The 55,512-nt window shown below is 57.9% G+C and carries 59 protein-coding genes (1 of these 59 only partly in view); 32 read left to right on the plus strand and 27 right to left on the minus strand.

All coding sequences use genetic code 11. The annotated features are described in order from the left end of the window. The 9 genes from OKC27_RS05565 to OKC27_RS05605 all read left to right on the plus strand — a co-directional run. The coding region (locus tag OKC27_RS05565) for an ISAs1 family transposase (protein ID WP_270806001.1) at positions 1–303 on the plus strand (303 nt) is incomplete at its 5' end. A 401-nt stretch (positions 304–704) separates the two neighbouring features. After that, positions 705–1,022, plus strand: a complete 318-nt coding sequence (locus tag OKC27_RS05570; protein WP_270806002.1) for a hypothetical protein — start codon at positions 705–707, stop codon at positions 1,020–1,022. Positions 1,023–1,268: 246 nt separating this feature from the next. Continuing rightward, positions 1,269–1,457: a helix-turn-helix transcriptional regulator gene (locus OKC27_RS05575; RefSeq protein WP_226059171.1), complete on the plus strand. Its 189-nt coding sequence runs from the start codon at positions 1,269–1,271 to the stop codon at positions 1,455–1,457. 13 nt (positions 1,458–1,470) lie between these two features. After that, positions 1,471–3,144: a DUF927 domain-containing protein gene (locus OKC27_RS05580; protein ID WP_226059172.1), complete on the plus strand. Its 1,674-nt coding sequence runs from the start codon at positions 1,471–1,473 to the stop codon at positions 3,142–3,144. 49 nt (positions 3,145–3,193) lie between these two features. Further along, positions 3,194–3,469 (plus strand): pyocin activator PrtN family protein, encoded by a 276-nt coding sequence (locus OKC27_RS05585; RefSeq protein ID WP_226059173.1) that lies wholly within the window; start codon positions 3,194–3,196, stop codon positions 3,467–3,469. A 186-nt stretch (positions 3,470–3,655) separates the two neighbouring features. Continuing rightward, a complete protein-coding gene (abiEi, locus tag OKC27_RS05590; RefSeq protein WP_226059174.1) occupies positions 3,656–4,243 on the plus strand; it encodes a type IV toxin-antitoxin system AbiEi family antitoxin in 588 nt (195 codons plus the stop codon). Positions 4,244–4,549: 306 nt separating this feature from the next. Next, positions 4,550–5,008 (plus strand): zinc uptake transcriptional repressor Zur, encoded by a 459-nt coding sequence (gene zur, locus OKC27_RS05595; protein ID WP_182969788.1) that lies wholly within the window; start codon positions 4,550–4,552, stop codon positions 5,006–5,008. Continuing rightward, the gene (locus tag OKC27_RS05600; RefSeq protein WP_042656408.1) at positions 4,998–5,459 is read left to right on the plus strand and encodes a chemotaxis protein CheX; all 462 of its coding nucleotides are present in this window, start codon (positions 4,998–5,000) and stop codon (positions 5,457–5,459) included. Before zur ends, OKC27_RS05600 begins: the two co-directional genes overlap by 11 nt. 4 nt (positions 5,460–5,463) lie before the next feature. Then, the gene (locus tag OKC27_RS05605) at positions 5,464–5,694 is read left to right on the plus strand and encodes a hypothetical protein (RefSeq protein ID WP_042656409.1); all 231 of its coding nucleotides are present in this window, start codon (positions 5,464–5,466) and stop codon (positions 5,692–5,694) included. Positions 5,695–5,767: 73 nt separating this feature from the next. Here the strand turns inward: OKC27_RS05605 and brnQ (OKC27_RS05610) are convergent, their stop codons facing one another. From brnQ (OKC27_RS05610) to OKC27_RS05620, 3 genes are all read right to left on the minus strand, one after another. Then, positions 5,768–7,045, minus strand: a complete 1,278-nt coding sequence (gene brnQ / locus OKC27_RS05610) for a branched-chain amino acid transport system II carrier protein (protein ID WP_270806003.1) — start codon at positions 7,043–7,045, stop codon at positions 5,768–5,770. A 442-nt stretch (positions 7,046–7,487) separates the two neighbouring features. Next, positions 7,488–8,792 carry a branched-chain amino acid transport system II carrier protein gene (brnQ, locus tag OKC27_RS05615; protein ID WP_075113281.1) on the minus strand — a complete coding sequence of 435 codons (1,305 nt, stop codon included), beginning with the start codon at positions 8,790–8,792 and terminating at the stop codon, positions 7,488–7,490. Between the two features lie 191 nt (positions 8,793–8,983). Beyond that, positions 8,984–9,694 (minus strand): tRNA1(Val) (adenine(37)-N6)-methyltransferase, encoded by a 711-nt coding sequence (locus OKC27_RS05620; protein WP_270693308.1) that lies wholly within the window; start codon positions 9,692–9,694, stop codon positions 8,984–8,986. 119 nt (positions 9,695–9,813) lie between these two features. Here OKC27_RS05620 and srmB point away from each other — a divergent pair, with 119 nt between their 5' ends. Next, positions 9,814–11,037 carry an ATP-dependent RNA helicase SrmB gene (srmB, locus tag OKC27_RS05625; protein ID WP_139406342.1) on the plus strand — a complete coding sequence of 408 codons (1,224 nt, stop codon included), beginning with the start codon at positions 9,814–9,816 and terminating at the stop codon, positions 11,035–11,037. Positions 11,038–11,109: 72 nt separating this feature from the next. On the opposite strand, the gene OKC27_RS05630 is transcribed toward srmB, so the two are convergent. The 4 genes from OKC27_RS05630 to rnr form a co-directional block, all read right to left on the minus strand. After that, the gene (locus tag OKC27_RS05630) at positions 11,110–11,565 is read right to left on the minus strand and encodes a GNAT family N-acetyltransferase (RefSeq protein ID WP_270693307.1); all 456 of its coding nucleotides are present in this window, start codon (positions 11,563–11,565) and stop codon (positions 11,110–11,112) included. A gap of 191 nt (positions 11,566–11,756) precedes the next feature. Then, positions 11,757–12,326 (minus strand): Crp/Fnr family transcriptional regulator, encoded by a 570-nt coding sequence (locus OKC27_RS05635; protein ID WP_270693306.1) that lies wholly within the window; start codon positions 12,324–12,326, stop codon positions 11,757–11,759. A gap of 7 nt (positions 12,327–12,333) precedes the next feature. Further along, positions 12,334–13,083 (minus strand): 23S rRNA (guanosine(2251)-2'-O)-methyltransferase RlmB, encoded by a 750-nt coding sequence (rlmB, locus tag OKC27_RS05640; RefSeq protein ID WP_270693305.1) that lies wholly within the window; start codon positions 13,081–13,083, stop codon positions 12,334–12,336. Continuing rightward, on the minus strand, positions 13,080–15,473 hold the full coding sequence (gene rnr, locus OKC27_RS05645) for a ribonuclease R (protein WP_042062952.1): 2,394 nt from the start codon (positions 15,471–15,473) through the stop codon (positions 13,080–13,082). The genes rlmB and rnr overlap by 4 nt, the downstream gene beginning before the upstream one ends. Before the next feature lie 134 nt (positions 15,474–15,607). Here rnr and OKC27_RS05650 point away from each other — a divergent pair, with 134 nt between their 5' ends. Then, on the plus strand, positions 15,608–16,630 hold the full coding sequence (locus tag OKC27_RS05650; protein ID WP_213391943.1) for a GGDEF domain-containing protein: 1,023 nt from the start codon (positions 15,608–15,610) through the stop codon (positions 16,628–16,630). A gap of 130 nt (positions 16,631–16,760) precedes the next feature. Here OKC27_RS05650 and ompA read toward each other — a convergent pair whose 3' ends face one another. Continuing rightward, a complete protein-coding gene (gene ompA, locus OKC27_RS05655) occupies positions 16,761–17,795 on the minus strand; it encodes a porin OmpA (protein WP_270806004.1) in 1,035 nt (344 codons plus the stop codon). Positions 17,796–18,061: 266 nt separating this feature from the next. After that, on the minus strand, positions 18,062–19,099 hold the full coding sequence (locus OKC27_RS05660; protein WP_270693303.1) for an SGNH/GDSL hydrolase family protein: 1,038 nt from the start codon (positions 19,097–19,099) through the stop codon (positions 18,062–18,064). 254 nt (positions 19,100–19,353) lie between these two features. Between OKC27_RS05660 and OKC27_RS05665 the strand changes: the two genes are divergently transcribed. Beyond that, entirely contained in the window at positions 19,354–19,740 is a 387-nt protein-coding gene (locus OKC27_RS05665) for a YgiW/YdeI family stress tolerance OB fold protein (RefSeq protein ID WP_101325909.1), read from the plus strand. 85 nt (positions 19,741–19,825) lie between these two features. Here OKC27_RS05665 and mltC read toward each other — a convergent pair whose 3' ends face one another. The 3 genes from mltC to mutY all read right to left on the minus strand — a co-directional run bounded on the left by mltC (position 19,826) and on the right by mutY (position 22,380). Next, positions 19,826–20,929 carry a membrane-bound lytic murein transglycosylase MltC gene (mltC, locus tag OKC27_RS05670; RefSeq protein ID WP_111806250.1) on the minus strand — a complete coding sequence of 368 codons (1,104 nt, stop codon included), beginning with the start codon at positions 20,927–20,929 and terminating at the stop codon, positions 19,826–19,828. 117 nt (positions 20,930–21,046) lie between these two features. Then, complete coding sequence (locus OKC27_RS05675) at positions 21,047–21,319, minus strand: oxidative damage protection protein (protein WP_270693302.1); 273 nt, start codon at positions 21,317–21,319, stop codon at positions 21,047–21,049. A gap of 8 nt (positions 21,320–21,327) precedes the next feature. Next, positions 21,328–22,380, minus strand: coding sequence for an A/G-specific adenine glycosylase (gene mutY / locus OKC27_RS05680; protein ID WP_270693301.1), 1,053 nt, complete (start codon positions 22,378–22,380; stop codon positions 21,328–21,330). Positions 22,381–22,617: 237 nt separating this feature from the next. On the opposite strand from mutY, the gene OKC27_RS05685 reads away from it, so the two are divergent. After that, a complete protein-coding gene (locus OKC27_RS05685) occupies positions 22,618–23,856 on the plus strand; it encodes a multifunctional CCA addition/repair protein (protein WP_270693300.1) in 1,239 nt (412 codons plus the stop codon). Positions 23,857–23,974: 118 nt separating this feature from the next. On the opposite strand, the gene OKC27_RS05690 is transcribed toward OKC27_RS05685, so the two are convergent. Then, complete coding sequence (locus tag OKC27_RS05690; RefSeq protein WP_270693299.1) at positions 23,975–25,573, minus strand: BCCT family transporter; 1,599 nt, start codon at positions 25,571–25,573, stop codon at positions 23,975–23,977. Between the two features lie 9 nt (positions 25,574–25,582). Continuing rightward, positions 25,583–26,110: a hypothetical protein gene (locus tag OKC27_RS05695; RefSeq protein WP_111806169.1), complete on the minus strand. Its 528-nt coding sequence runs from the start codon at positions 26,108–26,110 to the stop codon at positions 25,583–25,585. Positions 26,111–26,273: 163 nt separating this feature from the next. On the opposite strand from OKC27_RS05695, the gene OKC27_RS05700 reads away from it, so the two are divergent. Continuing rightward, complete coding sequence (locus OKC27_RS05700) at positions 26,274–26,753, plus strand: MarR family winged helix-turn-helix transcriptional regulator (protein ID WP_013723454.1); 480 nt, start codon at positions 26,274–26,276, stop codon at positions 26,751–26,753. A gap of 71 nt (positions 26,754–26,824) precedes the next feature. Here the strand turns inward: OKC27_RS05700 and OKC27_RS05705 are convergent, their stop codons facing one another. Further along, positions 26,825–27,406, minus strand: coding sequence for a YjaG family protein (locus OKC27_RS05705; protein ID WP_075113215.1), 582 nt, complete (start codon positions 27,404–27,406; stop codon positions 26,825–26,827). A 162-nt stretch (positions 27,407–27,568) separates the two neighbouring features. On the opposite strand from OKC27_RS05705, the gene OKC27_RS05710 reads away from it, so the two are divergent. Next, positions 27,569–28,513: a D-2-hydroxyacid dehydrogenase gene (locus OKC27_RS05710; protein WP_139406324.1), complete on the plus strand. Its 945-nt coding sequence runs from the start codon at positions 27,569–27,571 to the stop codon at positions 28,511–28,513. A 72-nt stretch (positions 28,514–28,585) separates the two neighbouring features. Here the strand turns inward: OKC27_RS05710 and mepM are convergent, their stop codons facing one another. Further along, on the minus strand, positions 28,586–29,923 hold the full coding sequence (gene mepM / locus OKC27_RS05715) for a murein DD-endopeptidase MepM (RefSeq protein WP_042656426.1): 1,338 nt from the start codon (positions 29,921–29,923) through the stop codon (positions 28,586–28,588). 260 nt (positions 29,924–30,183) lie between these two features. On the opposite strand from mepM, the gene OKC27_RS05720 reads away from it, so the two are divergent. Together OKC27_RS05720 and OKC27_RS05725 are read left to right on the plus strand one after the other, a co-directional pair. After that, positions 30,184–31,482 carry a LapD/MoxY N-terminal periplasmic domain-containing protein gene (locus OKC27_RS05720; protein WP_234603946.1) on the plus strand — a complete coding sequence of 433 codons (1,299 nt, stop codon included), beginning with the start codon at positions 30,184–30,186 and terminating at the stop codon, positions 31,480–31,482. Further along, positions 31,479–32,420 (plus strand): TAXI family TRAP transporter solute-binding subunit, encoded by a 942-nt coding sequence (locus OKC27_RS05725; RefSeq protein WP_270693298.1) that lies wholly within the window; start codon positions 31,479–31,481, stop codon positions 32,418–32,420. The genes OKC27_RS05720 and OKC27_RS05725 overlap by 4 nt, the downstream gene beginning before the upstream one ends. On the opposite strand, the gene OKC27_RS05730 is transcribed toward OKC27_RS05725, so the two are convergent. Then, entirely contained in the window at positions 32,415–33,089 is a 675-nt protein-coding gene (locus tag OKC27_RS05730) for a transglutaminase-like cysteine peptidase (RefSeq protein ID WP_270693297.1), read from the minus strand. The genes OKC27_RS05725 and OKC27_RS05730 overlap by 6 nt on opposite strands. Before the next feature lie 67 nt (positions 33,090–33,156). Further along, positions 33,157–34,104, minus strand: coding sequence for a zinc ABC transporter substrate-binding protein ZnuA (gene znuA / locus OKC27_RS05735; RefSeq protein ID WP_182932968.1), 948 nt, complete (start codon positions 34,102–34,104; stop codon positions 33,157–33,159). Between the two features lie 92 nt (positions 34,105–34,196). Here znuA and znuC point away from each other — a divergent pair, with 92 nt between their 5' ends. Together znuC and znuB are read left to right on the plus strand one after the other, a co-directional pair. After that, positions 34,197–34,973, plus strand: a complete 777-nt coding sequence (gene znuC, locus OKC27_RS05740; protein WP_270806005.1) for a zinc ABC transporter ATP-binding protein ZnuC — start codon at positions 34,197–34,199, stop codon at positions 34,971–34,973. A 21-nt stretch (positions 34,974–34,994) separates the two neighbouring features. Further along, on the plus strand, positions 34,995–35,774 hold the full coding sequence (gene znuB / locus OKC27_RS05745; protein ID WP_033115078.1) for a zinc ABC transporter permease subunit ZnuB: 780 nt from the start codon (positions 34,995–34,997) through the stop codon (positions 35,772–35,774). Positions 35,775–35,786: 12 nt separating this feature from the next. On the opposite strand, the gene OKC27_RS05750 is transcribed toward znuB, so the two are convergent. Further along, positions 35,787–36,677 (minus strand): LysR family transcriptional regulator, encoded by an 891-nt coding sequence (locus OKC27_RS05750; RefSeq protein WP_163128902.1) that lies wholly within the window; start codon positions 36,675–36,677, stop codon positions 35,787–35,789. Between the two features lie 91 nt (positions 36,678–36,768). On the opposite strand from OKC27_RS05750, the gene OKC27_RS05755 reads away from it, so the two are divergent. Further along, positions 36,769–37,626, plus strand: a complete 858-nt coding sequence (locus OKC27_RS05755) for a DMT family transporter (protein ID WP_042656431.1) — start codon at positions 36,769–36,771, stop codon at positions 37,624–37,626. A 4-nt stretch (positions 37,627–37,630) separates the two neighbouring features. On the opposite strand, the gene OKC27_RS05760 is transcribed toward OKC27_RS05755, so the two are convergent. Then, complete coding sequence (locus OKC27_RS05760) at positions 37,631–38,218, minus strand: uracil-DNA glycosylase family protein (protein ID WP_270693295.1); 588 nt, start codon at positions 38,216–38,218, stop codon at positions 37,631–37,633. Between the two features lie 99 nt (positions 38,219–38,317). Between OKC27_RS05760 and rarD the strand changes: the two genes are divergently transcribed. Next, on the plus strand, positions 38,318–39,208 hold the full coding sequence (gene rarD / locus OKC27_RS05765; RefSeq protein WP_270693294.1) for an EamA family transporter RarD: 891 nt from the start codon (positions 38,318–38,320) through the stop codon (positions 39,206–39,208). Here the strand turns inward: rarD and OKC27_RS05770 are convergent. Further along, on the minus strand, positions 39,190–39,924 hold the full coding sequence (locus OKC27_RS05770; RefSeq protein WP_270693293.1) for a substrate-binding periplasmic protein: 735 nt from the start codon (positions 39,922–39,924) through the stop codon (positions 39,190–39,192). The genes rarD and OKC27_RS05770 overlap by 19 nt on opposite strands. Before the next feature lie 43 nt (positions 39,925–39,967). Between OKC27_RS05770 and OKC27_RS05775 the strand changes: the two genes are divergently transcribed. Beyond that, on the plus strand, positions 39,968–40,312 hold the full coding sequence (locus tag OKC27_RS05775) for a GIY-YIG nuclease family protein (protein ID WP_270693292.1): 345 nt from the start codon (positions 39,968–39,970) through the stop codon (positions 40,310–40,312). A 90-nt stretch (positions 40,313–40,402) separates the two neighbouring features. Here the strand turns inward: OKC27_RS05775 and pspG are convergent, their stop codons facing one another. From pspG to OKC27_RS05795, 4 genes are all read right to left on the minus strand, one after another. Next, positions 40,403–40,621, minus strand: coding sequence for an envelope stress response protein PspG (pspG, locus tag OKC27_RS05780; protein WP_005335871.1), 219 nt, complete (start codon positions 40,619–40,621; stop codon positions 40,403–40,405). 48 nt (positions 40,622–40,669) lie between these two features. Next, a complete protein-coding gene (locus OKC27_RS05785) occupies positions 40,670–40,876 on the minus strand; it encodes a PspC domain-containing protein (RefSeq protein ID WP_005335873.1) in 207 nt (68 codons plus the stop codon). Between the two features lie 2 nt (positions 40,877–40,878). Continuing rightward, complete coding sequence (gene pspA, locus OKC27_RS05790; protein ID WP_270693291.1) at positions 40,879–41,541, minus strand: phage shock protein PspA; 663 nt, start codon at positions 41,539–41,541, stop codon at positions 40,879–40,881. Between the two features lie 210 nt (positions 41,542–41,751). Continuing rightward, positions 41,752–42,480 carry a 1-acylglycerol-3-phosphate O-acyltransferase gene (locus OKC27_RS05795; RefSeq protein WP_270693290.1) on the minus strand — a complete coding sequence of 243 codons (729 nt, stop codon included), beginning with the start codon at positions 42,478–42,480 and terminating at the stop codon, positions 41,752–41,754. A gap of 176 nt (positions 42,481–42,656) precedes the next feature. Here OKC27_RS05795 and OKC27_RS05800 point away from each other — a divergent pair, with 176 nt between their 5' ends. The 10 genes from OKC27_RS05800 to OKC27_RS05845 all read left to right on the plus strand — a co-directional run bounded on the left by OKC27_RS05800 (position 42,657) and on the right by OKC27_RS05845 (position 52,371). Continuing rightward, positions 42,657–43,034 (plus strand): hypothetical protein, encoded by a 378-nt coding sequence (locus OKC27_RS05800; RefSeq protein ID WP_270693289.1) that lies wholly within the window; start codon positions 42,657–42,659, stop codon positions 43,032–43,034. 48 nt (positions 43,035–43,082) lie between these two features. Further along, a complete protein-coding gene (locus OKC27_RS05805) occupies positions 43,083–45,125 on the plus strand; it encodes a protein-disulfide reductase DsbD family protein (protein WP_270693288.1) in 2,043 nt (680 codons plus the stop codon). Next, entirely contained in the window at positions 45,122–45,865 is a 744-nt protein-coding gene (locus OKC27_RS05810; RefSeq protein WP_270693287.1) for a DsbA family protein, read from the plus strand. Before OKC27_RS05805 ends, OKC27_RS05810 begins: the two co-directional genes overlap by 4 nt. A gap of 3 nt (positions 45,866–45,868) precedes the next feature. Further along, positions 45,869–46,387, plus strand: a complete 519-nt coding sequence (locus tag OKC27_RS05815; protein WP_270693286.1) for a protein disulfide oxidoreductase — start codon at positions 45,869–45,871, stop codon at positions 46,385–46,387. A 277-nt stretch (positions 46,388–46,664) separates the two neighbouring features. Then, complete coding sequence (gene atcJ / locus OKC27_RS05820) at positions 46,665–46,949, plus strand: cold adaptation protein ActJcold adaptation protein ActJ (protein ID WP_033135738.1); 285 nt, start codon at positions 46,665–46,667, stop codon at positions 46,947–46,949. A 26-nt stretch (positions 46,950–46,975) separates the two neighbouring features. Next, positions 46,976–47,506: a cold adaptation protein AtcA gene (gene atcA, locus OKC27_RS05825; RefSeq protein WP_042061898.1), complete on the plus strand. Its 531-nt coding sequence runs from the start codon at positions 46,976–46,978 to the stop codon at positions 47,504–47,506. A gap of 12 nt (positions 47,507–47,518) precedes the next feature. Next, on the plus strand, positions 47,519–48,283 hold the full coding sequence (gene atcB / locus OKC27_RS05830) for a cold adaptation protein AtcB (protein ID WP_058052352.1): 765 nt from the start codon (positions 47,519–47,521) through the stop codon (positions 48,281–48,283). An 11-nt stretch (positions 48,284–48,294) separates the two neighbouring features. After that, on the plus strand, positions 48,295–49,200 hold the full coding sequence (gene atcC / locus OKC27_RS05835; RefSeq protein ID WP_270693285.1) for a cold adaptation protein AtcC: 906 nt from the start codon (positions 48,295–48,297) through the stop codon (positions 49,198–49,200). 545 nt (positions 49,201–49,745) lie between these two features. Next, positions 49,746–51,242, plus strand: a complete 1,497-nt coding sequence (locus tag OKC27_RS05840) for a peptide MFS transporter (protein WP_270806006.1) — start codon at positions 49,746–49,748, stop codon at positions 51,240–51,242. Positions 51,243–51,573: 331 nt separating this feature from the next. Next, entirely contained in the window at positions 51,574–52,371 is a 798-nt protein-coding gene (locus OKC27_RS05845) for a CPBP family intramembrane glutamic endopeptidase (RefSeq protein ID WP_270693283.1), read from the plus strand. 592 nt (positions 52,372–52,963) lie between these two features. Here the strand turns inward: OKC27_RS05845 and OKC27_RS05850 are convergent. Together OKC27_RS05850 and parC are read right to left on the minus strand one after the other, a co-directional pair. After that, positions 52,964–53,992, minus strand: a complete 1,029-nt coding sequence (locus OKC27_RS05850) for a DUF4062 domain-containing protein (RefSeq protein WP_270806007.1) — start codon at positions 53,990–53,992, stop codon at positions 52,964–52,966. A 38-nt stretch (positions 53,993–54,030) separates the two neighbouring features. Beyond that, on the minus strand, positions 54,031–55,512 hold the 3' portion of the coding sequence (gene parC / locus OKC27_RS05855) for a DNA topoisomerase IV subunit A (protein WP_270806008.1). Its footprint extends 804 nt past the window's final position; 1,482 of the gene's 2,286 nt are visible here — the last part of the coding sequence; the start codon falls outside the window, past its right edge; its stop codon occupies positions 54,031–54,033.

The following is a 55,512-nucleotide window of genomic DNA, read 5'->3' on the forward strand; positions in this document are numbered from 1 at the left end:
GGAAAAGGAACGGTAGATACCTCTTACTATGTCAGCTCGTTATCCCCCAAGCACAAGCTGCTAGGGCACTATATACGACAGCACTGGCGGATAGAGAACAGCCAGCATTACATTCTTGATGTGGTGTTCAACGAGGATGCTTCCAGGATAGCGATGGAGGATGCGGTCGAGAATATGGCGCTATTCCGGCGGTTCGTATTGAATATCGTAAAACAGAGCAATTGTGGTGCTCGAAGTCAGAGAAACAAGCTAAAAAGAGCCGGCTGGAATGACGACTATCGGGCTCAGTTATTCTTTGGTTAAAATATCAACAAAGTGTGCTCCCGCCCTGGGGTGTTCGCGGGGTGATTCCAAAATCCCTTCTCATTTTTAGCCGCTCTCAACTGTCTTCAGTTAAGCAAACCGATTCGAAACCAGACTCTGTACAGACAGAACAAAGTTCAATATTTTCAATAATTTATTGATCAAAAACCAGACGTGATACATGCTTTCTGAAATTTGGCTTTTGAGGGGCTGGGATATGTCTGAAGGCTTTTTTTGTGGTATGGCGCTACTGCTTGGATTTTTTACTGTGGTGTTTATCTGGTCAATTTATAGCTACAAAAAACACCAGGCTAAGGACCAATAGGCAGACAAAAGCTGAGGGTTGCATTTTTAAATCTGGTGGTAGCCTTGAGCTGAATATGGAATGAAAGGATTTATGTATGCACTTTACTAAAACTATTTTTTTAATGCTACTCGTTGTTATTGGTTTGGATATCTATCAAAACACGAAATTCGGCTGGTGGCTGATTTGCTTTGCCCCCACCTTGTGGTGCTGGCCCGCCATCGCCTTTGTTGCCAGGCGGCCTCTAGGTTTATGCCTGTTGTTGCTTTGCTTTATAGCTTTTTTAGTCATGCATTGGGTAGCTGCACTTGCAACGCTTTGTGCAATAGTGCTGATTTGGATGGTTAAAACAGCCAAAACACTTCCACCTCGGCCTAAATCTCGGGTCGTTATCAAAAATTATCATTTCTGGTGAGTTGTCATGAGGGGGCACGAACTTTCACATGTGAAAGTTTTGCCCTATCACAGCATCAAAAAATAATTCGCTAATAACCAAGAATTGATGCTGTGAAACCTGAAATTTAAAGCCATGAATTAGATAACTGTTTTATCAAGACTTTTTATTTTTTGATTTTGTCCAAAAAGGGCAATTACAGCGCCGAGGTTTTCTGTGGTGCGCATTCAGAATACTCCTGCCAACTCATGAACATTGGAGGAATGTATGGCTGAAACAGAAAACGAAAAATTATTAACATTAGTTGAAGTGGCCACTATGACGTCGCTTTCACAATCGACAATCAGACGCTTAATTAACGCTGGTAAATTTCCAGCGCCGCTAAGACTCGGCCAAACCGGGCGGGCTATTCGATTCAGACCGGCTGAAATCAGACACTATCTGAATAATCTTTAACGGAGGCTGGATAATGAATAATCAATCGCAGCCTTTGGACAATAAACTGGGTGATACAGTGCACGACGCTGTACATATCAAAGTTGTCGCTCGCATCCGCTCAGCAGATAAAAAAACCAATCACGGAGTTCTGTTGGAGTGGAAAAATATCGACGATGTTGTGCTCCAAGAAATTGTTTTAATCAAACATTTGATGGGAGATCACAACAAGCTTGTTCTGGAGAGACTGATTGATACCGGCTTTCCTCTCAACAAAGTGACGCAAGGATGGCAAGGACTCAGGCGCGACTTGCTTAGTCAAATACAGCATGCTGAACCAGCTATCTGTGTAGAACGTGCAGGCTGGCATTCTGAAGGTTTTGTCACTCCTGGTTGGAGCGCTCCAGTTGGAAAAACAGCTCTGTACTTATTGTGTAAAGGGCAGGATTTAGATCTTCGCTCAAAAGGTACTTTGGAACAATGGCACGAAGAAATCGGCAAACTGTGCATTGCCAACCCCATGCTAATTTTTGCCTGCGGGATCGCTCTAAGCGCGCCATTGCTGAGGGTATCAGGGGTAGAGAATGTGATTATTCATATCACTGGCGGTTCTGGTTCTGGTAAATCGACCATCACTAAATTGGCAACCTCAGTGGTAGGTGATGAATCTTTAATGCGGACTTGGCTTAGCACGGCAAATGGTTTGGCTGCCGCAGCTGCGCTACACCATGATATACCGCTATTTTTAGATGAGTTATCACAGGCCAAGGCTGAAGATATCGATAGTGCAGTTTATTCAATTACCAATGGCCGCCCTAAACTGCGCGCCAACGAAACTGGGCAATTGGCCGCTGGGGAGCTTTGGAGGACCATCGCGCTGTCAAACGGCGAGGTGACTCTGCCTGAACGCCTGGCAGAGCTGGGTAAACAACCACTGGCTGGACAACTCACCAGAGTTGTCGAAATACCAGTGTCGGGAAAATTCGGCGTTTTTGACGAACTGCATAGTTTTGCCCGGCCCGATCTGCTGGCAGATGAATTGCAACGTCGCTGCAGACTTTATCATGGCACCCTATTCCCTTCCTGGGTACGCCGCTTGGTCAGTTATGACGAGGCAGAGCTCAGCCGCAAAGTGTCGCAGCTATTGAGCTATCGTGCCGAACTACTCAAAGAAGATGCCGAAACTTTGGTTGGCCACAAAGCCAGCCCACAAGTTTTGAGAGTGATCCGGCGTTTTGCGCTGATCCAGGTGGCGCTTAGCATGGCATGCCAATTTAATTTATTGCCATGGCCGGAGTACCAAGCTACTGATGCGGTCGGCCACTGCTTCAAATTATGGCTGCAAAACCGTGGCCATGGCCTGGATACCGAAGATTACCGGCTATTCTGCCAGCTAAAACAGGCCATACAAAGCTGGCGCACCCGGATTAAACCATTGGATAGCCAGCTGAATTCAAGTATCGGCTACAGCAGACTTCAGCAAGGCGAAGAGCAATGGTTAGTCAAACCGGACGAGTTAAAGCAGGCGTTAAATCTAAGGCCGCAGTACCGCTCGCAACTGATGCTATTAGCTCAACGAAATTGGATAGCGTTTAATGAGATGGAACGTTTAACACTAAAACTAGTGCAGGGCAAAAAGTCAGCGCGATATTTTGCCTTGTGGCCTGAGCGGATCAAAAACGATCTGGCAGAACTTGAGGCTGATTAACTCGTTTCCCAGTTTTCCCAGTTTTTTTGTCATATTCAGAGGTAACCCTATGCAGACAATTTTTATGCTGCTGGCACAATTTGAGAAACCTGTAGTGCCGTTAAAAGAGATTTGTGGTGAGTACTTTGGCCTGTCGCATCAAACCGCCAGAGTCAGAGCCAATGCAGGTCAGTTGCCAATTCCGGCCTTTAGAACCAGCCAGAAAAATGACTATTTGGTGCATCTGGCAGATTTGGCGGCGTACATTGATCAACAACGTGAGAAGGAGTCGAGACGTTTGGCTGCTATTAATCCAAGGGCTGTGAGCGCCCTATCTACCCGGTAATGCGCTTTGATAAAGCGTTGCATCCACTAAGCTAAACAAGACAACAAACCAGCCCGTGAATTTCGCGGGCCTTTAAGTGATCAATAAACCACTTAATACATGTAAAACTGTCTACTTAGTCGGTTTAACGTCGACAAGTGGACACTTATACTATGAATAAGTGTATTTCACGCACAGATAGAGATTATGCAACAGACCACTGCGATCCAGCGTTTAAGTGAGCTAGACCAGCAAGGACGTTATGTATTTAACCAGCGCGATCTGGAAAAAATCTTCCCTGAAGATAGCAAACGTACCCTTCACGCTGGACTTGAACGTTTGGTACGACAGAACATTCTGGAAAGGGCGGCTCGTGGCGTCTACCTCTTTGCTTTGTCACATCATAAAAAAGGTCCAGACACTCTGGAACTGATTGCCAAAACCCTGCGGCGTGGTGAATACAATTACGTCAGCCTGGAATCCGCGCTTTCCTGTTATGGCGTAATTTCGCAAATCCCGATGGACAGGCTGACCGTGATGACCACAGGGCGCAAAGGTGAATACAAAACTCAGTATGGCATCATTGAATTCACACATACCAAGCGGCCGGTCCGTGAAATTATTCAGAGTTTCATTTCTATAAACAGGCCACTGCGGATGGCCACAAAGCAAGCGGCCTGGCGAGACCAAAAACGCGTTGGCCGGAATATTCACCTGGTTCAAAAGGAAATGCTGACGGAGGTAGATGCCAAGCTGTTCGGCAGTTCAACTCCAGAACCTGAATTTAAACTTTAAGCTGCAGTGAATAGATAAAAGCAGAACAAAAAACGGGCAAAAACGACAAAAATTTAAGACACCTGCCCCATATCTGCCCCATGACAAGTTCAGCCCTTGCCAGATAAGGGCTGCAGCCAAAATCTCACCAATCCAGCATGGGGGCGATGGAAAAACGCTGCGCCTGCATAAAAATCATCCGGGTTGGCTAAAGAAAGGGGCGGATTTTATCACAACGTGAAGCAGCCCCAGAAAATGAATTTTGTCGCCGCGCCATGCGAGGCCCTGTGATAGTATCCGGCTAATAGAAAGGGTATCTGCGCGATCATGAATCAAGACCAACTTTTACAACGAGCCGAGCGACTCTGTATACAGCGAGGGATCCGCTTCACCCCGACCCGACGTCAGGTATTTCGCCTGCTGGCGGCACACGGCAATGCCATCAGCGCCTATGATTTGTTAGCCCAGCTGCAACAAACCGAAGCCAATGCCAAGCCGCCAACCGTCTATCGGGCACTCGATTTTTTGCTCGAACAGGGCTTTGCTCACAAGGTGGAATCGCTCAACGCATTTATCTTCTGCTGCCACTTCGATCATGCTCACCCGATGCAGCTACTGATCTGCGACGAGTGCGGCGATGTGGTCGAGCTGCACGATACGGCCATAGATAGCGCGTTTTCCGAGCAAGCCCACTTGCATGGTTTTACGATTACCAATAAGACAATAGAGGCACATGGCCAATGTGCTCGCTGTACGCCCACTGTAGGAAATCATCATGAAGGCTGATTTTGTAAATCCGTTCCTGCTATCCCTGCTCAATGTGCTCTCCACCATGGCACAGCTGGAACTCAAACCGGGCAAACCGAAACGCAAGATGGATGAGCTGGCGCGCGGCGACGTCTCCGGCCTGATCGGCATGGTCGGCCCGCAGACCCGCGGTTCTCTCTCCATCAGCTTCGAGAAGGGGCTGGCGCTGGAGATCATGCGCCGCATGCTGGGGGAAGCCCCCGCCAACATCAACGAAGAGGTGACCGACATGGTCGGTGAAATCACCAACATGGTAACCGGTGGCGCCAAGCGGATGCTGGGTGAGAAGGGTTACGAGTTTGATATGGCCACCCCCATCATCGTCTCCGGAGCCAACCACACCATCACCCACCGGGCCGATGGCACCAAGATCATGATGCCGTTCGAATCAGATTACGGCCGCGCCACCATCGAAATCTGCTTCGAGTAACCCTATGTGGAAAGCATTGAAATGGATTTTCATCTGCTGGGCCCTGTTGTTGATCCTGTCGGATATCCAGATCAGCACCTCCCTCTACAAATACGAGGATAACCGGGTGCTCATCAACTTCCCCCGCTGGGAAGCCAAGCAGCCCTGGGGCACCTTCGAGTGGCATGCCGGACGGGTGCAAACCCACTGGTACGGTCTGGACGGCAAACCCAAGCCGACAGGCCCGCAAATCTGACTTGTTAACGGATCCGGCAGAAACAGAAGAGGCCAGCAGCTGCTGGCCTCTTTGCTATCTCGTTGTTCCAGAATCAAGCCGCTTCGGCAGCCAGCTTCCCGCTTGGCCGCACCAAGATGCCAAGGCCGCAGGTCAGCAGGGTCGGCAGCAACCAGGCGAGGCCCTTGTCGAACAGCGGCAGGAAGGCGAACGCATCCATCTGCATACCGGCAGCGCCCAGTCCGTCCAGACAGCCAAATAGAAAGGCCACCAGCAGCACGGCGCGAAACACCAGACGTGGCCGACCGAAACTCCCCTGAGCAAAAGTCACCAGCACCAGCGCGATGGCAACCGGATAGATGGCCACCAGTACCGGAATAGAGAGCCTGATCAGCTCGCTCAACCCCACATTGGCCACCAGGACGCACAAGCAGCCCATCAGCAGCACCCACTTGCGGTATGTCCAGCCAGCCAGACTGTGGAAGAAGTCGGCACCGGCACAGAGCAGGCCGACCGCACTGGTAAAACAGGCCAGGGTGATGATGGCAGCCAGAATAAACTGACCCGGTTGGCCAAACAGGCTCAGGACGTAGGCATTGACGATGGCCCCACCATTGCTGAAATCGCTCGCCACCCCACCGGCGCTGTTGCCCAGCTGAAAGAGCGAGACATACACCGCCGACAACCCGACCGCCGAGATCAAACCTGCAATGGTGAGGTATTTGAACTGGCTGCGATAATCCTCGATCCCCTTCTGGCGAAGCAAACCGATGATCAGGGCACCAAACATCAGGGATGCCAGGGTATCCATGGTGTTGTACCCCTCCAGCATTCCTTTGGTAAGAGCCGCATCTATGTACTCACCGCTGGCATCAGGCATGGTGCCCTGCGGCGTCATAAAGACCCCGACCGCAAGAATGAGCAGCATCGCCATCAGGGCTGGGGTCAGATACTTGCCGACCGCATCAAGCAGCTTGCCCCGATCAAGCGCCACCAGGATCACCAGCGCAAAGAAACTCAGGGTGTAGATCAGCAGCCCCTCGTGACCGGCATCGCCAAGCCAGGGCTTGAGCCCCATCTCGTAGGCGACCAGACCGGTGCGGGGAATGGCAAAGGCGGGCCCCATGATGATATAGATAGCGATGGCCAGCGCCGTCGCCGCCCCGGCGGGCAGATAGCGGGTCATTCCGGTCCAGCCACTCGCGCCGCCCCCCGAACTCCCCTTGGCCACCGCAATCAGGGTGATCAGCGGCAAGCCCACCGCCGTCAGCAAAAAGCCGCACATGGCAGCCAGCAGATGCTCACCGGCCATGAAACCGGCCAGCGGCGGAAAAATGATATTGCCTGCCCCCAGATAGAAGGCAAACGTCATAAACCCCAATCCGAATACATCGGACAACTTCAATGATTTCGTCAAACCCAACCTCATCTGCCTTATCAGCTTGTTATTGATTGCACCCACTGCCTGGCAGATAACCGGTAACAATACCTCTTGCTTCTTTCTCGTCCTGAGACAGGACAAGAATCACTCACTCAGCATAAAGAAAATGAATAAAAGCTCAATCTCAAATTAATATATTGAAACAATTTAACTAGACAGAGTTAATCACCAAGAAGTTTGGCAATTTCAAAAGGATACAAAACAGAGGTTGCACCAAGAGGGGAGCACGGGTGGCAAAGGAGTGGAACTGACGAACGTCGCCGAGAGCGATCATCACGACACTGCAGCACACACTCCAACACAGACTGCAGAAAGATGAAAAACAAAAGAGCCTGCACGGGGCAGGCTCTTGGCAACATCACATCGGGCGTGATCAGGCGGCTTCGGCGGCCATCTCGGTCGGACGCACCACCATGCCTACTACGCAGGCCAGCAGGGTCGGCATCAGCCAAGCGAGGCCCTTGTCGAACAGCGGCAGGAAGGCAAACGCATCCATCTTCATGCCGGCAGCACCCAGACCATCCAGGCAACCGAACAGGAAGGCAACCACCAGCACCGCACGGAACACCAGACGGGGACGACCGAAGTACCCCTTCAGGAAGGTGACCAGCACCAGCGCCACGGCAACCGGATAGATGGCAACCAGCACCGGAATGGAGAGACTGATCAACTGGCTCAGGCCCACGTTGGCCACCACGGCGCAGACAACGCCCAGCAATACCACCAGCTTCTTGTAGCTCATGCCGGTGAGATTGTGGAAGAAGTCTGAACAGGCGGAGATCAGACCCACGGCAGTGGTGAAGCACGCCAGGGTGATGATGGCGGCCAGGATCAGTTGACCGGGCTGACCAAACAGACTCAGCACGTAGGCGTTGACGATGGCGCCACCGTTGCTGACATCCGTCGCCACACCGGCCGCGGTGTTACCCAGACGGAACAGGGAAACATAGACCACGCACAGACCAATGGCGGAGATGAGGCCGGCAATGGCCAGATACTTGAACTGGCTCTTGTAGTCGTTAATGCCCTTCTGGCGCAGCAGGTCGACGATCAGGGCGCCAAACATCAGGGACGCCAGGGTGTCCATGGTGTTGTAGCCTTCCAGGATCCCTTTCACGAAGGGGCTGTTCTGATAGTCACCGGACGCATCAGGCATGGTGCCTTGCGGCGCAACGAATACCCCGACCGCCAGGGTCAGCAGCAGCAGCATCAGAACCGGTGTCAGGTATTTGCCAATGGCGTCCATCAGCTTGCCCTGGTTCATGGAAACCAGCATGGCCACGCCGAAGAAGATCACGGTATAAGCCGCCAGACCCGCCTGACCCATGTCACCGATGAACGGCTTGAGGCCCATCTCGTAGGCCACCAAGCCGGTACGGGGCGCAGCAAAGGCCGGGCCAATGATGATATAGATGGCCACGGCCAGCGCGGTCGCGACACCGGCAGGCAGCAGTTTGGTCATGCCCGCCCAGCCGTTACCGGCTTTCGCCACGGCCAGAATGGTCACCAGAGGCAGGCCCACGGCAGTCACCAGGAAGCCGAACATCGCCAGGGAGAGGTGCTCACCGGCCATGTAACCGGCCAACGGCGGGAAAATGATATTACCGGCGCCCAGGTAGAAGGCGAAGGTCATAAACCCTAATCCGAGTACATCGGACAATGTGAGTGATTTCGTCAAGTTCAACCTCGTCTGTCTTGTAAATTATTGCTTGTTATAGTTTTTATCGGTCGCTGACCGGGTGTGTTCAGGGGGGATAAAAAAAGAGCCCCGCGTGTTTTTTCATCACAACCAGTGGTTTTAGCTGGTCTGGAGCGGGCGCTCGATCTGGAACCAGCATAATGGCGTGAAAAAATAGTTCAAGACGAAATTTACATCTTCAAATAGAAGGGGTTGGTCAGTTGGATATATCTGTCGGAATAGGCTCCATCAGCAGAATGGATCACAATCTCACCCCTCTCACACCTGTTTAATCCTCTGCCAAGTAGCAATAAAACACGATTTGCCTCTTTACCCTCTCTGGTGATAACAGCTGTATAACAAATCCCATGCAGATCATAATGCGCCGATATGCATAAAATTTCATCGGCCATCGCCGTCGGTAGTACCAGCGCCACCTGACCGTTCGGGCTCAGCAAACGATTGCAGGCCGCCAGTAATCCGTGACTGTCGAGGGCACCGGTATGACGGGCCAACGCCCGCGCCGGATCGCTAAATGACTGGCCTGCCACGAAATAGGGGGGGTTGGAGACGACAAGATCGTAAGGGGCAGCCTGATAATCCTGAATGGCACTCTCTATGATGGTCACCCGATCGGCCCAGGGAGAGGCCGCCGCATTCTCCCGCGCCTGGCTGGCCGCATTAATATCCAGCTCGACCGCATCGAGACGGCAGTCAGATCTGCTGCGCTGGGCCAGCATCAGGGCGATCAGGCCGCTGCCGGTGCCGATATCGAGCACCCGGTGCGCCCGTTCGACCGGTGCCCAGGCACCGAGCAGAATGCCATCGGTGCCTACCTTCATGGCGCAGCGATCGTGATTGATATGGAACTGTTTGAAGGTAAATCCGCGACTACGCCCCATCTGGCCCCCGTCATCTGAAAAAATGGTGGGCGATTATAGCGGCTAAGACACACTCACCAATAGGAGCCGACGAGATAATCGCCTATAATCTGCCGTTTCCTTAATGACCGAGTATTGCCATGAGCCAGTCCTTTGATGATTTCGACCTACACCCCGCCCTCAACCGGGCCTTGGCCGAGATGGGATTCACCCGCCCCACCACCATCCAGCAGATGGTGCTGGAGCCAGCCCTGGACGGCCGCGATATTCTGGCATCCGCTCCAACCGGTACCGGCAAAACAGCCTCCTTCCTGCTGCCGGCACTCCAGCACCTGCTGGACTTCCCGCGCCGCAAGCCAGGCCCCTGCCGCATGCTGATCCTGACCCCGACCCGCGAGCTGGCGCTGCAGGTGACCGCCCACGCCAAGGCGCTGGCGGCGCACACCAACCTCAGCATCGAGACCATCATCGGCGGCGTCAGCCATGAAGAGCAGCTCCCAGCCCTGACCAAGACCACCGACATCGTAGTCGCCACCCCGGGTCGTCTGCTCGAGTACATCGAGAAAGAGGAGTTCGAGAGCCACGACATCGAAGTGCTGGTGCTGGACGAAGCGGACCGCATGCTGGACATGGGCTTTATCAAGGATGTGAACCGCATCGTGGCCGAAGCGCGCTACCGCAAGCACACCATGCTGTTCTCCGCCACGCTGGAAGGGGCAGGCCTTGAGAAGTTCGCCAACGAGATCCTCAACGATCCGGTCGAGCTGCATGCAGAGCCGCCCCGCAGTGAACGCCGCCCGATCACCCAGTGGGTGCATCTGGCCGATGATGCAGCGCACAAGCTGGCGCTGCTGATCCATATCCTGAAAGATCCGGAAACCCAGAAAGCCATCGTCTTCGTCAAGACCCGCGAGCGTCTGGCGGAACTCTCCGGCCAGCTGCAGGCTGCGGGCATCCCGTGCGCCTGGATCCGTGGCGAGATGGAGCAGAGCAAGCGCGTCGAGTCGATCCGCAAGTTCCACGCAGGGGAAGTGCCCTTCCTGATCGCGACCGACGTTGCCGCCCGTGGCATCGACCTGCCCAACGTCAGCCATGTCATCAACTATGACATGCCCTACGGTACCGACGTTTACGTCCACCGTATCGGTCGTACCGGTCGCGCAGGCAACCGTGGCTGCGCCATCAGCCTGGTAGAAGCCCATGACATGGCGATGGTTGCCAAGATCGAACGCTACACCGAGGAGCGCCTCAAGCGCCGGGTGATCGACGAGCTGCGCCCGAAACACAAGGAAGCGCGAGTACCGGTGAAGAAGAAAAAGCCGGTCGACAAGAAAAAGTCCGCCAAGAAGAAAAAGAAGAAGTAATCGCCAAGCGCGAAAAAGAAGGGCCATCCCACGGGATGGCCCTTCTGCATGCTGCATCACCCTGCCTGGCGGTCAGGCCACGGCTCTGCGCATCCCCATATGGGGGATATCGTCTTCGAGATAACCTTCCCCTTCAGCCACAAAGCCGTGCTGACCGTAAAATCCCTGCAGGTGGGCCTGCGCGCCTAGCCAGATGCTGTGAGTCGGCCAGCGAGCCTCGCACGCCTTGACCGCCTCGCCGATCAGCTGGTGACCAAGACCACCGCCACGCGCTTTGGGCGAGGTCACCACCCGGCCGATGGCGGCACCGCTCTCATCGCCGATGCCGGGCGCCATGATCCGCGCGTAAGCAGCAAGCTGTTCGCCCTGATAACCGAGCAGGTGCCAAACCCCTTCGCGGCGATCGAGCCCATCCAGATCCTGAAAGGGGCAGGTCTGCTCCACCACGAACACCTCGGCCCGCAGTGCCAGCAACTCGTACAACTCGTCAGTGGTCAGTTCAGACCAGGGTTTCAGGATCCAGTTCATCGGCAACTCCTTATCAGTTCGGCCTGCCAGCATAATCGTGACGCCAGCACCCTGCATTAACCTTTGTTAAGTTCTTTCGGTCGTTTGCGAATGCGGCTCAGGCTGCAGATGCAGCGTAATGCGCGGGTAGATAGGGTATAGGGAGCAACACCCACCCCTTTGCACAAAATCGGGCGCTAATAGAGAGAGCGTCAGCCCTCGCCAAGTGCTTTCAACCGCTTGCGAATGCGACTCAGGCTGATGGGGGTAATGCCGAGATAGGCGGCGATCTGGTGATCCGGCACTCTGGCATCCAGAGCGGGGAAGCATTGCAGAAAGTGCTGATAGCGGGCCTGCGGGCTCCCGGTCAGCAGCAACAGCTCCTTCTCCTCCTTGATACACAGCTGTACCTCCAGCAGGTGCTGGTACCAGATTGGCCAACAGCAGAGCGGGCGCAGGTCGGCCAGCTGGAACAACTGCAAGCGGCAGGGTTCCAGCGCCTCCACGCTGTAGCGGGCGGGTTCACCACTGAGCAGGTGGTGGAAGTCGAGAAACTCGTCCCCCTCCCAGTAGAACTCCTTGATGTACTCGCGACCATCCGCCAGCACCACTTTGGCCCGCAGCAGCCCCTGCTCCACCCTGACCAGCAGATCCGGACTGTCACCAGCGTGCCAGAGGCAAGATCTGGGGGCCAGGGTCAGCGAGCGTGCAAAAGAGAGGATGCGCGCGGCCTCCTCTTCATCTGCGACCTGCGCCCAACTGAAGGGGGGTCTGTCGGTCATCACGGCATTAACTGCGGCGCTGACGCACGGCTTCGAACAGGCAGACGCCAGTCGCCACCGAGACGTTGAGGCTCGATACCGCCCCCGCCATCGGGATACTCACCAACTCGTCGCAATGTTCACGGGTCAGACGGCGCATCCCCTTGCCCTCGGCGCCCATCACCAGTGCCATCGGGCCGGTCAGCTTGGCCTGATAGACATCGTGATCCGCCTCACCGGCAGTGCCGACGATCCAGACGCCGCGATCCTTCAACTCCCGCAGACTGCGAGCCAGATTGGTGACCTGAATGAGCGGCACCACTTCGGCGGCGCCACAGGCGACTTTACGTACCACCGAGGTCAGGCCGGTGGCCTTGTCCCGCGGCACGATCACCGCATGGACCCCGGCCGCATCGGCGCTGCGCAGGCAGGCACCGAGGTTGTGCGGATCGGTCACGCCGTCCAGCACCAGCAGGAAAGGCTGGGCCTGTTGTTCGGCCAGACTGTCCAGCAAACTGGCCAGATCGTGCTCGGCCAGCTTGGGCGCTTCGATCACCTTGGCCATGATGCCCTGGTGATTGTTGCCCTCGGCTTTATCATCAAGGGTCTTGCGGTTCACGCTCTGCACCTTGAGACCGAGGGATTCAAGCTCGGTCAGCAGGGGTTGCAGCCGGTCGTCATCCCGCCCCTTGAGGGCCCAAACTTCGATGAAACGCTCCGGGGTGCGCTCAAGCAGCGCGGATACAGCGTGAATGCCGTAGATCAGTTCAGTACTCATTTAGTGCTCTTGGCCTTATCGCGAGCGTTTTTGCTCGGTCGTCTGTTGCTGGGCTTGGCGCGGCCACCCTTGTCGGATTTGCCGTGATCCTTACCCTCTTTGCGTTTTTCGTGGCGCTGGGCGCTCTTGGCCTTCTCTTTCTTGATCTCGGCCTGCTTGCGCGCCATCTCTTTGGCATTCTTGCCGGTGGCCTTGAGGGGCTCTTCCACCATCACGAAGTCGATCTTGCGATCGTCCAGGTTCACGCCCATCACCTTGACCCGCACCTTGTCACCCAGACGGTAGCGACGGCGGAAGTTCTCGCCGATCAGCTGCATGTGCAGGGGATCAAACTGGTAGTAGTCGTTGGTGAGGGTGCTGACGTGGACCAGACCATCGATGTGGATCTCCGCCAGACGGACGAAGAAACCAAAGCCGGTGACGCTGGCGATCACGCCATCAAACTCGTCACCCACGTGATCCAGCATGTACTCGCACTTGAGCCAGTCGGCCACGTCGCGGGTCGCATCGTCGGCACGGCGCTCGGTCATGGAGCAGTGCTCACCCATCGGATCCACTTCTTCCAGCTGGTAGTGATAACCACCGCTCGGGGTCCACTTGTGGCGCAGGTTGCCCTGTTGCTCTTTTGCAGTCTGGTACTTGATGGCGCGGTGCAGGATCAGGTCGGGATAGCGACGGATCGGCGAGGTGAAGTGCGCGTAGGACTTCAACGCCAGGCCGAAGTGACCGATGTTGTCAGCCTGATAGACCGCCTGACGCATGGAACGCAGCAGCATGGTGGAGAGCAGCTCGGCATCCGGGCGCCCTTCAAACTTGGCAGCCAGCTCGGCAAAGTCTTTCGGCTCGGGTTCGAGACCGCCTTTGAGCTCCAGACCCAATTCGGCCAGGAAATCACGGAAACCGGTCAGACGCTCTTCGCCCGGACGGTCGTGCACCCGGAACAGGGCAAAGGCTTCGTTCTTCTCGATGTAACGGGCCGCGGCCACGTTCGCCTGGATCATGCACTCTTCGATGATCTTGTGGGCGTCGTTGCGCACCAGCGGCACGATCTGGTCGATCTTGCGCTGGGCGTTGAAGATGAAACGGGTCTCTTCGCTCTCGAACTCCACCGCACCACGCTGGTGACGGGCATGTTTGAGCGCTTTATAGAGGTTGTTGAGCTCTTCGATGTGGCCCACCAGCGGGTCATATTGCTGACGCAGCTTGGGATCGCCATCGAGGATCGCGGCAACCTTGCTGTAGGTCATGCGCGCATGGGAGTTCATCACCGCTTCATAGAACTTGTAGCCGGACATACGGCCAGCGGCGGAGATGGTCATCTCGCACACCATGCAGAGACGGTCAACCTGCGGGTTCAGGGAGCACAGCCCGTTGGAGAGCACCTCCGGCAGCATGGGCACCACGAACTCGGGGAAATAGACCGAGTTGCCGCGCTGATAGGCTTCGGCATCCAGCGCAGTGCCGGGCTTCACGTAGGCGGATACGTCCGCAATGGCAACCCACAGGCGCCAGCCGCCACCACGCTTGGCTTCACAGAAGACGGCGTCATCAAAGTCGCGGGCATCTTCCCCGTCAATGGTGACCAGCGGCAGGGCGCGCAGGTCGATACGACCCTCTTTGGCTTTTTCCGGCACCTGTTCGCCGAGACCGGCAACCTCTTTGGTCACCTCCTCCGGCCAGGTATGCGGGATACCGTGGGTACGCAGGGCGATCTCGATCTCCATGCCCGGGGCCATGTTCTCGCCCAGCACGTCCAGTACGGTACCGACCGCGTTGATGCGGGAGTTGGCGCGCTGGTTGATGCGCACCACCACGACCTGGCTCTGGCGAGCCCCCTTGTTTTCGCCTTCCGGGATGATGATGTCCTGACCGATACGGCTGTCGTCCGGCACCACGAAACCGACGCCGTTCTCGACGAAGTAACGGCCGACGATGTCTGCCTCACGGGGCTTGAGCAGGCGCACCAGACGCGCTTCCTGACGACCCTTGCGGTCAATCTCGGTCGGCTGCACCAGCGCATAGTCACCGTGCATCAGGCGCTGCATCTCGCGGTTATTCAGATACAGATCCGGTCCACCACCTTCCGGGCGCAGAAAACCGAAACCATCTTTATGGCCAAGTACATACCCTTTGACCAGATTCAGACGATCCGGCAGGGCGTAACATTGGTTGCGAGTGAATACCAGCTGCCCATCGCGCTCCATGGCGCGCAGACGACGGCGCAAAGCTTCCAACGGCTCTTCGTCAGTCAGCTTGAGTGCCTTGGCCAGCTCTTCGCGGGACATCGGCTTTTCGTGACCCTTGATGAGTTCGAGGATCAGCTCGCGACTGGCGATGGGGTTTTCGTATTTTTCGGCCTCGCGTTGGAGGAAAGGATCTTTTTGAGACATAAGCAGGCCTTAGGGTAGGTAATAACCCAGCCATTATATCGAAGGGGGGGGCGAATGGCATCCATCGGCTGCCTTTTGGCCAATCTCTCTGTCATACTATCTTCAGTTCGCTGGCATGATGAGACACGGAACTCATGAGTAAGGACACGTTTGCCCAATCTGCCGCCTATCTCAAGCAGGCGGTACCCTTGATGATCAAGTACCAGATCCCCACGACGCCGGACAATTACCACCTGTGGTACAGCTATGTCTCGGCCAGCATGCCCGAGCTCAACCAGGCGATCGATCAGGCCGTCAAGCTGCAGGGAACCTGCTCGCTCACCACCTGCGAACGGCTCTATCACCAGTATCTGGCCGCTCAGGATGAGAAGCAGATGGAGGCGATGAAACTGAGCCTGGCCGCCATGGCCAACGAGCTCGGTCACTCCATGCAGGACGCCATCTCCGATACCGGCATGTTTCAGGAGATGCTCGACAAGAGTTTTGACAAGCTCAGCCGCATCGATGACGAGGGCTTCAGTCTGGAAGACACCATGGGGATCCTGCGGGAACTGGTGCGCGAATCGCGGGACGTGCGGATGTCCACCATGCACTTTCGCAATCAAATCAGCAATGCAGAGAAAGAGATCAAGGAGCTGCGGGCGGCGCTCAACGAGACCCGCAAGCTGGCCAACGAAGATGCCCTCACCAGCCTGCTCAATCGTCGCGCCTTCGATCTGGAGCTGGAAGGGCTGATCCGCAGCCAGCACCCCTTCTCGCTGATCCTGACCGATATCGATCGCTTCAAGAACTTCAACGACGAATATGGCCATCTGCTCGGCGATCAGGTACTGCGAGCCTTCAGCAAACGGCTGCGTGACGCCTGTCAGGAGGGGGTGACCGCTTATCGGATCGGCGGAGAAGAGTTCGCCCTGCTGGTTCCCCATCGCGCGCTGGCACTGGCCAGACAGATGGCGGAAAGCATGCGCCGGGCCATCGAACGGATGTCGATTCTGGATCGCAAGTCGGGTCGTCGTATCGACCACATCACCGCCTCATTTGGCGTGGGTGAGTTCAACGGTCAGGAGAGCGCGGACTGTCTGGTCGAACGTACCGACAAGCTGCTCTACAAGGCCAAGGAACTCGGCCGCAACCGGGTGATGCCGCTGCCGTCCTGATAATGCACCCTTCATAACGCCTTGCTCCGCGAAACGAAAAAGCCAGTCAGATCAACTGACTGGCTTTTTTTGCATTTCACAACCAACGAGGCGGCCTTGTTACCGCCCCGCAAGAGGCTGGTTCAGCAGATTATTGCTGAGCCTCGGCAACCCCTTCTACCTTCACTTCAACACGACGATCCGGTGCCAGGCAGACGATCAGCTCACGCTTGGACTTGCTGACACAGCTGTCGCCGGTAACCGGTGAGGATTTACCACGCCCTTCCACATTGATCTTGGCGGCCGGGATCCCTTTACCAACCAGATAGTTGGCGACGGTCTGGGCACGCTGCTCGGAAAGCTTCTGGTTGTAGGCATCGGAACCGATACGGTCGGTGTGACCAATCACGGTTGCTACGCCATCCTTGGGTCGCGCCTCTTCGATCTGGGTATAGAGGCTATCCAGCGCCTGACTGGCTTCTGGCTTGAGGGTCGCCTTGTTGAAGTCAAACAGCACGTCGGAGCTCAGGGTAAACTGCTTCTCGACCATCACAGGCGCGGGAGCGGGTTCCGGAGCCGGGGCGGGCGCCACAGGAGCAACCTGACCAAAGCGATAAACCGCCGCCAGCGACAGCAGGCCGTTATCCATTCTCACGCCGGTGTCATCGCGGTCGCCATACGGGGTGGTGTATTGATATTCAAGACGAGCAGCCCAATCACGATTAAAGGCATACTCTGCCCCCAGAGCACCGACAAAGTTGAACCGGCCGTCCCCCCCTTTCAGGTCACTGTTCGCTGCCGCATAACCGCCGCCGACACGTCCATACAGGTCAAGGCTATCAGTCAAAGGGAAGCCCAGCTTCAAAGACAAATGGATTAGCTGAGCCTGAACTTCATCTTGAAACGCAGCGCCCGTGGCGGAGCGGGCATCATATTTGTATTTACCAAGATAATCGAAGCCGTACTCGATACCCAGATTCTTGTTAAGCTGATAGCCGCCAAACACACCTGCACCCAGGGCATCGTTGGTCTCATTGCCAAGCGTCAGGGCATTGCTTTCATCAATGCCATAGAAGTTGGACCAACCCAGTTTGGCACCGCCATACCAGGTGTTGTCCTGACCGGCAGCCTGGGCATTGGCCGCCAGCAAGCCGGTAACCAGCAAGGTAATCAATGTTTTTTTCATGTCTGAGCCTCTGCAACTTTATGTAGGAGGAGGTTGATTGATATCACCTCGTCTTATAGGTGCAACCACCCAAAAGCGATCGCAGCATATCAACGTTAGCCTATTTTCAAGTCACTGATATCAATTAACAAAAAACACTGTAACGCAAGTGTGTTACAAAAACAGCAACAAATGTTTGTTAATTGAACTAAGTGTGACGCAAAAAGACGCATTGAAGAGGGCTAGGGGGAGAATAGGGGCCAGCAGCATGCTGGCCCTGTGAGGAATCAGTGACGAACAAACTCGTAGTTCCGGTCAATAAAATCAGCCACGCGCTGACTCAGTGCCGTGTGCACGGTTTTGGTCGGATGTACCTGATCCCAGAACATATGCTCGTTGCAATTGAGGGCTGCGGCACTACGTTTTGCCTGCGGGCTCACCACCGCCTGCGCCAGGATCGGGTTACCGGCGATCGCCACCCTCTCGGACAGACTCAAAGCCGGAGCCGGGGCAACCTCGGCGGCGCTACCGGAGAAGGGCTTCCACATGTAGCCACCGTCATAACAGGCGTGCTCGGTGTCGCTCAGACCAAACATCTGGGGATCGCGCACCATCTCGTCAAACTGTTTGTCGACCTCGAACAGCTTCACAATGCCAAGGGGGGCCAGCTCGCGGGTGAGGTTCTGCAGCCGCTGGTTGTGGTAGCTGGCCACATGGCGCACCTTCTCCACCACCTTCATGCTGCGGGCCGACGGGGTCTGCCCCAGATCCGGGATGTTGAACAGCAGGATCTGCTGCGCACCGTTGAGCACCAACCGGTTGGATGCCAGCCGGATGGTATCGATCACCCGATCCGCATCCCGCTCGGTGTTCCAGCCATAGGCCAGATAGTCGTTGGCACCAACCCAGATCACCACCAGATCATCGGGGCGGAACTTGTCCTTTTTCAGGAATTGATCGATCTCGTAGTCAAGGTTATTGATCACCTGATATTTTGGATCCCAAGACCAGAAACCGAGCCAGCCGTTGAGGGCGCCCAGATGGTTATAGGCCACCGCCGTCGCGCCGCCTTCCGCCTCGTTGGCCACGACCAGACCGGGGAAATGCTGGTCACGCAACTGCTCCAGCCACACCGGGCCATTGCTGAAGCGCCCGTTGAAGTAGGGTGGGCTGGAGGGGAGATATCCCCGCATCTTCTTGTACATCTTGCCGGTGTCGGAGAGGCTGTCACCAAACATCACGACCCGGGAAAAAGGCTGGCGTCCCTCTGCCGCTTGCGCGGTCAATGCCATTAACCCCAATAAACAAACAAGCCATTTTTTCATATTGTTATGCTCTTCGATTAAGCAGGTGAGACCTGCGGACTTCCCCTCGAATGGCGGCAAGCACGGGAAGAGTCTGCCACCACTGACTTCTGGTGAAGGCGACAGATTACAGTTCCAGATGAAATCACACATGTTCCATCACCGATGAAATCGCTTGCGCTCACAAAACAGACAATCACAACTGCGTATTTCTTTCACGCTTGTTTCACGCCCCGCGCGGCACAATGCCCTCATACCAACGACAGGAGTATGAAATGAACAAGGCAAGCGCAAGCGTAATCGGACTGTTGACCCTGATGTCTGTCTCCTCTTTTGCCATGGCGGCCTATACCGGCCCGCAGGAGCAGAACAAGGTCTCCGTTGCTCAACTGAAAGATCTGGCCGATGACAGCTGGGCCACCCTGGAAGGGAAACTGGTCAAGCATCTGGGCGGCGAGAACTATCTGTTCCGCGATGCCAGCGGTGAAGTGGAGGTCGAAGTGGATCAGGATGTGTGGCGTGGCACCGAAGTGGGCCCGGACGATCAGATCCGTATCCGTGGTGAAGTGGACCACAGCTGGAACAAGACCGAAGTGGAAGTGAAAACCCTGGAGAAAGTGGGCGCAGCCCCGCAGAGCAAGGGCGGCTTTATCGCCAAATAAGGCCACTTCACCGACGAACTGGTCAGACGTAAAAAGGGCGCTTGCTATCAAGCGCCCTTTTGCATGGTTAACGCAGCGTCATCGCTTAACCGGCCCGACCAGAAAAGGTTCTTTTAAACCCCTTCTCGGCCTGATTGACCTTGTAGAGGTAACGGCGCGCCTCCTCTTTGGGATGCTGCTCGGTCAACACCTGATAGACCGCCTCGGGGGAGAGCTGGTTGATCCGGCCCGGCGCCGCCTTGCGATCGCTGGAGAAGGTGTTGAGCACACCGCCGGCACCACCGTTGTAGGCGGAGATCACCGCATAGCGACGGGAGCGCGGATCCTCGATATCCGCCAGATAGACGGTCTGCAACAGGTGCAGATAGGCGGTACCGACATCGATGTTGTAGGCCGGATTGAACAGCTCCTCCCGGGTCGGCTGGCCATTCTTGCCCTTGACCCGCACATAGACGTCACGACCGGCGGTGGCCGGAATCACCTGCATCAGGCCATAAGCGTTGGCATGGCTCACCGCATAGGGGTTGAAGCTGCTCTCGGTCTTGATCACCGCATAGATCAGACTCTCCGGCACGCCGTATTTGCGCGACGCTTCCCGGATGATCCCCGCATACTTGTAGCCCCGTCGATCTTCATGGTTGGCCACCATGGGAATATCGACGAAGAAGATGGTACGAATACCCAGGGTACGCTTCTTCATCGCCGTGCTGAGCAAGTAGTCGGCATAGCGCTCGGCGCGCCAGGAGGCACGGATTGGCTGGCGCTGATTGTCCAGCACCTGACCGTAGAGGAAGGGCTCGCCGCCGGTCAGAATTTCCCGATCGGAGTAAAGATCCACTTCGGCCGGATCATCCGGGGTCAGCAGGGTCTCGATGATGGCGCGACGCAGGTGAGCGCGCGGATCGACGCCAGAGACCGTCTCCACCATGATGTGACCGCTGGAGAAGTCGATGTGGGCCCGGCTCTTGTACTGATCCGTATATTTGACGTAGTCAAACTTGCCCGCAAACAGCGCCTCCCGCCCCCATATCTCGTTCACGTTATGGGAGAGCGCGCTGATCATGTGTTCAAAACCGCGGATGTCCTTGCCGTTGACCAGATCGTCATCCTCACTCCCGCTGGGCTTGGGAGAGGATGAGCAGGCAGAGAGAAACAGCAGGGTGCACAGCAGCCAAAAAATTCGGCCCATAGGATCCTCAAACCGGGCAGCAGAGCTGCCCATCATTCATTTGCTGCGACTTCAGGAGCGATCACGCCAGTGTGGCGCCATGCCCGCTCCGGTTCACACGAACAACAGCCGGAGAGCTTATTGGGCAGGCGGGGTGTAACCTTCGATCTGCACTTCACCTGCATCAAACAGGTAGCTGACCATCTCTTTTTCCAGCAGTTGGCGATGCTCAAGATTCATCATATTGAGCTTTTTCTCGTTGATCAGCATCACCTGCTTCTTCTGCCACTCGGCCCAGGCTTCCTTGCTGATGTTGTCAAAAATCCGCTTGCCGAGCTCACCGGGATAGAGTTGAAAATCCAGACCCGGGCACTCTTTTTTCAGGCGTTGGCAAAATACAGTACGGCTCATGTTGACCTCTATGGTTGTAACTCTGGATAGGCGAGCAGACGGGCCGTGGCAGCCGCCAGCCCCACCTCGGCAGGATGGCGTAAGTTATACCAGAGTCGGTTATCTGCTTCCATGAGCCGCAGCGGCTGCGCCTCATCAATGTCAATCAGCAGCGGCTGGATATCGAGATGGAAGTGGCTGAAGGTATGGCGAAAACCGGCCAGTTCTCGATAACCGTGGTGCGCTAGCCCCAAATTTGCCAGCAGACCGTCGACCTCCGCCAACGAAGCCACCTGCGGGAAGCAGTAGAGCCCACCCCAGATCCCCTGCGGCGGCCGCTTCTCCAGCAGCAACTCATCGCCATGGCGGATCAGCAGCATGATGCCGTCGCGAGCCGGAATGCTCTTCTTGGGCTTGCTGTTGGGATAAACGGTGGGCTTGCCTTGCGACAACCCCTGGCAATCGGCTCGCACCGGACAGCGATCACAGGCAGGCTTGCTGCGGGTGCAGATCGTGGCCCCGATATCCATCATCGCCTGGTTGTAGTGCGCCACACCCAGCTTGGGAGTGAGCCGGATGGCGATCTCCCACAGCTCGTTCTCCACCTGTTTTTGGCCGGGCCAGCCCGGCAGCGCCAGCCAGCGGGTGAGTACCCGCTTCACGTTGCCATCAAGGATGGCGTGGGGCTGACCCAGAGAGAGCGACAACACGGCCCCGGCGGTTGAGCGGCCAATCCCCAGCAGCGCCATCACCTCGTCAAAACGCTCGGGAAAGAGACCGTGGTGGTTATCGCGGACCTGCTGGGCCGCCTTGTGCAGGTTGCGGGCCCGGGCGTAGTAGCCCAACCCGGTCCAGTGGTGCAGCACCTCATCGACGGGGGCATCAGCCAGCGCCACCACATCGGGGAAGCGCGCCATAAAACGCTGGTAATAGGGGATCACGGTAGCGACCTGAGTCTGCTGCAGCATGATCTCCGAGACCCAGACCCGGTAAGGGGTCTTCTCCTGCTGCCAGGGCAGGGTTTTGCGGCCATGAAGCTGGTACCACTCCAGAACCCGGCTTGCGAAGGTTGATTGATTCACGTTGTTCTCATGTCGTTGATATAAGGGGAACTCTGCGGTTCCTTCGGCTCATCTGGCCAGCGCGGGCATAACGCCATCACGCAACACAGCGCCAGCTGTCTGGTGCGGCAGCGTAAGGCCTCGTCACGCCCAAGTCAAAGCCGCGCTGACTGGCGCTGCGGCCAGGTGGTGGTCAGGCAGCAAAGCGGTAACAAAGACGATATACTCGGCCCCACGATTGATGACGGGAGAGACGGTTTGCAGACTTATCTGGTTGGGGGCGCAGTGCGGGATCGCCTGCTGGGATTGCCGCAGGGCGACAGGGATTATCTGGTGGTCGGCGCCACCGTGGAGCAGATGCTGGCGCTGGGCTTTACCCAGGTCGGTCGCGACTTTCCCGTGTTTCTTCACCCCAAAACCCAGCAGGAGTATGCCCTCGCCCGTACCGAACGCAAACAGGGTCAGGGCTACACCGGCTTTGTCTGCCACGCCGCCCCCGATGTGACCCTGGAGCAGGATCTGCTGCGCCGGGACCTCACCATCAACGCCATCGCCGAAGATGATCAGGGCCAGCTCCATGATCCCTACGGTGGCATCGAGGATTTGCAAAAACGGCTGCTGCGCCACGTCTCCCCCGCCTTTGCCGAAGACCCGCTGCGCATCCTGCGGGTCGCCCGCTTCGCCGCCCGCTTCCATGCCCAGGGTTTTGCCATTGCGCCAGAGACCCTCACCCTGATGAGCGAGATGACGGCCGCCGGCGAGCTGGCCCACCTCACCCCGGAGCGGGTCTGGAAGGAGCTGGAAAAAGTGCTGCTGGGGCCGACCCCGCAGATCTTTATCGAGGTGCTGCGCCAGTGCGGCGCCCTCAAGGCGCTCTTCCCCGAAATTGATGCCCTGTTTGGCGTCCCCGCCCCGGCCAAGTGGCACCCGGAGATCGACACCGGCATCCACACTCTGATGGTGCTGGAGCAGGCGTGCCGGATCTCCCCCGAGCTGACGGTGCGCTTTGCCGCCCTCTGCCACGACCTTGGCAAGGGGATCACCCCCAAAGAGTTCTGGCCCAGCCATCACGGCCACGGTCAGAAGGGGCTGCCGCTTATTCGCGCCCTGTGCGAGCGGTTCAGGGTACCCAACGAGTGCCGGGATCTGGCGCTGCTGGTGAGCGATCTGCATACCCACATCCACATCGCCTTTGAGCTCAAGCCCGCCACCCTGCTCAAGGTGTTCGACAAGGCCGATGCCTGGCGCCGCCCCGAGCGCTTTGCCCAGCTGCTGGATGCCTGCCGCGCCGACTTCCACGGCCGCACCGGTTTCGAGGAGCGGGTCTACGCCGAGCCTGACTACGTGGCCGAAGCGCTGGCTGCCGCCCAGGCGGTGCCGGTGAAAGAGATAGTGGCGGCCGGTTTCAAAGGGGAAGAGATCAAGGATCAGCTGGCCAAAAAGCGGACCGATGCCATCAGCCGCATCAAGGATGAGTGGACCTTTATCGAAGAGTAATGTTGGCCCCATAACAGACGGCCGCCCTGATGATGAGCTCCACAAGGAGAGCATCGCCAGGGCGGCCGTTTTGCATCCAGATTTATATGTGAAGGGGTGCTAACCCCTGCTGGTGCCGTTATGCCGGACCAATTCGCTCCATCAGGCTCATATGGGATGAGCCATCGTGGCGCTTGAGGTTCTGGCGATACTCGAACTGGCGCTGGCTCTCCTGCTTGAGCCCCAGCATCAGCGAATAGCACATCGCCAGCATGATCACCGAGAACGGCAGCGCCGCTATGATGCTGGCCGCCTGCAAGGCTGCCAGGCCGCCTGAGACCAGCAAGATGACGGCAACCAACCCCTGCCCCAGACCCCATACAGCGCGGTGCAGCACCGGCGGCTCCTGATCACCGATGGAGAGCAGGGTGGTGATGACCAGCGTGCCCGAGTCACTGGAGGTGATGAAGTAGGTGCAGATGAGCAGGGTCAGCACGGCCTTGGCGATCCAGCCGAAGGTCTCCCAGTGCAGCAGCTCGACCGTCTTGTAGAGCGCCAGCGTCACATCCTGATTGACCGCTGCCACCACGCCGCCACCGCCAAACAGCTCCAGATTCATCGCCGTACCGCCAAACACGGTGAGCCAGAACATGCCGAGCAGCGAGGGTACCAGCAGCACGCCGAGCACAAACTCGCGGATGGTGCGTCCTTTGGAGATGCGGGCGATAAACATGCCGACAAACGGCGCCCAAGCAATCCACCAACCCCAGTAAAACGCCGTCCAGCTCGACTGCCAAGCCGAGGTGCCGTTGGCCTCGGTGTTGGTCCAGAAGCTCAGTTTGACGATGTTCTGCAGGTAATCGCCGATGTTCTGCACATAGGCATTGAGGATATAGGTGGTCGGCCCCAGCACCAGAAAGAGGCCCAGCACGAACACACTCAACCAGATATTGAGCTCGGAGAGGATCTTCACACCGCGCCCGACCCCGGAGACCGCCGACAGGGTGGCGATCAGGCTGATGCCGCCAATCAGCCAAAGCTGGTTGGACTGCGACACGGCCATGCCGAACATCTGGTTGAGGCCGGTATTCATCTGGGAGACACCCAGTCCAAGGGAAGTCGCCACCCCGAACACGGTGCCGAACACTGCCAGCACATCAGCCGCATGGCCCCAGAAGCCGTAGATGCGCTCACCGAGAATGGGGTAAAGCACAGAGCGGATCGCCAGTGGCAACTTGCGGCGATAACTGAAGAAGGCCAGCGACAGGCCGACGATCACATAGATGGCCCAGGGGTGCAGACCCCAGTGGAAGAAGGTGAGGCGCATGGCGATTTGGGCCGCTTCCGGGGTCATCCCTTCGGTAATAAACGGATTGCCCTGCAGATGGTTCATCGGCTCGGCGATGCTCCAGAACACCAGACCGATACCCATGCCCGCACTAAAGAGCATGGAGAACCAGGCGAAGTAGCCGAACTCCGGTACCTGGTCGTCGTCACCCAGTCGGATGCTGCCAAAACGGCTGAACATCAAGTAGACAGCGAAGAACAGGAACAGGGCGACAACCAGAATGTAGTACCACTTGAACCCGGCAATGATCTGATCCTTGGCACCGACAAACCAGGCGGCCGCGGTATCGGGAACAAATACGCCAAACAGCAAAAACAGGGTGATCACGGTGAGGGCCGTCATGGCCATGGTCGGGTTGAGGCCTTTCAATAGCCCTTTGCTTGCTCGCATCCAGCCTCCTTAGTCGTTGTTGAAAAAGTCTTCGCCTACATGATCACCGGCACCGCCGATGGCGCGATAGACCAGTTTGCCAGCTGCCTGTTCGCGGTGATCCACCAGCGAAACCGAGGGCTGGCCATTCACGGCGTGACGCTTGCCAAGGAAGATGGCCATGGGGACACCCAGATTGGAGATACCACTGGTGATCCAGAGTCGGTTGAAGTCGTAGGAGCCGCCGATGAACTCCAGCTGTGCCAGGCCAGTATCGAGGCCGGTCAGATAGAAGTTCATGGCACTTTCATCAGGAAAGAGATGCACCAGCACATAGGCGTAGCGCAATTCATTCACCAACTCCTTTAGGTTGAAAGTACCTGTCTCGCTGCAAGAGAGGGGTAATTCACCATCATAGTGGTGCACCTTGAGGGTATTGGGGTCCTCTTCGTAGGCAGGCTGATAGCGCACAAAAGCCGAGGTATCCGGCAGTTCATAGCGCACTCTGACCACGCGTAACTCGGCCACCAGAGACTTGATATCCAGCTCGTTGTTCATCATTTCGCTCCTCAAATGTCAGGGTGAATTCCGTGAAATGCCCGACAACCTAACACAAAATTAATTAGAGCAGAAATGATTACACCAAAAACCATATTGACCTTGTGACGAATTAGGCGGAAAATTTTGCGCCTCTCCATAGCCCTCCAATGACGCACACCCCATGGAAAAACATGATGAAGTGCTGGTCGCCCTGCGCCAGATTATTCGTGCCATCGACATGCACTCCAGGCGCCTGATCAAAGAAGCCGGGCTCACCTCCCCGCAACTCTTGCTGCTCAAAGGGATCGATGAGCTGGGGCAGATCTCCATGCGCCAGCTGGCCGATCACACCAACATGAGCCAGGCCACCGCCACCACCATCATGGACCGATTGGAGAGCCGCCAACTGGTGCAGCGCGTTCGCAGCAATACCGACAAGCGCAAGGTTCACGCGACACTGACTGACGCAGGCCGCGCCCTGCTGGCCCAAGCCCCCACCCCGCTGCAAGAACGCTTCATCCAGCGTTTTCAGGCGCTGGAAGCGTGGGAACAGACCCTGCTGCTCTCCTCCCTGCAACGCATCTCCTCCATGATGAATGCCGATGAAATCGACGCAGCCCCGGTGCTGAGTGTCAGACCCCTCACCGAAGAGCAGGCATAAGCTGCTGAACAATTTCAGGCATAAAAAAAGCTCCCGAACGGGAGCTTTTGTCTATCAGGAGCTGGAGAGAATTACTCTTCCAGGCTGATCCCGATATTGGAGACGCCATCCTGGCAGGCGAATGTTCTGATAGCCAGGATACGATCGCTGTCGCGCTCATGGGCAACCCGCTTGAGCAGTTCGACCTGGAACTCCAGCTCGGCTTCCATGTACTCGTGCTCGTAGAGCTCCTCTTCGGTCAGATCCCGCTCTTCCAGCAGCTCGATAAAACCGGCCACGGTACCGACTGATGCATGGCTGGCATCGTTGGCCTCTTCGCCAACCCGGCAGATCACCGAGTTGTAGGCGCAGCCCAGCGCAACGCAGGCATCCAGCGCGGGATAGGCGCCGTAGGATTCAAACTTGCGGGGATCCGGAATGTGAGACTCGAACTCTTCGAGAATGGCACCCAGATTGACCCGGGATCCCTTGACGGTGAGGTAGACCCACAGCTGATCCAGCGCATGCCGGAAGGCGCTTGCATTGCCAAAGCCGGAGGCCTGACAGAACAGGGCATAGTTGGGGTACATGCGCTCTGCCAGCGCCAGGGTGTAGACGGTCTGTTGCCAAGGCTGTAGCTCGGCCAGTCGCTTATAAAACTTGTCACCAAACACTGGAGTCGGATCCTTTGCAAAATGTGGGGCAGATTGTAGCCCACGAGGGGCGCGGCGAAAACGAAAAAGCGCCCTGGTCGGCTATGTTGCGAGATGAAGTCAGGTAAGATGGGACGAGAGCGGCATCTTGTTGCGCCGCAAATTCTGATAAGGAACAAGAGTATGAGCCAACGTACCCTTCTTTTGCTCAGCCAGGATAATGCTCACTACGAACGGCTGCTCAAGGCCGCCAACCTCCCCCATCTGCGCATTCTGCGGGCCGATAATCCGGCCGATGCCGAAAAACTGATTGGCGAAGCCCATATTCTGATGGCCGAACCGGCCCGTGCCAAACCGCTGCTGCCCAAAGCCAACAAGCTGAGCTGGTTCCAGTCCACCTATGCGGGAGTCGATGTGCTGCTCGACCCTGACAGTCGCCGCGACTATCAGCTCACCAATGTGCGCGGTATCTTCGGCCCGCTGATGAGCGAGTATGTCTTTGGTCATCTGCTCAGCCTGATGCGCCAAATTCCTCTTTATCGGGAGCAGCAGAAGCAGCGGCTGTGGCAGAGCCACCCCTATCAGGGCCTCAAAGGGCGCACCATGCTGATCCTGGGGACCGGCAGCATTGGCCAGCATATCGCCCAGACCGGCAAACATTTTGGCATGAAGGTGCTGGGCATCAGCCGCAGCGGTCGGGAGCGGGCCGGGTTTGATCAGGTTTATCAGCTGCCGGCGCTCAACAAGATGCTGGCGCAGGCCGATGTCATCGTCAGCGTGCTGCCAGCCACTCGCGATACCCGTCATCTGTTCAATGCCGCGCGCTTCGAACACTGCAAACCGGGCGCCATCCTGTTCAATGTTGGCCGCGGCAGCGCCGTGCACTCGGGCGATCTGCTCACCGCGCTGCGTACCGGCAAGCTGGCGATGGCGGTGCTGGATGTGTTCGAGCAGGAGCCGCTGCCCGCCGACAGTCCGCTGTGGGGACAACCCAACCTCATCGTCACCCCCCACAACAGCGCCTACAGCTTCCCAGAGGATGTGGCACAGATCTTTGTGCGCAACTACATCCGCTTTATCGACGGCCAGCCACTGGATGGCAAGATTGACTTCGACAAGGGGTACTGACCCTCACCGCGCCTGCAAAAAGGCCCCGCCAATCTGGCGGGGCCTTTTCATTTCAGGCAGTGATGACAGGTATCAACCCGCGGCCAGCTCCTTGCGGTAGCTCTTCACCTTGGCGAGGAACTGACGACGCTCCTTGCCGCTCAGGGGTTCAGCCATCGGCAGCTTGGCGGTCATGGCATTGACCGGGCGGTTGTTGATCCGCAGCTCATAGTGCAAGTGGGCACCGGTCGATCGGCCGGTGTTGCCGGAGAGGCCGATCTTGTCGCCCATCTTCACCCGTTGGCCCGGCTTGACCAGCAGCTTGCTCAGGTGCAGATAGCGGGTCGCCAGGGTGCGGCCATGTTTGATAACCACATAGGTGCCCGCCAGCGGGTGGCTGGTCGCCTTCTGGACCACACCATCACCGGTCGCCAGCACCGGCGTGCCCACCGGTACCGCGAAGTCGGTCCCTTCGTGGGGACGGATCGCACCGGTCACCGGATGCTTGCGCGCGGGGTTGAAATTGGAGCTGATCCGGTAGCGGCTGTGAGTCGGGTAGCGGCGGAATCCGCGCTCCAGACTGTTGCCCTGACCGTCGTAATAGTTGCCATCTTCGGCCAGCCAGGCTGACACATTCTTGCCCTGGCTAATCACTTCCACGCCGAGCAGCTGGCTGTTGCCGGTGCTCTTGCCTTCCACCGTCTCCTGGCGGACCAGCACCTTGAACTTGTCGCCCTTCTGCAAATCCTTGGCGAAATTCATCCGCCACTGGAACAGGTTGGCAATCTTCTGGATATGGTTGGCCGGAATGCCCGCATTACGGGCACTGACATAGAAGCTGCCGTTGATCACCCCGTTGTAACGCTGCGGTTGCCACTCGACCTTCTCATTGATCATGGAGGCGGTATAGGCATCATCGCTGCGCGCCATCACTAGCGTCTGCTTGATGTTCAGGCGGATCTTGAGTTGCTGCAGGATGTTGTCCTGATCGATCAGCAGCTCGATATTCTGGCCCGGCTTGAGGCGCGCCAGATAGTTCTTGTTGTCCGCGTCCAGCACCTTGTAGAGGGTGGTGGTGGAAAGACCGAGATTGTTAAAAATGGCGGTCAGGTTTTCGCCGTTGCGAACCCGGTAATCCTGCCACTGGGGGGTGGTGTCAACCGGGATGTCGTCATCCGGCGCACTTTGATCAACCAGTTCGTGATCGGGGATTTCGTTAAAGTCGGTGTTGTTTTCGTTGGTTGCCGTACCGGCGGTATCAATGGGCAACTCAAGACGCAGCGGCCGCTCGAGGATGTCACCCGGAGCTGGCAATAATGCCACTGCTGACAGGGTCATGGCCGTCAGCATCAGCATGGCATAAAAGTGTTTGCGGGGAACCGGTGGTTCCCAATTGGCAGCCTGTACTACCAAGGGACGGAGACGTTTCATCCGCTATCCTGTATTTAGATCTAAAGAGTGTGAGTTGCGATGTCAGTTGTGACAAAACCGTATAAAACTGTTTGTTGGACAAAAAAAGTTACAAATAGTTCATCGCAATCTGCATGAACCCCACATTTTATGCATAACCCGCCCGGATGGGCAGAAATGATCGTCTTTTTTAACCATTTTTTCCTATTTTTAAGAACCGGGTCGGATTCGATTCTGAATAGAAACCCAAAATGTTGCGATAACTTTTCCATGGAGTGGATATGTCGTTAGCAAAACTGTTAATCAGAATAATTGTCGTCCTGTTCCTGATAGGTGCGGCGCTGCTGTTCGCACTGGAAGTCACGACAGTCCGCCAGTCCATCCTCGACCAGATGTCAGCCAATCTGGAAACCGCCATCACAGCCCTTGGGTTGGTCTTGCAGGGAACCTTGTTAAATGACGACAAGGTGCTGGCAGAGACCATCGTTAATGCCATGTTTGATGGCGGCTTCGTCAGCTCTGTCACCCTGATCGATCCCGATGGCCAGCTGCTGTTTCAGAAGGTCTTCCACTCGACCCAGCAGAATGTCCCCGGCTGGCTTCCCTCGGTTATCGGCATGCCGCCCGTCAAAATTGAGCAAGAGTTGACCGATGGCTGGCGCATGCTGGGCACCCTGACACTGGAGGGGCATAGCGGTTACGCCTACCAGCATCTGTGGAATGCCATCAGCCGCACCGGTCTGGCGCTACTGGCGGGGCTGGTGGTCTTTACCCTGGTGATCTCCCTGGTGTGCAAACGCCTGCTGCATCCTCTGGAGCAGATCAACCTGCAACTGATCCGGATCCGCAAACACCAGTTCAACAGCACCCTGCCCACCCCCTGGTTGCAGGATCTCAAAGAGGTGGCGATCTCCATCAACCAACTGGTCTCCGAACGCAAACGGGATCTGTTGCAACAACGGCTCAAGATCACCCAGCTGGGCAAACAGCTGCCACTGACCCACCCGCTGCCGCTGCAAGGGCTAAGCCCGTTACCGGAAGGCGGGCAACTGCAAAAATTTGTCTCAACTCAAGGGGATATCGCGCTCTATCAGCGCTTCTTGCCCAACCAGCCCCTCGGTGCAGACAGCGATCTCGCGACTATCCAGACCGCTCTGCAACAGTGGCAGCACTCCCATATTGAGGGGATCTTGCTGCCCCTCTCCCTGCTCAATCATCCGCAATGGTCAGAGATCGCCCCCCTGCTGAGCCAGGGACGCGGCAAGACTCTGGATTGGCGCTGGGATGTGGCCACGTTCCCCGCCCACGGCCAGTCCACATTGGCCGCGCTACAGGAACAGGGGTGTGAGCTCGCCTTCAGCGCCATTCCCCTCAATGCAGATACCTTCAATCAACTTGACCCGCTCAACCCCATCTTTATCAGCTGCCAGCTGACCGATGCGCCGCTCTACTGGAATCTGCTCTCCCAGACCATGCATGCCGCCGGTTATACCCTGCTGGCGGAATCGGGAGAGTGCCGCGACATCGACACACTGCGGACCTGGGGTATCGATGGTTATGCCAGGGAGGCGCAATCATGAAAAAGCTCGCCATACTGTTGCCCCTGCTGTGGCAACCCGGCCTGATGGCTGAAACCGTGACTATCGCCACCGGTGGTGAGCAGGGGATTTACCATCAGATAACCAAAGAGTTTTGCCGGCTGGCCCATGAGGCCGATGAACAACTTGAGTGCAAGCTACAAGCCACATCGGGTTCAATAGAAAACCTGCAGCGACTGAAGAGCGGCGAGACCTCCTACGCCATGGTGCAGTCCGACTGGCTGTATCAGGCCAGCAAGGGCTTGGGCCCTTTTGCCACACAGCCGCAACCTGAGCTGCGCGCCCTGTTTGCCACCCATGCCGAGCCCTTCACCATAGTGATCCGTGCCGATGGCGATATCACCTCACTGGAACAGCTCAAGCTCGCCCCCATCGACATGGGGTTGAAGAGCTCGGGCACCCGCCAGACGGCGCTGGCCCTGTTCAACATCTTGGGAGCGAAAGAGCAGGACCTCGACCTGAAGAGCATGGCCAACCTGCCGGATGCGCTCTGCAGCAAGCAGATCGATGCTTTTGCACTGGTTATGGGGCACCCGAACCGGATCGTGCTGGATACTGCCAAGCGCTGCCCCGTCAGCTTTCTTGCCATAGAGGGAGCCACCCGGGATCAGTTGCTCAAGGGTGTCAGTTACTACCAGCGCAGTCAGGTGCCCGCCCGCATCTACCCTGGCAATCTGAAAGCGACGCCAACCTTTGCCATCGCCGCCACCCTGGTCACCAATGCCGCCATGCCGGAAGCGTCTGTCTATCGCCTGACCAAGGCCATGCTGACCCAGCAGACCAAGTTCAATGAACAGACTTATGGCTATGCCAATATGTTTCACCGGGCGCGCAATAAAACCGGCCCGGTGCTGAGCATTGAACAGCATCCGGGCGCGGCAAAATATTTCGAGGAGTTGAAAGCGGCGGGCAAGCTATAGCTGACGACGGGGAGAGCGCAGTTGCTCGCTGGAGAAACGGGTCTTCATCGATGTCCACTGCGCCAACCGATCGGCACTCCCCGCCAGCGTCCCTTCCCGGCGTGACTTCATGATCCAGATGCTTTTGGCATCGAAGCTGTAAACGGGGATGAGATCGGTACGCTTGCTACCGGGCAGGATCCGGCTGTTGATGTTGTCGAGCACCAGCGGGTCAGATTTGGGGGTCGGGAAGTAGAGCGTCACCATGTGAAACTGGTTGTATTTGACTGCCTTGACATAAGCCAGCCGCAGCCTCTTCTCATCTACCCCCAGCTCCATCAGGGTGTAGTACTTGGCGATGCTGTAATCCTCGCAATCCCCCCCGCGGGCACCGATGAACTCCAGCGGATTGGCCCAATAATCCTCATCCCCCCACAACCTGGGATCCTCGCTGTAGGTCAGATTGTTGAAGTAGTTGTTCACCAGCTCGATCTTCTGCTGGTCGGTCGTGCCCGCTCTGGGGGCCAGCAGGCGAGAAAAAGCCTCGGCCCGCTGAATGGCGCGGCCACCATACACTTCCTGCAGCTTGGCCCGCAGGTCCGGACTGGCAATGTACTCGGAGAGACGCGATGCCTGCACACTGGCGCAACATAGCGCCAGGGTGCAGGCCGGGATCAACAACCATTTCATACCAGACACTCCATGTCAGATGCTGGAGGTCAGTATAGTCCGTCCGGATGAGAGGCTCAGCCGGTGATCAGCGACACTGGGCGAATGCGTCAGCCAGTTGCTGCATGAATTGGGGATAACCATCCGGGCCGAGCGGCACCTGTTCACCCACCTCATCCAGCAACAGCACCTTGGCACCGGTATTGCGTGCCACCGATTCGATCACTGCCGGTGAGAATTGCGGCTCGGCATAAATGCAGCTCGCCTGTTTCTCTTCCAATGCCTTGCGAATATCCACCAGCGTCTTGGCACCCGGGCGACGCTCCGGACTCACGGTGAAGTGACCTTTTGAACTCATGCCGTAGTGGCGCTCCCAGTAGCCATACGCCTCGTGGAAGACAAAGTACCCCTTCTGGTTCACCGCCTTCATCTGGCCGGCAATCACCTTGTCCTTGGCATCCACCTTGGCATCAAATGCCGCGAGGTTGGCGTCATAGCGGGCCTGATTGGCCGGATCCAGCTTGCCCAATTCGCTTGCGATCGCCTTGGCAATCACCTTGGCCTGCGTCGGGCCAAGCCAGATATGGGGATCGACCCCTTCGTGATGATGCCCCTCATGCCCTTCATGCCCTTCGTCATGGTCGCCGTGCTCGTGGGCAGCGTGGTCATGATCATGCGCATCATGATCATGGGAGTCATGGCTATCCTGAGTCGCGTAGTTGAACAGCGGCATCCCCTCAACCTGAGTCAGAGCCAGAGCATGGGGATGGTTGGCCAGCGGCTTGGCCATGAAGCCTTCCAGCTCGGGGCCGACCCATACCACCAGATCGGCACTGTTGATGCTGCGAATATCGGAGGGACGCAGGGAAAAATCGTGGGGAGAGGCACCGGTCGGCAGCAATACCTTGGGCTCGCTCACCCCGTCAGTGATCGCCGCAGCGATGAAGCCAAGAGGCTTGATGGTGGTCAGTACCTCAATGGCACGAACAGGCAAACTCACCGCCAGCAGGGCAGTGAAAAGCGCAATAATTCTCATTGATGAATCTCGTCAGGGGGTGAGTATGTGATAATATAACAGCCTTTTTTGTTATATTATAACTCTCACTGGCTGTAAACCCCGGAGTTGTCATGAGCCAACTGGTAGAGCTGAAAGAGGTCTCTCTCTCGTTTGATGGACGCTCTGTGCTCGACAAGGTCTCCTTTACCCTCAATAAAGGCAAAATCACCACACTAGTCGGCCCCAACGGGGCGGGCAAGAGCACCCTGAGCAAGCTGGTGCTCGGCCTGCTCACGCCGGATTCGGGCAAGATCACCCGCAACCGCGACCTGCGGGTCGGCTATGTGCCCCAGCGCCTCTATCTGGATCCCACCCTGCCGCTGACGGTGCGCCGCTTCCTGCAACTGGGCAAAAACAGCCGCCTCTCCATCGAGGAAGCGCTGGCCCGGGTGGGCGCAGAAGGATTGCTTGAGAACCGGATGCAAAAACTCTCCGGTGGCGAGATGCAGCGGGTACTGCTGGCCCGCGCTCTGCTGGTTAAGCCCGAGCTACTGGTACTGGACGAACCGGTTCAAGGCGTGGACATCACTGGCCAGATCGAGCTCTACGCCCTGATCGGTCAGCTCGCCGCCGAGTTCAATTGCGCCGTGCTGATGGTCTCCCACGACCTGCATCTGGTGATGGCCAGCACCCACGAGGTGATCTGCCTCAATCGCCATGTCTGCTGTCATGGCGAGCCGGAAAGCGTGGCGCGCCACCCCGAATTTGCCCGTCTGTTCGGGCGACCGGAGCAGGAGGTGCTGGCGGTCTATACCCACCATCACCACTGCGACGGCGAACACCATCATCATGAACCGCAGGCCCCCGTCATCCGCCTGCCTTCTCGCAACAACGCTCACAGCAAATAGCGCAAGCAACAGGACATTCAAGTGGACAGCTTTCTGTTATACGCCCTCGCAGCCGGTCTCGGTATCGCCCTGCTGGCCGGCCCCCTCGGCAGCTTCGTGGTATGGCGCAAGATGGCCTATTTTGGCGACACCCTCTCCCATGCCTGTCTGTTCGGCATCGCACTGGGCATTCTGCTGCAGGTCGATCTCACTCTGGCGGTGGTGGTCTGCTGCCTCGCCATGGCGATGCTGCTGGTGATCATGAGCCGCAACCAGCAGGTCGCGACCGATACCCTGCTCGGCATTCTGGCTCACAGCGCCCTGTCCCTCGGTCTGGTTACCTTGAGTTTTATGGATAACGTGCGGGTGGATCTGATGGCCTACCTGTTTGGCGACCTGCTCTCGGTACAACCGATGGATCTGCTCTGGATCTATGGCGGTGGCGCGCTGGTGCTGCTCACCCTGTGGCGGTTGTGGGATCCCCTGCTCTCCATGACCATCTCGGAAGAGCTGGCGCGGGTAGAGGGGATCCGGGTCGATGTGCTGCGCTGCGTCTTGATGCTGCTGATCGGGCTGGTGATCGCCGTGGCGATGAAGTTTGTCGGCGCACTGATCATCACCTCCCTGCTGATCATCCCCGCCGCCACCGCCCGCCGCTTCAGCCAGACACCGGAGCAGATGGCCGGCTTTGCCGCGCTGATCGGCTGCCTCGCCGTGCTCGGCGGGCTGACGCTCTCATGGTATCAAGACACCCCGGCTGGGCCCTCGGTCGTCGTCTGCGCCACCAGCCTGTTTGTGCTGAGCCAGTTCAAGAAAGCCTGATAACCCGAGCAATTACAGCGGCATACTCTGCCGTGTCTCCATCATCAGCCACTGGCGCAACCGACTGATGGCGGGCTCATGGGCCCGCGAGCGCTTGCAGGTAAAGTAGAAGGCATCCCCCGTCTCCAGTTGGTGTACCGGCAAGGCCACCAGCTGGGGATCATCGGGCCGCAGCATGTAGTCATTCACGAACGCCACCCCCTGATCCCAGGCCGCCGCCTCCATCGCCAGCAGCACATGGCTGAAGTGGTGCATCCGCGCCTCGTCCGGAATAACCAGCCCACCCGCCTTGGCCCAGCGCTGCCAATCCTCGCCCCGCGCCTTGTAGATGGACTGCACCGACAACAGCGGCAGCTGCCAGATGGCGCCCGGCCACTCTCCGCTGACCTGCTGCAACAGACGGCGGCTGCAGACCGGAAAGAGCCGCTCCTGATAGATAAGATCGTGACAGTAGCCACGCCCGTGGGGCGACACAGTGATAAAACAGTCCGCCACCCGATCGGAGAGCTCGGGGTCTTCCGCCACCATCTCCAGACTCAAATCCAGCTCGGGGTAGAGTTGGCGTAACCCAGCCAGACGGGGGATCAGCCACTTCACCGCAAACGAGCTGTAGACCGCAAGCCGGACTCGCATCTCGCCACCACCGCGCAGTTGCTCGCTGCTCTGGGCAATCTGGCTGAGCCCGGCGGCAATCCCCTCGAAGTAACTCTCCCCTTGTGGCGTCAGCGAGAGCAGCCGCCCCTGACGCAGCAGCAAACGCTCACCCAGAAAATCCTCCAGCAGGCGGATCTGGTGGCTGACCGCGCTCTGGCTGACGTTCAATTCAAGGGCGGCGCGGGAGAAGCTGAGCAGCCGGGCGACCACTTCAAAATATTGCACGGCACGCAGGGGGGGCAGCTTCATTATCTAAATATCTCATGAGTGGTCATTTTTTATCATTTTACTGGATAACGGCCCCCGCGCTACCCTCCCCTCATCTGAAGTAGGAGGTGGTATGAATGCAGTAGGGATCGGCATCCTTTATCTGGTGCTGGGCAACATGGTGGCGGTCTTTTCCGATGCACTGGTCAAGGTACTGGAGCCGGATCAGCCCATCTTCCAGTTTGTCTTTTTTCGCCAACTCTCGGCCGCCCTTCTGCTGATGCCCTGGCTGCTCTGGTCATGGCGCCGCAACCCGCCGGTGGCCATCAAGTGGCACCTGCTGCGGGCCCATATCTGGGCGGTTGGCGTCTGCCTGATGGTGGTCGCCCTCACCCGCTTGCCGCTCGCTACCGCCAATGCCCTCTTCTATGCCGCGCCGCTGATGATGGTGCCGCTGGCGGTATGGATGGCGGGAGAGGCGATCTCGCGCCAGAAGGTGCTGACCGCGCTGCTCGGTTTTATCGGGGTGCTGATCGTGCTGCGCCCGACCGAGGTGAACTGGGCCGCGCTGGCGGCGCTCGGGGTGGCGCTCTCCATGGCGCTCAACAACCTGCTGATCAAGCGGATCCCGCTCAAGCAGCCCATCGCCCAGACCCTGTTCTTCACCAACGTGCTGAGCATGCCCTTCATTCTGGCGCTGGCATTGTGGGAAGGGGGCGACTGGCAGTGGCAGATGTGGTGGCCGGCTTTTGGCTCCTCGGCGCTGATCATGGTCTATGCGGGCTTGTGCGTGGTGGCCTATCGCAAGGCGGAGGCGAGCAAGATCGCCTCGGCGGAGTACACCGGTCTGCTGATGGCGGTGGCCATCGGGGTGTGGCTGTTTGACGAGCAGCCGGGCCTGCCGCTGCTGCTGGGGTGCCTCTGCATCATCTTGCCGCTGGTCGCCATGGCCCGCAGCAAACCCAAACCGCTGGCCGAACCGGCTGTTTAACCGTTCAGGGTCGCTCCAGCAAAGGGGCGACCCTTTGCTGCAAATGGGGGACTATCTCCTGCTCGAACCAGGGATTCTTCCTGAGCCAGAGGGTGTTACGCGGGGAGGGATGCGGCAACGGCAGCCAGCCGGGGCCATAGTCGGCCCAGCTACGCACCGTCTCGGTGAGCGACCCTTTGGCCGCCCCCCGCAAGTAGTAGGCTTGCGCATACTGGCCGATCAGCAGGGTCAGTTCGATGTTGGGCAACAGCATCAATACCTTGTCGTGCCAGGTGGGCGTGCACTCGGGTCTGGGTGGCAAATCGCCGGACTTTCCCCTGCCGGGATAGCAGAGCCCCATCGGCATGATGGCGATGCGCGACTCGTCATAAAAAGTGGTTTTATCAACCCCGAGCCACTGGCGCAGCCTGTCACCGGAGGGGTCATCCCACGGGATACCGCTGGCATGCACCCGGGTGCCGGGCGCCTGACCGATGATCAGCAGCCGGGCACTCTCGGCCCCGCGGATCACCGGACGAGGTCCCAGCGGCAGATGAGCCTCGCACAGACGGCAGGCCCTGATTTGCTCAAACAACGTATCGATTTGCTGCATGATGTTGATAGTACCAGCATTTCCCTGTTTTCCCTCTTGTGGAAACAGGGCGCGCCCCCTACTATCGCCATGGGTGTTTAATTTAATAAACGGACAATGATGAAAAACTGGCTAGGCACCGGCACCGCGACCCTCTCCTTCATCCTGTGGGGGATGCTGCCGCTCTATTATCAATTTATGCCCGAGGTCAACATGTGGGAGCTGATCTCCCACCGGGTGCTCTGGTCTGTGGTACTGCTGGGCGTCCTGTTTCTGGTGCTTGGCCACAAGGTGCCGTGGGCACAACTGCGCAGCGAGCCGCGCCAGCTCGGCCTCATTCTGCTGGCGGGGCCCGTGATGTCCATCAGCTGGTGCATGTTCACCTGGTGCCTCACCACCGGACAGGTGCTGACCACCAGCCTCGCCTTCTTTATGACCCCGCTGTTCAATATCGTATTCGCCGTCATCTTCCTTAAAGAGCGGCTCACCCCGCAAAAGCATCTGGCGGTCGCCCTGGCGCTGGCGGGGCTCGCCTACATGCTGTTTTGCTACGGCCAGCTCCCCTGGTTCTCCCTCATCATGGGGGCCAACTTCGCCTGCTACGGCCTTATCAAGAAGAAGATCCACTACGACACCGGCACCAGCCTCTATCTGGAAGCCATGGTGCAACTGCCCGTCGCGCTGATCATCATCGGCACGCTGGCGTGGCACGGGGAAGGGGCATTCGTGAACGGGGATCTGGCCGACAAGCTGTTACTGATGGGCAGCGCACCCGCCACCCTGCTGCCGGTGGGACTGTTCTGCTACGCGGTGGCGAGAACCCGGATGAGTACGGTGGGGTTGCTGCAATATATCGAGCCCAGCCTCGCCTTCCTGCTCGCCATCTACTGGTTTGGTGAGGCGCCGGACCCCATCAAGACAGTCGGTTTCGCCTTCGTCTGGTCGGGCTTGCTGGTGAGCCTGCTACCGCTACACCGGCTCAAGCGCCGCCCTCAGGGCGTACCGCGATAGGACTCCAGTACCTGGTGCCAGCGGGGATCCCGGTCCATCAGCTCGGCGATATCGTTGAGACGAGCATGGAGATCGGCACGGGATCTGGGCACCAGAATATGGCGGGTATAGCTGGATTGGGGAAAGGGCGAGACAAACAGCTTGCCCTCATAGGCCGGGACATGGGTGAAAAATGCGAGGGCCGACCCGGGCACCAGAGTCACATCGATGCGCCCGCGCACCAGCAGATCCAGATTGATCTTCACCTTCTTGGCATCGTGGCGCACCAGCTCCCCCCCGGCGGCCGCCTCATCGATCCCCTGGTAGCGATAGCCCTCCACCCCGCCAAACACCAGCCCCTTGAGGGAATCTGGCCCGCGATAAGTGATCGGCTTGTCGATGCTCGAGATCAGCTCGTTGGTGTCGCGCATCACCGGAAAGGTCCAGAGATAGCGCTCGCGTTGGGGATCCCCCACCCAGGCGGGATTGACCCAGACCACCAGACCGTCGAAGTCGGGATCCGACATCTCCAGCGCCAGCCGGGCGCGATTGACCAGCCAGAGCTCGATCCTGGGTTCCCCCTCCAGCTTTTCATTGAGATACTTGACCAGCTCGTGGCTCAACCCTGCCTCTCCACCGGTATTGAAGGGCGGATGCTGATGGTAATCGTAGAGACGGATCGTCTCCCCCTGAGCCGGGACCGACAACAGTAACCACAACCAGAACCAGACTCTCATCGCACCTCCTTGAGCTGCTTTGAGTTTGGCACAGAGACGTTGAATGAGAGAGTCCGCGACAACCACACCCGCGCCGCAACCACCCGAGCCTTCCCGCTGGTCTGTCTATATGGTGCGCACCGCCACCGGCCTGCTCTATACCGGGATCAGCACGGACCCACTGCGCCGCCTGCGCCAGCACCAGAGTGGCAAGGGCTCTCGCGCCCTGCGCGGCAAGGGACCGCTGACGCTGGTATGGCAGCAGGAAGTCGGTGAGAAGGGGGCGGCCCTGCGCATCGAATATCGCCTCAAGCAGCAGCCAAAATCCTTCAAGGAGCAGCTGATCCTGCACCCTGCGCTCTGGCAGAGCTGGAGCCCGCAATGGTTACCCGCAGCCACCCGGCCTTGAGGATGACAGGCAAAAAAAGGCCACTCAATGAGTGGCCGAAAAGGGGAAATCAGGGAGCACCACACAACGTCTTGCACAACCTCAGGCGGGTTAGAGGTAGGTATTGGAGCGCTTGCTGCGGTTGCTGATCAGCCAGCAAACCGCCAGCACCAGCAGCAACCAGGGGGCCAGCTTGATGATCAGAGCAAGCATGCCACCCAGCGCCCCAAGCAGCACAAACAGGCCGCTCACCAGCAACATGGCCACCAGGGTAAAACCGGTCAGTGCCATGACCAGCAGCACCACCAGCAAGATGAAAAATTCCAGCATAACTTGCTCCTTATCAGTACCTTGTCTGCCGGCTGGGCAACCCTTCGGTCAATCCAGCCAGCGCTTCAATTCATAACGGGGCGGCATCACCAGCACCGCCAGCAGATAGGCGGCCAGTGCCAGCGGTGGCATCAGGATCAGGGCGAGCAGTGCCACCACCCGCACCGTGACTCTGGAGACCCCCAACCGCCTGGCAATACCGGCGCAGACCCCGGTCAGCTTTCGATGCACCAGATCCTTGGGCCAGGGGCTCATGATTACACCTCCGCCTTCTGGCCTTTGAGGCGAGCCAGCTCGCGCTCGATCTCGTCATTGAGCTCCAGCTCGCGGAACTGGGCCTCCAGCGAGGGATTCTGCCCCAGAGTGGCCGCCTCCAGCTGGGCTTCCAGCTGATCGACCCGGCCCTGAAAACCGTCAAAACGGGCCATCAACTCGTGCATGCGCTGGTTGCCTACCTGAGCACGGGCACGAATGCGGCTGTGGGCCGTCTGCTCGCGCAGGGTCAGCAGTTTCTGCTTCTCGCGCGCCTCGGTCAGCTTGGCCGCCAGTCGCTCGCTGTCGGCGGTGAGCTGGGCCAGCACCTCGGCCACCCGGGCCTTGTCCTGCTCCAGCTGTTCACATTTCTTGGCCTCCGCCAGCTTCTCGGTGAGGGCGGCACGGGCCAGATCCTCACGCCCTTTCTGGATGGCGAGTTCGGCCTTGGCCGACCACTCCAGGATCTGCGCCTGCAACGCCTGCTGGTGACGTTCCAGCTGTTTCTGTTCGGCAATCACCCGAGCGGCCTGGGTACGCATCTCGACCTGCACCTGCTCCATCTCTTCGATCATCAGGCGCAGCATCTTTTCCGGCTCTTCACTCTTGTCGAGCAGGCTGTGCAGGTTGGCATTAATCACGTCGGTCAGGCGGCTGAATACGCTCATGGTCTGGCTCCTTGTTGATGGGATGGCTATCTCTTCCCATTACATTACAAGAGCCGTGCCAAGAAAAATTATTGTTGTTTTACATATAGATGGGGATTTATTGAGGAAATTCAAGAAGGGTTTGTTGGTGAAAATAGCCAACCAAGTGGTGATTTTCACCAACAAAAAAGGGAGCCGGTGGCTCCCTTGTCGATTCAGCTGCGCTATCCATCAAGCGGCGTGGCTGTGGCCCAGCTTGCTGTCCAGTTCGGCCAGCTTGGCCTCCATCCGGGCACGGCAGGTGTCGGAGAGATCGCGAATGCCGCTGGCACCGTGCTCCTTGCTACAGACCGGCGCCATCACCTCCACCAGCACTTCGCCGTTGTCCCAGCGATTGAGGTCGATCTGACCGAAGTAGCTGGAGCAGACGATGGGCACCACCGGCACTTCCGCCTGCACCGCAGTGTGGAAAGCGCCCGCCTTGAACGGCAGCAGACCGCGACCCTTGGAGCGGGTCCCTTCCGGGAACATCCAGATGGAGGTGCCGCGATTCTTGATGCGATCCACTACCTGACCGATGGTGCCGATGGCACGGGAGCGGTTGGAGCGGTCGATCAGCACGTTGCCGGAGAGCCAGAAGATAAGGCCGAACAGGGGCAGCCAGAGCAGGCTCTTCTTGCCTACCGCCACCACACCAGGCTGCACCGCACCGGTCACGGTGAAGATGTCGAAGTTGCTCTGGTGGTTGCAGACGTAGACCGCCGGGCCGACCGATTTGACCTCCTCGGCCACCGTCACCTTGACTCGCAGCCCGATCAACGGGCAGACCGCGTGATACATGCGGGCGAAGACGTAGACGTTGTTGGGATGACGCGGACGAACCAGACAGAGCAGCAGGCCGAACAGGAACCAGAAAATGAGCAGCAGACCAAGCAGCAGCACACGGGCAATTTTGAGCATCGAACACCTCGAGTTTTAACTCGGCGCAGTATACTGATCCCCCTTTTAGCGAACAAGCGTTCGCCAGACAGAACTGACCACCCCGCATCGCGCATATGGTCTTATCGAATCCCGCTGACTTGCTCCTGTCATTAATGATCGATAGGATATGCACCATTCAACAGGGTAGGGCGAGCATGATTTTGCGACAACGCGTGGCGACAAGACTCCTGCTGCTGGTCTGCATTCTGGTGCTCAACTGTGCGGCCCAGCCGCTGGCCCGGCTAGCCCAACTCGATCAGGCCCTCAGCTGTCAGGCACTGCCTGTGCCGAGCGCCGCGACGGATCAAGAGGATGCCAAACCGGCCAGCCCGCAGCCCACCAGTTGCCAGCTCAATGGCAAGTGGCTGAGCGCCGCTACCCTGCTCTGCGTTGAACAGATCTTCTTTGCCATCGCCTTCGTGATGGCCCTGCTGGCGCCGCTGTCGCGCCGCTCACCCGCGTTGCCCCCACCTCGGAACATATCTCCGCCTGAACGGCGACTGCATCTTACTCTCTGTGTCTGGCGAGAATGAGTTAGCCGCGGTTTACCCCCCTAACTTCCATTTTCAAGAGACAGAAAAATGTCAAACATCATCAAGACGGCCCTGTTGATGGGCGGTCTGCTGTGGCAATCCATGGGATTGGCCAGCGACACCGGCTGGCTTGCCAGTCCCCGGAACGATCACGCAAAAGTGCGGCTGCAAGCCGACGCCCGTGATCCCGCCCAAACGCGCGTGCTGCTCAGCCTGGCGCTCGAATCCGGCTGGAAAACCTATTGGCAGAACCCGGGGGAAGGCGGCATTGCCCCTGAAATATTCTGGGATGACCCTCAAGCGGCGCAGCAGTGGCATTGGCCCGTACCGGAGCGGTTTGAGGTCAGCGGCATCTCGACCCAGGGCTATCAGAAGGCCGTCAGCCTCCCCATCACGCTTGCCCACAGCCGCCGCGAGGCGCTGACGGGCACCCTGCGCCTTTCAACCTGTAGCAATGTCTGCATCCTGACTGACTACCCCTTCACCCTGGCGCTGGATGGCACTGCGCCGGAAGGGTTCGACTTTGCCTACGCCCAGGCGATGAGCAAGCTGCCACAAGCCATGCCGGAGACCGTCATCCTCAAAGCGGGTTATCAGCAAAACCAGCTGCAGCTGACTGCCGACAACCCGCAGGGCTGGCAGGATCCGCAGATTTTCCTCCAGCGGCTGGAGGGCGCCGAATTTGGCAAACCCGAGCTGGAGGTGCAAGACAACACCCTGATCGCCCGCATTCCGGTCAGCGATGGCTGGCAGGGCGATGCGCCCGACATCCGTAACCAGCCACTCGGCTTGGTCCTGGCCAACGGTGAACAGGCTTGGCAGAGCGAACTCGAGATAGGTGACCCGCTGACCCTGCCGAGTCAGGGCCACTCGCTGCTCTGGCTGCTGGGCGCCGCCCTGTTGGGTGGCCTGATCCTCAATCTGATGCCCTGCGTGCTGCCGGTGCTGGCACTGAAGTTGGGATCGGTGTTGCAGCTGGAAACCCGTGAGCGCCGTCCGGTTCGCCTGCAATTTCTGGCGGCCAGTGCCGGGATCATCGCCTCCTTCTGGATGCTGGCAGCCATGAGCAGCCTGCTGCGCGCCACGCAAGGCGCCGTCGGTTGGGGCATCCAGTTCCAGAGCATCTGGTTTATCGGCTTTATGGTGGTGGTGACGGCGCTGTTCTGCGCCAACCTGCTGGGGCTGTTCGAGATCCGGCTGCCCAGCCATCTCAGCACCCGCCTCGCCACCAGCGGTGGCAACGGCCTCGGCGGCCACTTCCTGCAGGGGAGCTTCGCCACCCTGCTGGCGACCCCCTGCTCGGCCCCCTTCCTTGGCACCGCGGTCGCCTTTGCACTGGCGGCGCCACTCGGTCAGCTGTGGCTTATCTTCACCGCGCTTGGCCTCGGCATGAGCCTGCCCTGGCTGCTGATCGCCGCCTTCCCCCGTCTTGCGCTCTGGCTGCCGAAGCCGGGCCGCTGGATGGGGCGACTGCGCATGCTGCTCGGCCTGATGATGCTGGGATCCAGCCTCTGGCTGCTCAGCCTGCTCGGCAACCATGTCGGCCAATTCTGGATGCTGATCCTGATGGCGCTGATGCTGGCCGCCCTGCTGCTGGCCGTCGTGTGGCGCCATGGCATTCGGGGCGTGACCCTGGGGTTGGCGCTGGGCTGCTTGCTGGGCGGGACCCTGCTGCTGGGCGGCGCCTTTACGATGGAAGGAAAGCCCCAGCGAGATACCGTCAACTGGCAGCCGCTCACGGAGCAAGCCATCCAGGATGCGCTGGCCCAGAACAAGCGGGTCTTTGTCGATGTCACCGCCGACTGGTGCATTACCTGTAAAGCCAACAAATTCAACGTACTGCTGCGAGATGACGTACAAAACGCCCTGAGCGCCCCCGATGTGGTGGCCCTGCGCGGGGACTGGAGCCGCCCCTCTGCCAGCATCGCCGACTTCTTGCGCCAACGCGGTAGCGTGGCCATTCCCTTCAACCAGATCTACGGGCCCGACCTGCAGGGTGGCGAGATCCTCTCGCCCCTGCTGGACCGCCCGACCCTGCTTGCCACCCTGGCGCAAGCAGGCATTGCCACTTCTCAAGGAGACACCAAATGAAATCAACCCTGAGCGCCCTGCCCCTGCTGGCCTCTCTCTGTGCCACGCTGCTGGCTCCGGCTCTGCACGCCGCCCCCTTCACCCCGGAGCAGGAGGCGCGCATCAAGGAGCTGATCCGCGAGACCCTGATCGCCAACCCCAAGATCCTCGACGAGGCGGCCGAATCCTGGGAGAAGCAGAACGCGGCCGCCCAGCAGGCGCAGCTTGGCAACTTCATCAAGGGCAACAAGGATGTGCTGTTCAACAGCGCCACCAGCCCGCGCCTCGGCGCCAAGAATCCCAAGCTGACCCTGGTGCTGTTCACCGACTACAACTGCCCCTACTGCAAGCAGTTCGATCCCCAACTGACCAAACTGCTCAAGGCCTATCCGGATGATCTGGGGCTGGTAATCAAGCTGCTGCCGTTCAAGGGGCAGACCTCCGCCAAGGCGGCCCAGTACAGTCTGACCCTGTGGCAGCAGGATCCCGCCCGCTTCCTCACCCTGCACGACAAGCTGATGAGCAAGCAGGGGATGCTGACCGAGGCAGACATCAACAAGACGCTGGCGGCCACCGGCAATGTGGCGCTCAAACCGGAGGGCAAGGCGACCGAGGAGCTGCGCAATAGCCTGCGCATCGGCACCATTCTCGGGGTACAGGGCACACCGGCGACCCTGATTGGCAACCAGCTGGTGCCGGGCGCCATCCCCTACGAGGAGCTGGAGCAACTGGTGCAGGCCGAACTGGCCAAGCTGGGGTAAGGGATGACAACAATCAATCCTCAATCCCGCTGGCGACGCTGGGGCAAGGAGGCACTCTGGCTGCTGCTGATGGCGCTGGTTATCTCGACCCTGCTGGATCTGTGGCGCAGCCCGACCCTGCCTGAAGGGGCGATGAGCGCCCCCGTCACCCTGCAGGATGGCATCAGCACGGATCTCGCTACCTTAAGTCAGGGCAAGCCGCTGCTGGTCTACTACTGGGCCAGCTGGTGCGGCGTCTGCCGTTTCACTACCCCGACCGTGCAACAGCTCTGGCAAGAGGGTGAAAACGTGCTGACGGTGGCACTGCGCTCCGGCAATTCGGAGCAGTTAGGCAAGGGGATGGGCAAGAAGGGACTCACCTTTCCGACCCACAACGACGAGTCGGGCGATCTGGCCGCCAAGTGGCAGGTGGGCGTCACCCCGACCGTCCTCGTCATCAAGGATGGCAAGCTGGTGAGCAGCACCACCGGCTGGAGCTCGAAGTTGGGCTTGCAGCTGCGGCTCTGGTGGGCGTCACTCTAGCCACGCAACATAGTTGCTTTCAACATGGCCATCCCTACCGGATGGCCATTTTTTCATCGCCTTCCCGTACGCGGCCCTTGCACTGGCCAGACCGACTGGCAACAATAGACGCTCAACTGACACCTCTTCATCCCGCCCCTTAATTCGTCGCCCAATTCATCGCTTTGGGGGGCCGTTTCCGTTAAAATGACGGGTTTTTGCCGTGCCTGGTTTGCCAATCCCCACCATCAGGCACCCGCAGTATGAATCCGATGATGCCAGTGATGCAGGATCTGCCATGAACAACTACTTTCGGGTGCTGGGCGTCAAGTCCAACGCCAACGAAAACGACATCAAAAAAGCCTATCGCCGGCTGTCGAACCAGTACCACCCCGATAAGCTGTTAGGGGCGAGCGAAGAAGAGCGAGAGCTGGCAGCCATCAAGCTGCACCAGGTAAAGCAGGCCTATGAAGTGCTGTCCGACCCGAAACAGCGCGCCGCCTTTATCAAGGATTTCAACAACGTTATCGTGACCGATCCCGCTGCTGCCATGCAGGAGATGTGGGATCAGTTCTACCCCTGATGCCAACGCAGGAAAGAAGAGCCACTATGCAAAAAAAATGGGATCAGGCGCGTATCAAAGCGCTGATAAGTGACGCGAGCGAGAACATCGAATCCTACCGGGATCAGGATGACCCCAAGGCGCTGGAACAGTTCACCGGCCAGATGAAGACCCTGCTGCTGGCCGATATGAGCATGCTGGAGTTTATGCCCGAATACCTGCCGCTGGCCCTCTATGGCCGGGTGCAGTTCCCGGCCAAAACCAAGCCCGAGTGGAACAAATGGCTCACCGGCGGCGTACAACCCTCATGGGATGAATTCAAGGTGTCGGTGGCGTTCAACAATGCCGACCTGCCGCTGGTCAAGGCGGTACGGGCCCAGAGCGAAGATCAGCTGATCGAAGCCTGCGCCGTGCTGTTCCAGCTCGACAACCCGCTGCCGCGCGGTGGCCGCCGTGCCGATGACGACTATGAACTGCGTGACGACGAAGATGAAGACGGGGAAGATGCCGACGCCGACTACAACGGTGATGGTGACGACGACGGCGATCAGGATATGTACGACGAAGTACGTTTCTAATTGGGGCAACGCATGAACAACAGTCTGATAGAAATTACCGCCATCGAGATCAAAGAGCTGGCCGTTATCGAGCCGAAGCAGGCCAGCGAAAAGTTCGAGCTGATCGCCAAGACCATGTCCGATGAGCAGCTGGGCGAAGTCATTGAACAGATCGATATCGTCACCCTGACCCAGATCAACGGCCAGCATGACATGTCCTTCCCCTCCATCATCGCGGAGCTGATGACCCCGGAGCGGATCCGCGACATCGTCTGCCAGCAGCCGCTCTATTGGGAAGAGGCGATCAAAAACAACGCCGAAGAGCTGCAACAGCACACCTTCGACTTCCTCAACTACCTGATCCGCACCCAGGATAGCGAAACGAAGCAGCGGGAGATCCTCGAGTGCGTCGCCGATGATCCGGCCGGTCTCTTCTACCTCGCCATCCCCTTTATCGAGTTCTACCGTGGCGACCGCTACGAGGATGAAGAAGGCTTCCACGACCCCCTGCACGCCGAAGAGGAAGATCTGGAAGAGGCGCTCTCCTACAGCAACCGCCAGCAGAGCGAAGATGCCCACGACTACGCGCTGGATGACCCGCGCAGCCTGTTGATGCTGATCCGCGAGCTGACCCCCGAAGTGGAGAAATCCATCAAGGCGTTGCTGCGCAACGAGCACTCCAGCTGGGAAGGGATCATCAACAAGTTCGCCAGCGAGCTGGTGATGCAGGCCAAAGAGAAGAACAAGGTCGAGGACGAGTACGCCGAAGTCGACGACATGTTCAGCTTTCTGGATTGAGGAACCCCGCAATGCAACTAGTGATACGCGACGTCAATCAAGGCCCCTTTCTCACTCAGGTGCTGCGCTTTGGCCGCGAAAACGAACTCTTGAGTCAGCAGCAGCTCGCCGCCATCAAGGGCAAGGCGGTGCTGATGAGCCTGAAGTTCGCCGACAAGTACTACAACAAGTACAAGATGCACCTGCTGGAGCAGGCCGCCCACGACGTGATCGGCGTGGTGAGCCTCGGCCTGCAGGAGCTCTCCCAGCGCGACACCACTAAAGCGCTCGCACTGCTGCAAGCGCCGGAAGGGCCCATCAAGCCGTTCCAGAAAGGGTGGTCGATGCTGATCTCCGTCAGCAGCAAGCAGCCCGGCGGCAACAACCTCTTTGGGGATGTGGACGCCCGCCTGCTGGACAAGATCTCCAGCCCGCCGGACGTGGAAGAGTGGCAAGGGTGGCAGGAGTACGAAAAAGCGCTGGCCGAGCATAACAAGGCCCGCCTGATGACCCTGCTGGATCAGCACTGCTTCGCCTGCGAAAACGACCACCCGACCATGGAAGACAAGCTGGCCGAAGCGCTGCTCTACCGCATTCTCTGCGGCAATGGCAGCGGCGCCGCCAAACTCAAGGTGAAGCAGGATCTCAAGCGCAAACTGGCGCGGGAGATTGAGCTCAACGAGGCGTGGTACGACACCGACTATCTGGCCGCCCAGCTGGAGCTGCTGCTGGCAGAGCTGCCGGGCGAACTGATCGCCGGTCTGCGTCAGGATCTCAGCAAGGGGTTTGTCCCCAACCTGCTGCACACGCTGGGCTTTGTGCGCCAGTACCAGCTGCTGCAAAAAGAGAACGCCTCGCCGGAGAAGCTCGACAACTTCGAGATGCGCGCCGGTCTCAAGCACCCGCTGCTCGGCTGGCCGCTCTACCACGACTTCTAGGGCCGCTTTCGTCGCCCCTTCAACCTGTCGCACCACAACGCCCGGCCCGCCGGGCGTTGTTATATCAGGCGACAAGCACCTCCCCTCACCCTGACCCTCTCCCCAGCAGAGAGGGAACACACGCCAACCACCTCGGGCCGCCCCTTTCCCCCCGATATTTATTCACTCAACGCTTGCAGATGAATAAATGATATGCGACGCAACAGCCGGGTTGTCGTGACGTGATGGGGTAATAAACGGGATGGAGATCGCACCACACCGCAGAAATTGGCATAAAAAGACCGACAAGATCACATCAAACGTACCGCAATCGCATGGTAAATCGAGCTAAAATCACGGTCTCGCCCGCATAAAAAGGCGGAATAGATCAATAAAAAGCAATTAATCGCGCCGGATTAAATTTAAGGTCTGGCAATTTGATCGGGCAGGTCGCTAAATGACAGACCAGCCTTGAAACCAGCATGGAAGCGCCAAAGGCTAGCCGGCAGCAGACCGGTACGCTCTCAGGATGAGTTGTGATTTTCTCTTCTCACAGGAGACAGACCGTGAGCGCTTCGACACCACACCCTCATCACGCCGCCGTCCCCCCCGGCTCAGGCGCCCTGTTCTTTATTCAGACCTTCGCCACCCTGGGTTTTGCCGTGCTCTACTCCACTTTGGTGCTCTACGCCACCAAGCGGCTCGGCTTTAGCGAATCCCAGGCCAACGCCATGATGGGGATCTTCGGGGCCTTCAACTACGGCCTGCACCTGTTTGGCGGCTACCTCGGCGGGCGTTACCTCAGTAACCGCAACCTGTTCGTGATGGGGATGGTGTTGCAGGTGATCGGCTGCTACCTCATCGCCGAGATGGGCATCACCGGCCTCTACTGGGGGCTCGCCATGTTCCTCACCGGCAGCGGTCTCAACGTCACCTGCCTCAACATGATGCTGACCCAGCGCTTCGCCCCGGACGATCACCGCTGCGAGAGCGCCTTCTTGTGGAACTACGCCGGGATGAATCTGGGCTTCTTTATGGGCTTCTCGGTGGCGGGCTACTTCCAGCTCACCGAGGATTACCGCACCCTGTTCCTGTTCGCCACCCTCGGCAACGTGCTGGCCATCATCGCCACCCTGTTCTTCTGGCCGATTCTGGCGGATATCAACACCCCGCTGCGTCATATCAAGGGGCGCGGCTTCTACCTGCGGATGCTCGGCGGCCTCGCCATTCTGGCGCTGCTGGTGCCCGCCCTGCGTCTGCTGCTGACCCACGCCAGCTTTAGCGGCAGCTTCGTGCTGATGCTGGGGGCAGTGGTGCTGGTGCTGCTCTGCGTGATGACCGCCCGCCACCCGGACGCCGCCGAGCGCAGCCGCATGGTGGCCTACCTGATCCTCGCCCTTGGCTCCCTGATCTTCTGGTCGCTCTACCAGCTGGCGCCCATGGGGCTGATGCTCTTCTCCGAGCACAACATCAACCTCAACGTGTTCGGGCTGCGGGTCGCTCCCCAGTGGATCCAGAACATCAACACCCTCGTCATCGTCATCGGCGGCCCGCTGATGGCGCTGCTGTTCAAACGGCTGCGCGAGCAGGGCTGGAATATCGATATCCCCTCCCAGTTTGCCGCCTCGCTGTTCTGCATGGGATTGGGGATGCTGGTACTGCCGATCGGCATCCATCTGGCGGGGGCCGACGGGCTGGTCGCCTTCAAGTGGATCGCCATCAGCTATGTGCTGCAGAGTCTGGGCGAGCTGCTGATCTCCCCTATCGGCTACGCCATGATTGGCAAGCTGGCCCCCGCCAACCTGCAAGGTTTGATGATGGGCTGCTGGATGATGGTGACTGGCGTCGCCTCGGTGCTGGCGGGCTATGTCTCCGGCGCCATGCCGCAAAATATCGGCAGCACCCCGCTCGCCACTAACCCGGGTTACAGCTCGGTATTCAATATGCTGGGCTGGGGCTCGCTGGCGGGCGGCGTGGTGTTGTTGCTGCTGGTGCCCCGCCTGCGCCAGCTGATCGCCTCGAAGATCACCCCGCCACCGGCAGGAGCTGCCATTCCCGTCTGATCGGGTGCGGGCCAGCCATTTCACTGGCCCCTACCAGCGCGAACGGTTGAATCAGCAACGCTACTGCTAATGCAAAGGGTCCCGCCATCATAGATGTCGGGGCCCTCTCTTTTGGCGGGATGGATAGCTTTTTTCAGGCTGGCAGAGTGGCGCCTGTGATGATTTTTGCACCAAAGAAACCAATCCATTTTTAGCTGTTGCGCCAATGAAACAATCCAGCACATCAAGGCATAGGGGTAATCTGCGCAGCCCATTGCAGCGGCAACCTCGCGGGGTGCTCCCTTGGTGTACGATTGTCTGCACCACACCCGAATACATATCGAGAGACGCCATGAGTGAAGATCAATCTGCCGCCATGCCGGTATTGAATGACAAGAATTGCTATGGTTTCGAGCGCAAAAATGCCGGAGACTTCCCCTTTTATCGCGAGGGGCCCCATGCATTATCTGCCCGCCACTGGGTAGTGCTCCTGCTGGGTGCGGCGCTGGGTTTCTCGATGCTGACGCTGCCTGTCGCATTTTTTAAAACCACCATGGGCGGCTTTGTTCCCGCCATTCTGTTTCCGCTTATTCCGCTGGCCATGCTTGCCATCATGGTGGGTAAAGGGTGGCGAGCACTGTTTCGCACGCCGACATGGCGGGATGTTCTGTTGATGGTGGCCATTGCTGGCGCCAATATTCTGGTCTCCTTTACCGTTGCATTGTTGCTACAGCTTGTTTTCAAGATGAATGCAAACCCGGCCAACGCCCTGCTGGCAGGGGCATCCGATACGGCACTCATCCTCTTTTATTTAAAAACAGCCCCGCAACTCTTCGGTGAGGAGGTGGTTTCCATATTGCCGTTTCTGGCTGTGCTCTGGTTTTGTCACCAAAAACTCGCCATGACGCGCAAGCGTGCCATTATCACCGCCTGGCTCTGTACTGCGCTTATCTTCGGTGCGTTGCATCTGCCCACTTATGAGTGGAATTTCGTGCAATGTTTTCTGGTTATCGGAACGGCCCGCATTGTGCTGCTCAGTGGCTACATCATTACCAAAAATATTTGGGTATCGACCGGCGCGCACATTATCAATGACTGGCTGCTGTTTACCATCATGGCGGCATTTCTGGGCGCTCACGCCGCCGGGTAGGACGTAGGGTGCAATAAGCGAAGCGCATTGCACCGGTAAACCTCGCGGGTTTAATCGCGGTGCCATTTGCCTTGTTCATTGCACCCCGGTGTTACCTCCCCTCACCCTAACCCTCTCCCAAAGGGAGAGGGGACAAGTTCCTGCCAACCTTTAGCCATAGCTGTCACGCTATTCCAAAATTGCTGCGATCTGGGCTCCCTTCTCCCACTCTTTGCCATAAACAAGGGGAGAAGGATCGGGGATAAGGGGGAGCAAGCCATCGACAAGCAGCAGAGCGTCAAATAAAACAGAGGCAAGTAGGGTCGATTAGCGAAGCGTAATCGTCCGCACCGCAATCTCGGTGGCTATGAACATAGAGAAGAGATCGGCTGAAGCACCAGCAGAATTACGGCAACCTGTTTTCGCGATCGTCTGATTACGCTGCGCTAATCAAACCTACGGCCCTAGGGATGAACCATCACAACAGAAGCCATCGACCAACAACAGAGCGTTGCACAAGCAAGGGCGATTAGGGTTGATTCGCGCAGCATACAGATAGTAGATGGATTGCCCGCACAATCGCAGCTACCGGTTCTTACGAACATATGCTTACTTAAACATCCGGCCCTTTCGTTTTTTTATTAGCCATATCTTTAAGGGCATTCAACTTCATGAATTTCAAAAAAGCAAGGCCATGACAACTAAGAGACCAATACTCATTAACATCAGAGACGGGATGTTTTTTCTTACTAGGTTCAACTAGTTCTAAAGCTGAAAGTGACAAAAAGCAATCTCGCATCCTGTTCAATGGATATGGCGCCACATCACTTAACTCTTTAGTTTTATCTGGGTTAGACATACGACCAACATAAGTTGCTGCTCGTTCAACTGAAATCTCTATTGTTATTTCAGAAGCCAGAATTGAATATATTTTGTATAATGTTGTGTCTGCTGATATGTTCCAGTCAGCATCCCCCTTTAACCTGAGCGGCATCTTCATTTCAACACTGGACATCATATCCTTTAACTTTACAAACTCCTCTTGCTGTTTTGTTTCTTTATTTGAGTCAAGCAAGCGAAGCTGCTCCCTCAAGTCAGAATTTTCTTTCGACAACCGAGATAGCTCTGCCACGACTTCAGGCCCTGCAACAGACGTTGCCCTAGCCCACCCTATCCGGGGATTTGTATTAAAAGCTTTCATCAGAGCGATCGATACCTTTCCATGTAAATCATCTGATGATTTCCAGAATCCGACAGGACGGCTTTTTACCTTATCCTTAAAGTTATTTAGTAAGACGATTTTATCGTCGTTTTTTTCTACATATTTTGCAAGTGGTTCAACCGTTTGGTCGATAACAAATCCGAGAACAGGAACCCCCTTGCTGACTGCGTAATCAAATTCCTTTTCCGTATAACTAATATCCCCGACCATGGAACCATATTTATGAGCCACAACTACCACATAGTAGTCAGACTCATCTATCTGCCTCTGTATTATTTTCCACTGTTCATCATCTGCAGCACTAAACATTTCCATACCAACTGGTATGTGTCCCATTTCCAGAATAGACTTAATAACTTGAGCCCTTTCATTTTTTAAATCATCATATGTCGAGCTAATGAAAATTTGATATTTAACCATTCTAACCCCTATAAATAGGGAGCCTAAGCTCCCATATTTTAATTATTTTCTGAATTGCAATCTTCAATTGCCGAGGATTCTATTTCTATTCTGTCTACCCGCTGCAAACCACGGGGCAGCTTGGCGCCGCGGCGGCCGCGCTCGCCGCGGTAGTAGTCAAGGTCAGATGGCTTAAGAGTGAGCTTGCGCTTGCCGGCAAACAGGGTGACATATTGCCCCTGCGGGATAATGGCGGCCATCACCATAAACTCTTCCCGTGCCTTGACCCGCGCCGACGGAATGCTGATCAGCTTGTTGCCCTTGCCCTTGCCGAGTACCGGCAGGGTGTTGAGCGGGAACAGCAGCATGCGCCCTTCGTTGGAGATGGCCATGCAGAGATCAGTCTCTGGCGAGCCAATCTTCTGGGGTGCCATCACCTGACCCCCTTCCGGCACGGTGAGCAGCGCTTTGCCGTTCTTGTTCTTGCCGATGAGATCGTCATAGGTGCAGACAAAGCCGTAACCGGCATCAGAGCAGATGAGATACGGCTCACCCTCGTTGCCCATCACCAGATGGCGCACTTCCTCCCCTGCCCCCAGCGCAAAGCGGCCAGTGAGCGGTTCGCCCTGACTGCGCGCAGATGGCAAGGTGTGGGATTCGAGGGCGTAAGTTCTTCCCAACGTGGAGAGGAACACCGCCTGCTGGTTGCTGCGGCCGCAGGCGTGGGCCAGATAACTGTCCCCCGCCTTGTAGGAGAGCCCCGCCACATCGACATCGTGGCCCTTGGCGGCGCGCACCCACCCCTTGTCGGAGAGGATGACGGTGACCGGTTCGCTGGGAATAAGCTCTTTCTCAGTCAGCGCCACGGCGGTGGCACGCTCCACCAGCGGGGTGCGGCGATCGTCGCCGTACTTCTCGGCATCGGCCAGCAGCTCTTTCTTGAGCAGGGTGTTGAGGCGACGCTCGGAGCCCAGGATCAGCTCCAGCTTGTCGCGCTCTTCGGCCAGTTCGTTCTGTTCGGCGCGCAGCTTGAACTCTTCGAGCTTGGCCAGGTGGCGCAGTTTCAGCTCGAGGATCGCTTCGGCCTGGGTTTCGCTGATATTGAAGCGCTCCACCATCACCTTGCCCGGCTCATCCTCGGTGCGGATGATCTCGATCACCTCGTCGATGTTGAGGTAGGCGATCAGCAAGCCTTCGAGGATGTGCAGGCGAGCCAGCACTTTGTCGAGGCGGAACTGCAGACGGCGACGCACGGTCTCGCGGCGGAAGATGATCCACTCGCTGAGGATGGTCTTGAGGCACTTCACCTGTGGCCGGTTGTCGAGGCCAAGGATGTTGAGGTTGACCCGGTAGTTCTTCTCCAGATCCGTGGTGGCGAACAGGTGGGCCATCAGCCCCTCCACATCCACCCGGTTGGAGCGGGGGATGATCACCAGACGGGTCGGGTTTTCGTGGTCCGATTCATCGCGCAGGTCGGTGACCATCGGCAGCTTTTTCGCCACCATCTGGGCGGCGATCTGCTCCATGATCTTGGCGCCGGA

Source organism: Aeromonas sp. QDB62 (genome assembly GCF_027705695.1).
GTDB lineage: Bacteria > Pseudomonadota > Gammaproteobacteria > Enterobacterales > Aeromonadaceae > Aeromonas > Aeromonas allosaccharophila.

Coding starts and splice junctions, on each gene's coding strand:
- OKC27_RS05665 (WP_101325909.1), top strand. CDS start 19,354: ATGAACAAGGCAAGCGCAAGCGTAATCGGACTGTTGACCCTGATGTCT.
- OKC27_RS05730 (WP_270693297.1), bottom strand. CDS start 33,089: ATGAAATGGTTGTTGATCCCGGCCTGCACCCTGGCGCTATGTTGCGCC.
- OKC27_RS05660 (WP_270693303.1), bottom strand. CDS start 19,099: ATGAAAAAATGGCTTGTTTGTTTATTGGGGTTAATGGCATTGACCGCG.
- OKC27_RS05630 (WP_270693307.1), bottom strand. CDS start 11,565: ATGAACTGGATCCTGAAACCCTGGTCTGAACTGACCACTGACGAGTTG.
- atcJ (WP_033135738.1), top strand. CDS start 46,665: ATGAACAACTACTTTCGGGTGCTGGGCGTCAAGTCCAACGCCAACGAA.
- OKC27_RS05725 (WP_270693298.1), top strand. CDS start 31,479: ATGAAAAAGCTCGCCATACTGTTGCCCCTGCTGTGGCAACCCGGCCTG.
- OKC27_RS05850 (WP_270806007.1), bottom strand. CDS start 53,992: ATGGTTAAATATCAAATTTTCATTAGCTCGACATATGATGATTTAAAA.
- OKC27_RS05600 (WP_042656408.1), top strand. CDS start 4,998: ATGAAGGCTGATTTTGTAAATCCGTTCCTGCTATCCCTGCTCAATGTG.
- pspA (WP_270693291.1), bottom strand. CDS start 41,541: ATGAGCGTATTCAGCCGCCTGACCGACGTGATTAATGCCAACCTGCAC.
- OKC27_RS05575 (WP_226059171.1), top strand. CDS start 1,269: ATGGCTGAAACAGAAAACGAAAAATTATTAACATTAGTTGAAGTGGCC.
- rlmB (WP_270693305.1), bottom strand. CDS start 13,083: ATGAGTACTGAACTGATCTACGGCATTCACGCTGTATCCGCGCTGCTT.
- OKC27_RS05720 (WP_234603946.1), top strand. CDS start 30,184: ATGTCGTTAGCAAAACTGTTAATCAGAATAATTGTCGTCCTGTTCCTG.
- OKC27_RS05580 (WP_226059172.1), top strand. CDS start 1,471: ATGAATAATCAATCGCAGCCTTTGGACAATAAACTGGGTGATACAGTG.
- rarD (WP_270693294.1), top strand. CDS start 38,318: ATGAAAAACTGGCTAGGCACCGGCACCGCGACCCTCTCCTTCATCCTG.
- mepM (WP_042656426.1), bottom strand. CDS start 29,923: ATGAAACGTCTCCGTCCCTTGGTAGTACAGGCTGCCAATTGGGAACCA.
- OKC27_RS05800 (WP_270693289.1), top strand. CDS start 42,657: ATGATTTTGCGACAACGCGTGGCGACAAGACTCCTGCTGCTGGTCTGC.
- OKC27_RS05605 (WP_042656409.1), top strand. CDS start 5,464: ATGTGGAAAGCATTGAAATGGATTTTCATCTGCTGGGCCCTGTTGTTG.
- OKC27_RS05755 (WP_042656431.1), top strand. CDS start 36,769: ATGAATGCAGTAGGGATCGGCATCCTTTATCTGGTGCTGGGCAACATG.
- OKC27_RS05675 (WP_270693302.1), bottom strand. CDS start 21,319: ATGAGCCGTACTGTATTTTGCCAACGCCTGAAAAAAGAGTGCCCGGGT.
- abiEi (WP_226059174.1), top strand. CDS start 3,656: ATGCAACAGACCACTGCGATCCAGCGTTTAAGTGAGCTAGACCAGCAA.
- znuC (WP_270806005.1), top strand. CDS start 34,197: ATGAGCCAACTGGTAGAGCTGAAAGAGGTCTCTCTCTCGTTTGATGGA.
- OKC27_RS05815 (WP_270693286.1), top strand. CDS start 45,869: ATGACAACAATCAATCCTCAATCCCGCTGGCGACGCTGGGGCAAGGAG.
- brnQ (WP_270806003.1), bottom strand. CDS start 7,045: ATGACGTTTGCCTTCTATCTGGGGGCAGGCAATATCATTTTTCCGCCG.
- OKC27_RS05775 (WP_270693292.1), top strand. CDS start 39,968: ATGAGAGAGTCCGCGACAACCACACCCGCGCCGCAACCACCCGAGCCT.
- pspG (WP_005335871.1), bottom strand. CDS start 40,621: ATGCTGGAATTTTTCATCTTGCTGGTGGTGCTGCTGGTCATGGCACTG.
- OKC27_RS05585 (WP_226059173.1), top strand. CDS start 3,194: ATGCAGACAATTTTTATGCTGCTGGCACAATTTGAGAAACCTGTAGTG.
- OKC27_RS05845 (WP_270693283.1), top strand. CDS start 51,574: ATGAGTGAAGATCAATCTGCCGCCATGCCGGTATTGAATGACAAGAAT.
- OKC27_RS05635 (WP_270693306.1), bottom strand. CDS start 12,326: ATGACCGACAGACCCCCCTTCAGTTGGGCGCAGGTCGCAGATGAAGAG.
- OKC27_RS05695 (WP_111806169.1), bottom strand. CDS start 26,110: ATGAACAACGAGCTGGATATCAAGTCTCTGGTGGCCGAGTTACGCGTG.
- OKC27_RS05620 (WP_270693308.1), bottom strand. CDS start 9,694: ATGGGGCGTAGTCGCGGATTTACCTTCAAACAGTTCCATATCAATCAC.
- OKC27_RS05810 (WP_270693287.1), top strand. CDS start 45,122: ATGAAATCAACCCTGAGCGCCCTGCCCCTGCTGGCCTCTCTCTGTGCC.
- znuA (WP_182932968.1), bottom strand. CDS start 34,104: ATGAGAATTATTGCGCTTTTCACTGCCCTGCTGGCGGTGAGTTTGCCT.
- OKC27_RS05805 (WP_270693288.1), top strand. CDS start 43,083: ATGTCAAACATCATCAAGACGGCCCTGTTGATGGGCGGTCTGCTGTGG.
- OKC27_RS05750 (WP_163128902.1), bottom strand. CDS start 36,677: ATGAAGCTGCCCCCCCTGCGTGCCGTGCAATATTTTGAAGTGGTCGCC.
- zur (WP_182969788.1), top strand. CDS start 4,550: ATGAATCAAGACCAACTTTTACAACGAGCCGAGCGACTCTGTATACAG.
- OKC27_RS05760 (WP_270693295.1), bottom strand. CDS start 38,218: ATGCAGCAAATCGATACGTTGTTTGAGCAAATCAGGGCCTGCCGTCTG.
- OKC27_RS05650 (WP_213391943.1), top strand. CDS start 15,608: ATGAGTAAGGACACGTTTGCCCAATCTGCCGCCTATCTCAAGCAGGCG.
- atcC (WP_270693285.1), top strand. CDS start 48,295: ATGCAACTAGTGATACGCGACGTCAATCAAGGCCCCTTTCTCACTCAG.
- rnr (WP_042062952.1), bottom strand. CDS start 15,473: ATGTCTCAAAAAGATCCTTTCCTCCAACGCGAGGCCGAAAAATACGAA.
- atcB (WP_058052352.1), top strand. CDS start 47,519: ATGAACAACAGTCTGATAGAAATTACCGCCATCGAGATCAAAGAGCTG.
- OKC27_RS05570 (WP_270806002.1), top strand. CDS start 705: ATGCACTTTACTAAAACTATTTTTTTAATGCTACTCGTTGTTATTGGT.
- mltC (WP_111806250.1), bottom strand. CDS start 20,929: ATGGGCCGAATTTTTTGGCTGCTGTGCACCCTGCTGTTTCTCTCTGCC.
- OKC27_RS05770 (WP_270693293.1), bottom strand. CDS start 39,924: ATGAGAGTCTGGTTCTGGTTGTGGTTACTGTTGTCGGTCCCGGCTCAG.
- OKC27_RS05710 (WP_139406324.1), top strand. CDS start 27,569: ATGAGCCAACGTACCCTTCTTTTGCTCAGCCAGGATAATGCTCACTAC.
- OKC27_RS05700 (WP_013723454.1), top strand. CDS start 26,274: ATGGAAAAACATGATGAAGTGCTGGTCGCCCTGCGCCAGATTATTCGT.
- atcA (WP_042061898.1), top strand. CDS start 46,976: ATGCAAAAAAAATGGGATCAGGCGCGTATCAAAGCGCTGATAAGTGAC.
- OKC27_RS05690 (WP_270693299.1), bottom strand. CDS start 25,573: ATGCGAGCAAGCAAAGGGCTATTGAAAGGCCTCAACCCGACCATGGCC.
- OKC27_RS05785 (WP_005335873.1), bottom strand. CDS start 40,876: ATGAGCCCCTGGCCCAAGGATCTGGTGCATCGAAAGCTGACCGGGGTC.
- srmB (WP_139406342.1), top strand. CDS start 9,814: ATGAGCCAGTCCTTTGATGATTTCGACCTACACCCCGCCCTCAACCGG.
- OKC27_RS05795 (WP_270693290.1), bottom strand. CDS start 42,480: ATGCTCAAAATTGCCCGTGTGCTGCTGCTTGGTCTGCTGCTCATTTTC.
- ompA (WP_270806004.1), bottom strand. CDS start 17,795: ATGAAAAAAACATTGATTACCTTGCTGGTTACCGGCTTGCTGGCGGCC.